The 41,833-nt window shown below is 72.0% G+C and carries 38 protein-coding genes and 2 pseudogenes; 20 read left to right on the forward strand and 20 right to left on the reverse strand.

Annotated elements, in window-relative coordinates; translation table 11 throughout:
* Positions 1-180: 180 nt before the first annotated feature.
* Positions 181-903, forward strand: a complete 723-nt coding sequence (locus AB0H52_RS25950) for a winged helix-turn-helix domain-containing protein (RefSeq protein ID WP_357950680.1) — start codon at positions 181-183, stop codon at positions 901-903.
* Here the strand turns inward: AB0H52_RS25950 and AB0H52_RS25955 are convergent.
* Positions 904-1,152: pseudogene (locus AB0H52_RS25955) on the reverse strand (IS3 family transposase); the annotation flags it as partial.
* 356 nt (positions 1,153-1,508) lie between these two features.
* Between AB0H52_RS25955 and AB0H52_RS25960 the strand changes: the two are divergent.
* The gene (locus AB0H52_RS25960) at positions 1,509-2,771 is read left to right on the forward strand and encodes an MFS transporter (protein ID WP_357950635.1); all 1,263 of its coding nucleotides are present in this window, start codon (positions 1,509-1,511) and stop codon (positions 2,769-2,771) included.
* Between the two features lie 43 nt (positions 2,772-2,814).
* Here AB0H52_RS25960 and AB0H52_RS25965 read toward each other — a convergent pair whose 3' ends face one another.
* The 6 genes from AB0H52_RS25965 to AB0H52_RS25990 all read right to left on the reverse strand — a co-directional run bounded on the left by AB0H52_RS25965 (position 2,815) and on the right by AB0H52_RS25990 (position 7,115).
* Positions 2,815-3,201 (reverse strand): VOC family protein, encoded by a 387-nt coding sequence (locus tag AB0H52_RS25965; protein WP_151493158.1) that lies wholly within the window; start codon positions 3,199-3,201, stop codon positions 2,815-2,817.
* Positions 3,198-3,896, reverse strand: a complete 699-nt coding sequence (locus AB0H52_RS25970; RefSeq protein ID WP_151493157.1) for a hypothetical protein — start codon at positions 3,894-3,896, stop codon at positions 3,198-3,200. The genes AB0H52_RS25965 and AB0H52_RS25970 overlap by 4 nt, the downstream gene beginning before the upstream one ends.
* A 201-nt stretch (positions 3,897-4,097) precedes the next feature.
* Positions 4,098-4,517: a YchJ family metal-binding protein gene (locus AB0H52_RS25975; RefSeq protein ID WP_225854859.1), complete on the reverse strand. Its 420-nt coding sequence runs from the start codon at positions 4,515-4,517 to the stop codon at positions 4,098-4,100.
* Between the two features lie 200 nt (positions 4,518-4,717).
* Complete coding sequence (locus AB0H52_RS25980; RefSeq protein ID WP_151493286.1) at positions 4,718-5,836, reverse strand: magnesium and cobalt transport protein CorA; 1,119 nt, start codon at positions 5,834-5,836, stop codon at positions 4,718-4,720.
* 99 nt (positions 5,837-5,935) lie between these two features.
* Positions 5,936-6,547, reverse strand: a complete 612-nt coding sequence (locus tag AB0H52_RS25985) for a class F sortase (protein WP_151493285.1) — start codon at positions 6,545-6,547, stop codon at positions 5,936-5,938.
* 82 nt (positions 6,548-6,629) lie between these two features.
* On the reverse strand, positions 6,630-7,115 hold the full coding sequence (locus AB0H52_RS25990; RefSeq protein ID WP_151493284.1) for a hypothetical protein: 486 nt from the start codon (positions 7,113-7,115) through the stop codon (positions 6,630-6,632).
* Positions 7,116-7,762: 647 nt separating this feature from the next.
* On the opposite strand from AB0H52_RS25990, the gene AB0H52_RS25995 reads away from it, so the two are divergent.
* From AB0H52_RS25995 to rnhA, 3 genes are all read left to right on the forward strand, one after another.
* Complete coding sequence (locus AB0H52_RS25995; RefSeq protein WP_357950640.1) at positions 7,763-8,350, forward strand: MFS transporter; 588 nt, start codon at positions 7,763-7,765, stop codon at positions 8,348-8,350.
* 57 nt (positions 8,351-8,407) lie between these two features.
* Positions 8,408-9,643 carry a lycopene cyclase family protein gene (locus AB0H52_RS26000; protein WP_151490408.1) on the forward strand — a complete coding sequence of 412 codons (1,236 nt, stop codon included), beginning with the start codon at positions 8,408-8,410 and terminating at the stop codon, positions 9,641-9,643.
* Between the two features lie 122 nt (positions 9,644-9,765).
* The gene (gene rnhA, locus AB0H52_RS26005; RefSeq protein WP_151490409.1) at positions 9,766-10,239 is read left to right on the forward strand and encodes a ribonuclease HI; all 474 of its coding nucleotides are present in this window, start codon (positions 9,766-9,768) and stop codon (positions 10,237-10,239) included.
* An 8-nt stretch (positions 10,240-10,247) separates the two neighbouring features.
* Here the strand turns inward: rnhA and AB0H52_RS26010 are convergent, their stop codons facing one another.
* From AB0H52_RS26010 to AB0H52_RS26020, 3 genes are all read right to left on the reverse strand, one after another.
* Entirely contained in the window at positions 10,248-10,484 is a 237-nt protein-coding gene (locus AB0H52_RS26010; RefSeq protein ID WP_151490410.1) for a preprotein translocase YidC, read from the reverse strand.
* 104 nt (positions 10,485-10,588) lie between these two features.
* Positions 10,589-11,476, reverse strand: a complete 888-nt coding sequence (locus AB0H52_RS26015; protein ID WP_151490411.1) for a pentapeptide repeat-containing protein — start codon at positions 11,474-11,476, stop codon at positions 10,589-10,591.
* 76 nt (positions 11,477-11,552) lie between these two features.
* On the reverse strand, positions 11,553-12,650 hold the full coding sequence (locus AB0H52_RS26020; RefSeq protein ID WP_357950644.1) for a DUF5919 domain-containing protein: 1,098 nt from the start codon (positions 12,648-12,650) through the stop codon (positions 11,553-11,555).
* A 178-nt stretch (positions 12,651-12,828) separates the two neighbouring features.
* Between AB0H52_RS26020 and AB0H52_RS26025 the strand changes: the two genes are divergently transcribed.
* Complete coding sequence (locus tag AB0H52_RS26025; protein ID WP_151490413.1) at positions 12,829-13,437, forward strand: hypothetical protein; 609 nt, start codon at positions 12,829-12,831, stop codon at positions 13,435-13,437.
* A gap of 54 nt (positions 13,438-13,491) precedes the next feature.
* Positions 13,492-14,094, forward strand: a complete 603-nt coding sequence (locus AB0H52_RS26030) for an MBL fold metallo-hydrolase (protein ID WP_151490414.1) — start codon at positions 13,492-13,494, stop codon at positions 14,092-14,094.
* A gap of 40 nt (positions 14,095-14,134) precedes the next feature.
* On the opposite strand, the gene AB0H52_RS26035 is transcribed toward AB0H52_RS26030, so the two are convergent.
* Positions 14,135-15,484, reverse strand: a complete 1,350-nt coding sequence (locus AB0H52_RS26035; protein ID WP_357950647.1) for a hypothetical protein — start codon at positions 15,482-15,484, stop codon at positions 14,135-14,137.
* A gap of 244 nt (positions 15,485-15,728) precedes the next feature.
* On the opposite strand from AB0H52_RS26035, the gene AB0H52_RS26040 reads away from it, so the two are divergent.
* Positions 15,729-16,760, forward strand: coding sequence for a PHB depolymerase family esterase (locus AB0H52_RS26040; protein ID WP_151490416.1), 1,032 nt, complete (start codon positions 15,729-15,731; stop codon positions 16,758-16,760).
* A 14-nt stretch (positions 16,761-16,774) separates the two neighbouring features.
* Here AB0H52_RS26040 and AB0H52_RS26045 read toward each other — a convergent pair whose 3' ends face one another.
* Genes AB0H52_RS26045 through AB0H52_RS26055 form a run of 3 tightly spaced genes read right to left on the reverse strand, consistent with a single transcriptional unit; the run spans position 16,775 to position 19,881 of the window.
* A complete protein-coding gene (locus AB0H52_RS26045; RefSeq protein WP_357950651.1) occupies positions 16,775-18,196 on the reverse strand; it encodes a DUF6297 family protein in 1,422 nt (473 codons plus the stop codon).
* Positions 18,193-18,816 (reverse strand): ABC transporter ATP-binding protein, encoded by a 624-nt coding sequence (locus tag AB0H52_RS26050; protein ID WP_151490418.1) that lies wholly within the window; start codon positions 18,814-18,816, stop codon positions 18,193-18,195. Before AB0H52_RS26050 ends, AB0H52_RS26045 begins: the two co-directional genes overlap by 4 nt.
* Before the next feature lie 45 nt (positions 18,817-18,861).
* On the reverse strand, positions 18,862-19,881 hold the full coding sequence (locus tag AB0H52_RS26055; RefSeq protein ID WP_151490419.1) for a WYL domain-containing protein: 1,020 nt from the start codon (positions 19,879-19,881) through the stop codon (positions 18,862-18,864).
* A 44-nt stretch (positions 19,882-19,925) separates the two neighbouring features.
* Here AB0H52_RS26055 and AB0H52_RS26060 point away from each other — a divergent pair, with 44 nt between their 5' ends.
* The 4 genes from AB0H52_RS26060 to AB0H52_RS26075 all read left to right on the forward strand — a co-directional run bounded on the left by AB0H52_RS26060 (position 19,926) and on the right by AB0H52_RS26075 (position 23,353).
* Positions 19,926-20,405, forward strand: coding sequence for a hypothetical protein (locus AB0H52_RS26060; protein WP_151490420.1), 480 nt, complete (start codon positions 19,926-19,928; stop codon positions 20,403-20,405).
* The gene (locus AB0H52_RS26065) at positions 20,405-20,863 is read left to right on the forward strand and encodes a hypothetical protein (RefSeq protein ID WP_357950656.1); all 459 of its coding nucleotides are present in this window, start codon (positions 20,405-20,407) and stop codon (positions 20,861-20,863) included. Before AB0H52_RS26060 ends, AB0H52_RS26065 begins: the two co-directional genes overlap by 1 nt.
* 68 nt (positions 20,864-20,931) lie before the next feature.
* The gene (locus AB0H52_RS26070; RefSeq protein ID WP_357950659.1) at positions 20,932-22,440 is read left to right on the forward strand and encodes an NAD(P)/FAD-dependent oxidoreductase; all 1,509 of its coding nucleotides are present in this window, start codon (positions 20,932-20,934) and stop codon (positions 22,438-22,440) included.
* 22 nt (positions 22,441-22,462) lie between these two features.
* Complete coding sequence (locus AB0H52_RS26075; RefSeq protein ID WP_357950662.1) at positions 22,463-23,353, forward strand: SDR family NAD(P)-dependent oxidoreductase; 891 nt, start codon at positions 22,463-22,465, stop codon at positions 23,351-23,353.
* Here the strand turns inward: AB0H52_RS26075 and AB0H52_RS26080 are convergent, their stop codons facing one another.
* On the reverse strand, positions 23,354-24,814 hold the full coding sequence (locus tag AB0H52_RS26080; RefSeq protein ID WP_151490424.1) for a cryptochrome/photolyase family protein: 1,461 nt from the start codon (positions 24,812-24,814) through the stop codon (positions 23,354-23,356).
* Positions 24,815-25,357: 543 nt separating this feature from the next.
* Between AB0H52_RS26080 and AB0H52_RS26085 the strand changes: the two are divergent.
* Positions 25,358-31,255: pseudogene (locus AB0H52_RS26085) on the forward strand (glycoside hydrolase domain-containing protein); the annotation flags it as partial.
* A 667-nt stretch (positions 31,256-31,922) separates the two neighbouring features.
* On the opposite strand, the gene AB0H52_RS26090 reads toward AB0H52_RS26085, so the two are convergent.
* The 3 genes from AB0H52_RS26090 to AB0H52_RS26100 form a co-directional block, all read right to left on the reverse strand.
* Positions 31,923-32,840: a Tn3 family transposase gene (locus tag AB0H52_RS26090; RefSeq protein ID WP_357950665.1), complete on the reverse strand. Its 918-nt coding sequence runs from the start codon at positions 32,838-32,840 to the stop codon at positions 31,923-31,925.
* A gap of 184 nt (positions 32,841-33,024) precedes the next feature.
* Complete coding sequence (locus AB0H52_RS26095) at positions 33,025-33,888, reverse strand: type 1 glutamine amidotransferase domain-containing protein (protein WP_357950684.1); 864 nt, start codon at positions 33,886-33,888, stop codon at positions 33,025-33,027.
* A 379-nt stretch (positions 33,889-34,267) separates the two neighbouring features.
* Positions 34,268-34,687 (reverse strand): hypothetical protein, encoded by a 420-nt coding sequence (locus AB0H52_RS26100; protein ID WP_151490426.1) that lies wholly within the window; start codon positions 34,685-34,687, stop codon positions 34,268-34,270.
* Between the two features lie 186 nt (positions 34,688-34,873).
* Here AB0H52_RS26100 and AB0H52_RS26105 point away from each other — a divergent pair, with 186 nt between their 5' ends.
* A complete protein-coding gene (locus AB0H52_RS26105; protein ID WP_151492966.1) occupies positions 34,874-35,959 on the forward strand; it encodes an S-(hydroxymethyl)mycothiol dehydrogenase in 1,086 nt (361 codons plus the stop codon).
* The gene (locus tag AB0H52_RS26110) at positions 35,959-36,588 is read left to right on the forward strand and encodes an MBL fold metallo-hydrolase (RefSeq protein ID WP_357950669.1); all 630 of its coding nucleotides are present in this window, start codon (positions 35,959-35,961) and stop codon (positions 36,586-36,588) included. The genes AB0H52_RS26105 and AB0H52_RS26110 overlap by 1 nt, the downstream gene beginning before the upstream one ends.
* 113 nt (positions 36,589-36,701) lie before the next feature.
* Here AB0H52_RS26110 and tsaA read toward each other — a convergent pair whose 3' ends face one another.
* A complete protein-coding gene (gene tsaA, locus AB0H52_RS26115) occupies positions 36,702-37,115 on the reverse strand; it encodes a tRNA (N6-threonylcarbamoyladenosine(37)-N6)-methyltransferase TrmO (RefSeq protein WP_357950672.1) in 414 nt (137 codons plus the stop codon).
* Between the two features lie 50 nt (positions 37,116-37,165).
* Here tsaA and AB0H52_RS26120 point away from each other — a divergent pair, with 50 nt between their 5' ends.
* The 4 genes from AB0H52_RS26120 (at position 37,166) to AB0H52_RS26135 (ending at position 39,664) form a co-directional block, all read left to right on the forward strand.
* Positions 37,166-37,312: a hypothetical protein gene (locus AB0H52_RS26120; protein WP_357950675.1), complete on the forward strand. Its 147-nt coding sequence runs from the start codon at positions 37,166-37,168 to the stop codon at positions 37,310-37,312.
* A complete protein-coding gene (locus AB0H52_RS26125) occupies positions 37,312-37,635 on the forward strand; it encodes a VOC family protein (protein WP_357950687.1) in 324 nt (107 codons plus the stop codon). The genes AB0H52_RS26120 and AB0H52_RS26125 overlap by 1 nt, the downstream gene beginning before the upstream one ends.
* A complete protein-coding gene (locus AB0H52_RS26130; protein WP_151492970.1) occupies positions 37,619-38,734 on the forward strand; it encodes a DUF3626 domain-containing protein in 1,116 nt (371 codons plus the stop codon). The genes AB0H52_RS26125 and AB0H52_RS26130 overlap by 17 nt, the downstream gene beginning before the upstream one ends.
* A 195-nt stretch (positions 38,735-38,929) precedes the next feature.
* Complete coding sequence (locus AB0H52_RS26135; protein WP_151492971.1) at positions 38,930-39,664, forward strand: hypothetical protein; 735 nt, start codon at positions 38,930-38,932, stop codon at positions 39,662-39,664.
* A 66-nt stretch (positions 39,665-39,730) separates the two neighbouring features.
* Here AB0H52_RS26135 and AB0H52_RS26140 read toward each other — a convergent pair whose 3' ends face one another.
* Positions 39,731-41,098 carry a hypothetical protein gene (locus AB0H52_RS26140; RefSeq protein ID WP_151492972.1) on the reverse strand — a complete coding sequence of 456 codons (1,368 nt, stop codon included), beginning with the start codon at positions 41,096-41,098 and terminating at the stop codon, positions 39,731-39,733.
* Between the two features lie 180 nt (positions 41,099-41,278).
* Between AB0H52_RS26140 and AB0H52_RS26145 the strand changes: the two genes are divergently transcribed.
* On the forward strand, positions 41,279-41,590 hold the full coding sequence (locus AB0H52_RS26145) for a MazG-like family protein (RefSeq protein WP_151492973.1): 312 nt from the start codon (positions 41,279-41,281) through the stop codon (positions 41,588-41,590).
* Positions 41,591-41,833 lie beyond the last annotated feature (243 nt).

Raw genomic sequence — 41,833 nt, forward strand, 5'->3', positions numbered from 1 at the left:
CGCCCGCCAGCCGGCACCTCAGGAATCTGCTTCTTCCCGCGCCCCATCGCAAACCTCCGTGATCAAGGTGTTGCGACGATCAGTTGAATTCGCCCTCGCTGCCGCGGTCGCTGTGGAAGATCACTGCGTCGACCTGGCCGCCGCGGGTCGCGGCGGCCCTTCCCGCAGGCACAAGAGGATCTGCGTCGCAGGGCGGTAGCGGCGGTCAAGGCCGGGCACACGCAGGCGGCGGTGGCCACAGTGCTCGGTGTGTCACCGCAGGCGGTTTCGCGGTGGGTCAACGCCTTTGACCGCAAGGGGAACAAGGCACTCAAGGCCGGCAAGCGGGGGCGGCGTCCGGGTGAGCAGAAGGCCCTCGACCCGAGGCAGGAAGCTCGGGTACGGCGAGCGGTGGTGAGTAGGTACCCCGACCAGGTCGCGTTGCCCGGCCTGGTGTGGACTCGCCCGCAGGTCCGCCAACTGGTACGCACCTGGTTCGGTATCGGCCGGTCCCTGGTCACGATCGGCAAGTATCTGCGCTCGTGGGGGCTGTCACCGCAGAAGCCGATCCGCAAAGCGTACGAGCGGAACCCCGAGGCGGTCGCACGGTGGCTGGAGGCGGAGTACCCCGCCATCGAGAGACAAGCGAAGAAGGAGAAAGCGGTCATCTTGTGCAACGTCCGCGACTGGCTGGCCGAACGTGTTGAGCAGATTGAGATGCACTTCCTGCCCGGCTACGCACCCGAACCGAACCCCGTAGAACTACTCAACGGCGACATCAAACGCCATGTGGCACAAGCGAACCCCGCCAACCCCACCGGACTCGCCGCAGCAGCCGCCTCGCACCTGCGCCGCCGCCAGAACCAGCCCGAGGCAGTGAAGTCCCTATTCGGCAAGCCAGAGGTCCGCTACGCCGCTGGCTGATCAGCACATGTTTGCCCTTCGGGTCAATAAGTCACGTTTGACCAGGTCACGAGGCCGGTCGGTCTCGGCCTCAGGCCGTGTCGTGCGTGCTGACCTGTCGCGCAGCAGCCCGCGCAGCGCGGCGGCGCGCATCAGCCGTTCGACCGTGCACCGGGCCACCTCGACGCCCTGGCGGTGCAGCTCGTGCCAGATCTTTCGGGTGCCGTAGACGCCGTAGTTCTCGGCGTGGATCCTCCTGATCATCGTGGTGAGTTCGCTGTCGCGCCGTGACCGGGCCGAGGCCGTACGGTCTTGACGGTGTAGTAGGTCGACGGTGCGATCTGTGCCGGAGTGTCTTCCAACGCCCGCAAGACCGACTGGACACCGTGCTGTTCCTTCTCAGAGTCGACGAACGCGACCCTCACCGCGACGGCCGGTCCAGCTCGGCCGCGACCCGCGTCGACGCCGGGTGGACGTTCCGATCCGCCCGTCCCACCGCGGGCGGCTACACGGCGCTCCCCATCTCAACAGTGCGCTTCACTCCGAAGCTGGACCGCAATCACACAGCGCCCGGCGGTCGCGCTTTCCACGTCCGGTGTCCGTCTCCACTCCCAGGGGAAGGCCCCATGATCCGCATCGTCTCGCACGGACCCGACCCGGCGGTCCGCCGGCTCACCCTGACCCTCTACGGGTACGCGTTCCTCAGCGACCTCGTCCTGCTCTACCCGCTGTACGTGGTGTTCTTCGCCGACACCGGCCTGTCGGTGGGGCAGATCTCGTCGCTCTTCGTCATCTGGTCGGCCGCCGGCATCCTCGTCGAGGTGCCCTCCGGCGCGTGGGCCGACGTGGTGTCCCGCCGGCTGCTGCTGGGTCTCGCCCCGCTGGTGACCGCGGGCGGGTACGCGCTCTGGGTGCTGGCGCCGTCCTATCCGGCGTTCGCGTTCGGGTTCCTGCTCTGGGGCGCCGGCGGGGCCTTGGTCTCCGGCGCGCTGGAGGCGCTGGTCTGGACCGAGCTGGATCGGCTCGGCGCGGCCGGCCGGTACGCCCGGGTGCTCGGCCGTGCGCGCACGGCGGGCGTCCTGGGTGTGGTGCTCTCCGGAGTGCTCGCCGGCCCGGTGCTCGCCGCCGGCGGGTACCCGGCGATCGGCGCGGCCAGCGTGCTCGCCTGTCTGCTCGCCACGGCCGTCGCCGCCCGGTTTCCCGAACACCGCCGCTGTACCGCAGCGTCGGTCGGACCACCGTCCGGTCCGGACGATGACGACGGCGACGCGGGCTGGTGGGAGACCCTGCGAGCCGGGGTCACGCAGGTCCGCACCCACCCGCCGGTGCGGGGCGCCGTGCTCCTGGTCGCCGTGGTGGCCGCCGACTGGGGCGCGCTCGACGAGTTCACCCCGCTGCTGGCCCTGGACACCGGCGTCGGGGCGCAGGTCGTACCCCTGCTGCTCCTGCTGCTCTGGGCCGGGGTGACCGTCGGCGGGTTGCTCACCCCGGTGGGGGAGCGGCTGGGCGGCCGGGGCTATGCCGGCCTGCTGACCGTCGTCGCCGTCGCGCTGGCCGGGGGCGCGCTGCTGCGGCATCCGGCCGGGTTCGTGCTGCTCGCGGTGGCGTTCGGGGCCGCGCAACTGGCCACCGTGCTGGCTGACGCGCGGTTGCAGGCGCGGATCACCGGCAGCAACCGCGCGACCGTCACCTCCCTGGCCGGGATGGCCACCGACGTACTGATCATCGTGACGTACGGCGCGTACGGGCTCGTCGCCACGGCGGCCGGCAACGCGGTGGCGTTCGCGGTGACCGCCGGGCCGTACCTCATCGTGGCGCTGGCGCTGCTGCGCCGCCGCCGGCGCCCCGCGGCGGTGACCACCGGGGTGGCCGCGCGGGGCCGGTGCTGACCCTGCCCGGCGGCGACCGGAAGGGCCGCCGCCGGGCGCTCGCTCAGCCGGTCATGTGCAGGAACGACCACTGGTGACCGTCGAGGTCCCGGAAGCCGCGCATGTACATCGGCCCGTTGGCCATCCCCGGCCCGAGCGGCTCCCCACCGGCGACCGCAGCCCGGTCGACCAGCTCGTCGACCTGCTCCCGGCTCTGCGCCGACAGCCCCACGATGACCTCCCGGCTGGTCGCCGTGTCGGTGGCGGCCACCCCGGTGTACGCCTCGAAGGCCGACTTGACGTGCAGCATCAGCCGGGTGGTGTCGGAGATGGTGAGCATCATGCTGTCCCCGTCCGGCCCGGTCTGGTCGGTGGTGAAGCCGAGCGTCCGGTAGAACTCGGCGGCGGTGGTCAGGTCGCGCACCGGCAGGTTGATGAAGGTCATGGTCATCGGTTGTCTCCGTTCGACTCGAGCAGCACCTTCAACGCGGTGAGCCGCTCCCGCCAGTACGCCTTGAGCTGCGTGGCCTGCTCGGCTCCGGTCAGCTTCTCGTGCAGGACGTTGACCCGGGTCTTCGACTCGCCGACCGCGTCGAAGCCGACGACGATCCGGGTGGGCCCGCCGGCCCAGTCGGCCCGGAAGCTGCGCGGCGCGGTGGCGGTACGGACCCGTACCTCGACGTCGGGCAGCCAGCGGGCGCGCGCCGTCTCGTCGGCGAACGCCTCGAACAGCCGTGCTGCCGGCGCCGCCACCGTCCGGCTGGCGCTGACCTCGAAGCCGCCGCCGCGCCGCTGACCGGGCGAGCGCAGGCCGCGTGCCTGCTCGTACCCGACGGTGATGCTCTGCGCCCACCAGCCCGGCACCTCGTGCTCGGCCACCAGGTGACGGGCGATCTCGGTGTGCGTCCGCTCGGCGGCGGACGCGGCGTCGAGCACGGCGAACCACTGCGCCCAGCCCTGCCCGGTCCGGTCGCGGAGCAGGTCGTCGGCGATCCGCTCGGTCTGTGCGGCGGCGGGTGCCGGAGGCGCCTCGGGGTCGGGCCCGGCGGACCGGTTGATCAGGTGCCGGCGGGCCGTGGTGTAGCTCTCGCCGGTCTTCGCCATCCGGGCCCGGACCCGGGTCTTGAACGATCTCTGGTTGGTCATCACATGCTCCCGGTCAACGGCACGGTCACCGGGACTCACGCTCCCGTCGACCCCGCCGGAGTGGGGCATGTGGCACCACGTCCCGAGGGCTCCAGGCCCCCTTTGCCTCCGCGTGGCCGGCGGCGTGAGCGCCGGGAGGGAGGTGCGGCGCAGGACTACGCCGGGGTCATCATACGTTCAGCCCGGCCGTCGGCGCAGCCGTCAGGGCTGATCGCCGTCGAGGTAGACCCATCGGCCGTCCTCGCGGGCGAACCGGCTGTGTTCGGTCAGCGTGCCCGCGCGGCCCGCGTCGCGGTAGTGGGCGTGGAACGTCACGGTGCCGGTGGCGTCGAGCACTCCGCCCCGGTCGGTGTCGACGATCTCCAGCCGGATCCACCGCTGCCCCGGCGCCAGCTCCAGCCGGGCCGGTCGGGTCGAGGAGTGCCAGCTCCGCAGCAGGTAGCCGGTGTCGCCGAGGGCGAAGGCGCTGAACCGGGAGCGCATCAACGCCTCGGCCGTCGGCGCCTGCGCCGCGCCGCCGTGCACCGGCGCGCAGCAGTCTGCGTACGTCCGGCCCGAGCCGCACGGGCACACCCGTTCCGCCGTCGCGTTCGCCCGTCTGCGCCTGCCATCCTTGCCCACGCCGTCATCCTGCCGCACCGCCGCGCGGCCCCGGACGTTGGCCGACGGGTTGACGGTCGTCCCTACGCTCGCGGGCATGACGCGATCGGCCGCCGTGCCGCTGGCCCCGGGTCATCCGCGCGGGGCGGGCTGACCTGCGCGGGGCGGGGTGATCCGCGCGGGGCGGGCGACCTGCGCGGGGCGGGGTGACCTGCGCGGGGTTAGAGCCAGCCGGAGCGGCGGAACAGGCGGTACAGGGCCAGGGCGGCCAGGGCCATCAGGGCCACCGCGCCGGCGTAGCCGTAGCGCCAGGCCAGCTCGGGCATGTGGTCGAAGTTCATGCCGTAGATGCCGGCGATGCCGGTCTGGGTGGCCGCGATGGCCGCCCACGCCGCGATCTTGCGCATGTCGTTGTTCTGCTCGACCGCGAGCTGCGCCAGGCGGGACTGGACGATCGAGGTGAGCAGGTCGTCGTACGCGGCCACGCGGTCCACCGCCCGACTCAGTCGGCCGTCCACGTCGACGAACCAGCGGTGCAGCGTACGCGGCGGGCCGTCGGAGCCGTCCGAGCCGTCGGTGTCGAGCAGTGTGCGCATCGGCGCCTGCAACGGCAGGACCGCCCTCTTGAACTCCACGACCTCCCGTTTGAGCTGGTAGATGTGCTGGATGTCGGCGGCACGGTCGCGGGCGAACACCGCCTCCTCGACCCGTTCCAGGTCCCGTTCCACGTGCCCGGCCACCTCCAGGTAGGTGTCGACCATCCGGGCGCAGACCGCGTAGGCGACCGCCCACGGGCCGGCGGCCAGCAGCGCGGGCCGGCGTTCGATGTCGGCGCGGACGCTGCGCAGCGCACCGGTGGCGCCGTGCCGCACGGTGATGGCGAACCGGTTGCCGAGCAGCACCATCACGTCGCCGGTGTCGATCACCTCGGAGGTGTCGGTCAGCTCGTCGTGCTCGACGTACCCGGCGGTGCGCAGCACCAGCACCGTCACCGGCCCGTGGCGCTGCACGGTGGGCCGGTGCCCGTCGGCGAGCGCCTGCTCGACGATCAGCTCGTCGAGGCCGAACGTCCGTCCCACCGCGGCGAGCACCGCCGGCCCCGGCTCGTGCAGGCCCAACCAGACGAACGCGTCGCGGCCGCGCCGGGCGTGGGCGTACGCGTCGGCGTAGTGCGGGCGGCCGGGCTCGCGTCGACCGTTGACGTAGACGGCGCAGTCGACCACCGCGTCCGGGTTGGACCGGCGTGGGGTGGGGGAGCCGCCCTCGACCCGTCCGAGCAGTCGACGGGCGAGCGCGCGTACGCCGCGGCCGGCCCGGTCCCGTACCGCTCGCTGATCCACCACGTGTCTCCCCGTCGCCGGCGTACCGCCCCGATCAGGGATGGTGCCACCGCATTCTGCCGAGCGGGGTCCGGCGCCCGACAGGCGGGCGGCCCCGGCTCAGGCGGTGCGGGTGGCGAAGACGACGACGTTGTCGACGTAGTTGCCGGTGGCGTCGTCGAACCGTCCGCCGCAGGTGATGAGGCGCAGCCCGGCGGCGTCCGCCGGGCCGTAGACGAGCGCGGTGGGGAAGCGGTCCTTGGGGTACGCGCGCACGTCGTCCACAGTGAACGTGGTGATCCGCGCGTCGGTGCGGGTGACCTGGATCTCCTGGCCGGCGCGCAGGCGACCGAGGTCGAAGAAGACGGCCGGCCCGCTGGGGGAGTCGACGTGTCCGACCAGGACGGCGTTGCCCGTCTCGCCGGGGCTGACCCCGTGTCGGTACCAGCCGGCGAGGGTGGGCCGGTCCAGGGGTGGCACTTCCAGCACCCCGGCGGCGTCCGCGCCGACGGGGACGATCTCGGCGCGTACCCCGATGGCGGGGATCTGCACCCGGACCGGCGCGGCGCGCGTCAGCGGCGCCAGGTCCGGTGCGGGATGGGTGCGTGCCGGTGTTCCGGCCGGTGGCCGTGGTGGCCGCGCCGGGTCGGCGGTGAGGCCGACCGTGATCAGCCCCAGCCCGCTGATGCCGAGCAGGGCGACCACGGCCGGGAGGGTCCGCCGCCACCACACGTGCGCACCTCCGTACGGGATCGTCGGGGTGCCCGCGCCACCGGCACGGGCACCCGTCCTCAGGGATGGAGCGGGTCGCCGGTCAGGCGACGGCGGACACCGGACGGCGCCGGCGGAACAGGATCACCGCGCCGGCCGCGGCGGTGCCGAGCAGCGTGCCTCCGGCGGCTAGGGCGCCGTTGTCGCGGCTGTCGCCGCCGGAGCCGGCGGGCGCGCCGCCGATCGGGGTGACGGTGAACGTGGAGCTGCCGGCTGAGCTGCCGTCGCCGCAGGTGGCGGCCACCGTGTAGGTGCCCAGGGTGAACCCGGCAGTGAAGAGTTCGGCGCTCAGCCCGCCGCCCGCGGCCGCCGTGGTGGATCGGACGTTCTGGTCGCGGTTGGGGCCGGTGACGCGGAACAGGGCGTCACCCGACTTCGGGTTGCAGGTCGTCGCGGTGAGCACGACGGTTCCACCGACCGGGGTGGTGGCCGGTGACACGGTGGTGTCGGCCAGTGCGGCGCCTGGCAGCAGGAGCGTGCCGAGGCCCACGCCGAGCGCCGCTGAACAGAGTGCTGTTGAGACCTTCATACGCGTCTTCCCTCACTTTTCGTCCGCTGACTGCGTGGGACGTCGTTCGGGTGGCCAACTCCGTGACTAGCACCGGTGTGCCCAACACTAGGTGGGTTGGGGCCTCGATCAGGTGAAAATGAGAAATCCTCGTTGCCGTCACGTGTCCACCCGAAGGTGGGGAGAGCTGCGGAAAGGCCCGGACGGCCCGACCGGCACGGGTGCTCCGGTCGATGTCTGCTCCGGTCGGGCTGTCGTCGCTGAGGCGATGGCGAGGTATCGCGTCGCCTGTCCCAAGACTGTCAGCCGGCGTGCTGCGCCGGCATCGGCTCGCCGGTCTCCACGAGGGTCTTGAGGTTGGCCAGCAACTCGGGCCAGCCGCACCATAGGCAACCACATGGTTGCCGATCAACCTGGCCGTCGGCACGCTTCTGCCGGCGGGATAAATCCCGGTGGACCCCGGGAGACGCTGGTAGGTTCGCTCGCCGTGACAGGGGACGCGGGGGTTGGTCTGGGACGTGCGTTCGCCCGGCTGTGGGCGGCCAGCACCCTGTCGGCCCTGGGCAGCGGGCTGGCGACCGTGGCCGCGCCACTCTTCGTCGCGTCGCGTCGCGTCGCGTCGCGTCGCGTGGCTGCGCTGGCTGGCGCACCAGCGGTTGCTGCGCACCATGGCCGTGCTGATCGGCCTGCTCAACGTGACCCTCACCGCCGCCCTCGCGGTGCTGGTGTTGCTCGCCGACGAGCGGCTGGGACTCGGGTCCGTCGGCTACGGGCTGCTGTTCACCTGCATGGCCGCAGGTGGGGTGCTCGGCGCGCTCCTCGGCGACCGGCTCGTCTCCTGGATCAGCGCCACCTGGACGGTCCGGGTCGGCCTGCTCGTCGAGGCGGGACTGCACCTGGCGTTGGCCGCGTCGCGTAGCACCCTCGTGGTCGGGTTCGCGCTCTTCGCCTTCGGTGTGCACGGCGCGCTGTGGAACATCGTGGCGAACTCGCTGCGCCAGCGACTCACCCCACCGACCCTGCAGGGTCGGGTGGCCAGCACGACCCTCTTCGTGGCGGCGGGTGGCAACTGCGTGGGCGCCCTGCTCGGTGGGCTGCTGGCCTCCTGGATCGGCATCACCGCGCCGTACTGGGTGGGGTTGGTGGTGGCGATCGGCGTCTCCGCCGCCACCTGGCGGGTCTTCGACCGCGCGACGGTGCAGCGTGCCTACGCCGACCCGCCCCCGGTCGAGCACTCACCCGCTCCGGTGGCCTGAGCGCTCGCCGGGCGGGCGACGGGTGGACGCACCGGGCGGTGTGGCAGCGTGGTGCGGGTGACCGACTCCGCGCCGCTCGACGTCGACCTCGCGCTGCTCGGCGGTGGTGGCGCCGCGTCGCTGCTGCTCGCCGCGCTGGACCGGCACGACGTCCGCGACTTGCGGATCGCCGTCGTCGACCCGGTGCGCCGACGCGGCCAGGACCGCACCTGGGCCTTCTGGGGCAGCCCGGACCCCGACCTGGACCCGCTGCTCAGCGCGAGCTGGCCACAGGTCGAGGTGGCCACGCCGGCGCGGCGCCGCGTCCTGGACCTGACCCCGCTGCGGTACGCCATGCTGCGCTCCGGCCCGGTCTACGACCGGGCTGCCGTCGCCGAGCGCCGCCTGCACGCCACCCGCGTCGTCGCGCCCGCCGAGGCGGTGACCGACGACGGCACCCGCGTGCTGGTACGTACCGCCGGCGGCCCGGTCGTACGAGCCGGCTGGGTGCTCGACTCCCGCCCCCGCCCACCGGCGCGGGCCGGGCGGACAACCTGGTTGCAACACTTTCGTGGCTGGTGGCTGGAGGCCGACCGGCCGGTGTTCGACCCCGGGCGGGCCGTGCTGATGGACTTCCGCACCCCGCAGCCGCCCCGCGGTGTGTCCTTCGGCTACGTGCTGCCGGTCAGTGACCGCTACGCCCTGGTCGAGTACACGGAGTTCTCCCCGGGCCTGCTCACCGACGCCGGGTACGACGCGGCGCTGGCCGCGTACCGCGATCTGCTCGGGTTGGACCCGGCCGGGCTGCGGGTGCGCGAGGTGGAGAACGGGGTGATCCCGATGACCGACGCGCCGTTCCCGGCCCGGCCGTCGCCGCGGGTGGTCCGGCTCGGCACGGCCGGGGGCGCGACCCGCCCCTCCACCGGCTTCACCTTCTCCGCCATGTACCGCCAGGCCGACCAGGTGGCGCGCGTGCTCGCCGCCGGCCGGCCGCCGGTGCCGGAGCCCGCGTACCCGCGCCGGCACCGCTGGATGGACGCGGTGGCGCTGCGCGCCCTGGACCGGGGTGGGGTCAGCGGTCCCGAGTTCTTCGAACGGCTCTTCGACCGCAATCCGGCCGAGCGGGTGCTGCGGTTCCTCGACGGCGTCACCACCCCGGCCGAGGAGGTCGCGGTCATGAACTCCACCCGGCTGCTGCCGATGATCGCCGCCACGGCCGGCGACGCGGCGCACCGCCTGCGCGACCGGGTCGGACCGCCCCGGCCCGTGCCAGCCATCCCGGCGGCCGTGGTGGGTGGCGCCTCCCCGACCTGATCGGCCCCGGTGTCGGGCCGGATGCGCCGCCCGGCTGACCCCCGAGGGGTCGGCGCCGGTCGGTCCCGTGTCGCGGCCCCCGATCGGCAGGTGCGGCCCGGCCGCCCGGTAGGTTGCCGGGCATGGTGGACGCGGCGGCCGGCAGGGGCGTGCAGATCTGGACCGACGGGGCGTGCAGTGGCAACCCGGGGCCGGGCGGCTGGGGCGCGTTGCTGCGCTACGGCGACCACGAGCGGGAGCTGTGCGGCGGCGAGGCGACGCCGACCACCAACAACCGGATGGAGCTGATGGCGGCCATCCAGGCGTTGGAGAGCCTGAACCGCCCGGTCACCGTGGAGTTGCACACCGACAGCACGTACGTGCGCAACGGCATCACCAGCTGGCTGGCGTCGTGGAAGCGCAACGGCTGGCTGACCGCCGCAAAGCAGCCGGTGAAGAACGCCGACCTGTGGCAGCGCCTGGAGGCGGCCTGCGAGCGGCACCAGGTCACCTGGCTGTGGGTCAAGGGGCACAACGGGCACCCGGAGAACGAGCGCGCCGACCGACTGGCCAACAAGGGCATGACCGAGGCACGGGCCGCGCTGGCCAGCCGCTGACCAGAGCGTCAGCGGGTCGCGTCCGGGTGGCCGGGCATGCTCGACCCGCCGCCGCTGCTGCCCGACGACCCACCCGCGACACCCGAGCTGTTGTCCTCGGTCACGATGTCCGGTGGCACGTCGGTGTCGTCCGGGGGTGGGACCTCGGTGTCGACCTCGACCTGCACCAACGGGACCTGGCCGGCCTCGTCCTCGCTGTGCTGCGGGTCGCCCGGCAGCTCACCGTCGCGCTTTCGGTAGCCCACGCCGTGCCCCCCGTCGATGCCGGTCCGCGTCGGCGCTGGCTACCCGGCGTCGTCACGGCCGAAACCTCGCGCTCGGCGGCGTCGTCACGGCCGAAACCTCGCGCTCAGCGGCGTCGGCCGCGCCGGGTGGACGTCGCCGACCGGGAGGGTTGGCGGACCGGGGTGAGCGCCAGCGCGGTCCAGTGCGCCGGCCGGGTGAGCGCCGCCGGCAACCCGGTGCGGGTGTCACCCCGCGCCGCGTCCAGCTGCGCCTGGTGCAGGAAGAGGGTGCTCCGCAGGTCCGCTCCGCGCAGATCGGCGCCGCGCAGGTCCGCGCCCGTCACGTCGGCGAGGCTCAGGTCGGCGCCGCGCAGGTCCGCGCCGACCAGCAGCGCCCCACGCAGGTTGGCCCGCCGCAGGTCGACCCGCCGCAGGTCAGCCCCGAGCAGCTGGGCACCCCGACGATCGGCGCCTCCCGGGGAACGCGCCGCGTCGCTGGCCCGCGCCAGCAGCGGGTTGACGAGGTCGCGGTGCGCGGCGGTGTCCACCGCGCGTAGTCGCGTCGGGTCAGCGCCGCAGAGCGCCCAGGTTTCGGCGTGCGCGCGCTCCAGCTCGACGCGCAGGTCGGCGGGCGGGCGCAGCGTCAGCGCCTCGGTGAGATACCAGAGCAGCTCGTGCAGTGGTCGCAGCACCGCGAACGCCTCCGCCATCGCGGGCAGCGTCCCCGGTGCGTCCCGCCAGTCCCGACCATTGAAGGTGACCTGGGCGACCTGCTGCCCCGCGCCGAAGCAGTCGAACACCGTGCAACCGGGGAACCCGCGCTGCCGCAGCTCGGTGTGGATGCCGCAGCGGTGGTCGGTGCGCAGGTTGGGGCAGGGCTGCCCGGCCGGTTTGTCGATGGCGAAGTCCGCCGACCGGGCGAACGCCGGCACCACGCAGCACAGCCCGAAGCAGCGCCCGCAGTCGGCGCGCAACTGCGCGGACCCGGGCGGCGGTGCGGGGCTGGGCGGCATGCGGACGGACCTCCTGACGATCGGTGCGGTGCGCCCACCATTGTCCCGCTCGCCAGGGCCCCGAGCGGGACGGGGGTCACCGTCCGTGCGTGTCGTCGGCCGTCCCGGCCCGGGCAGCCGGGGTACGGGGAGCGCCCGGCGCCGGCACCAGCCGCCGGATCGCCCGCTCCCCGTCGCCGTGCCCGTACTTCTGGTCGAAGTGCCGGCTCACGATGGTGGCCGGCGTGCGGTCCCCGTCGGCCGGCTCGGCCAGCGCGAACACGGCCGGGGTCGCGCCGGGCGCGCGGGGCGGCAGCACGGCCCGCACGGTCAGCGGCCCGGTCACCCGGAACCCTTGGCAGTCGACGTAGTGCTGCCCGTCCACCGTCACGTACGGCACGCGCACCTCGACCACGTCCAGGTCGTCGTGACGCAGCGTGACCGTGGCCGACCAGTACCGCTCCAGGTTGAGGGTGGCCTGCTCGTGTTCCCACAGTTCCTCGAACCGGGCGTGCACGAACCCGCCCCACGGGCTGTCCATGTCCACCTCGAGCTGCGGCACGTTGAACGAGAGCTTGCCGATCGGGAAGAACGAGATCAGCGCCCGCCCGTCCCACTGGTAGAGCTGGATCGACGGGGACGCGTCGTAGAGCCGGACCTGCAACCGCTGCCGCAGCCGGGCGTCGAGGGCGTCGGAGAACGCGGCCAGGTGGCGCAGGTTGGCGCGGATCTGTCGCGGCACGTCCACCCGCTGCCGCTCCAACTCCTCGGAGCGCTGCTGAGCGGCGGTGCAGTCCGGGTCGAGCAGCAGCAACTGCACCTGGGCGCCGTTGGTGAGCGCCGTGCGTACCGCGGACAGGGTCTCCTCGCGGTGCCGCTGTTCCAGAAGGATCGTCCAGGTGTCGAGGATGCGCACCCGGCGGGCGGAGCGGTCCAGCCGCGTCACGAACGCCTGCTGGTCGAAGCTCAGGTGCTCCTGCACCCGGGCCTTGCGGGCCTCTTCGAACAGCGGGTCGAAGATGACGTACGAGATGGCCGCGAGCACCACGCTGGCACCGAGGTTGAGCAGGAGGTCGCTGAGGAAGCCGGTGCTGCGCCAGGCGGCCAGCAGCATCACGACGGCGACGGCGAGCAGCGGCCCACCGACGGCGAGGGCGCGTCGCTGCCGACCGCCCCGACCAGACCACCCCGGCATCCGGTCCCCTTCCGCCCGTCGGCCGACCCCGCCGCCCACTGATCACCGGCATGCGGAGGATACGTGCCCGCTTTGCCGCTCGCTGTCCCCTTCGAGAGCGATCGTTTCACCGGCCGGACCCTCCGGGCCGCCCATAGGGTGACGGTAACGAGGCCGGGCGACTGCGGAGAGTGGTGGCATGGACGATGCCGAACGCGAAAAGGCGCTGCTGAGCGTCCTCACCACCGAGCACTACGCCCTGCAGACGTCCCGCGCCGGCACGATCACCGAGGCCACCGGCCGTGCCACCATCTTCCTGTCGGTGTTGTCGGCGGCCCTGATCGGCCTCGGCTTCGTCTCCGGCAACGACCGGGTGATCCGGCCGTACCTGGGCGCCGTGCTGCCGATCCTGGTGGTCATCGGCGTGCTGACCTTCCTGCGGCTGGTGGAGACCACGGTGGAGAACGCGCTGGACCTGAAACGGATCCAGCGTATCCGCGCCTACTACCAGGACCGCCTCGCCGGTGAACACGACTTCTTCGCCGACGCGGTGGCGTCCGAGGACAGCGCGGAGACCGCCTGGATCCTGGTCGGCACCCGGCCGGGGCGCTGGGAGTTCCTGCTCACCACGGCCGCGTTGGTGGGCGCGGTCAACGCGGCGCTGGTCGGGTTGGGCGTCGCCCTGGTGGTCAGCGCGGTCGGGGCCGCGCACTGGCTGACGGTCCTCGCCGGGGTGGTGGTCGCGCTGGTGGCGTTCGCGGCGCAGTTCGCGTACATCGTCCGCATGTCGGCGGGTCGCCGGGTCTGACGACGCTCGATTTCTCGCCAGCCGGTCGTGGTCCGCTCGGCGTACCGTCGCCGGATGCGGATCATCCGATTCACGCACGCCTGTGTCCGCGTCGAGCACGACGGTCGGGTGCTGGTGATCGACCCGGGCACCTGGAGCGAACCGCGTGCCCTGGCCGGGGCGGACGCCGTCCTGGTCACCCACGAGCACACCGACCACGTGGACGTGCTGCGCCTCGCCGGCCTCGGCGTCCCCGTGTACGCCCCCGAGGGCGCCCGCCTGTCCGATCTCGCCCCGCTGCCGGTGACCCGGGTCCGCGCGGGGCAGCGCTTCACGGCGGCCGGCATCGACGTCAGCGCCCACGGCGGCCGGCACGCCCCCATCCACGAGGGGCAGCCCGACTGCCCCAACCTGGGCTACCTGGTCGGCGACGGGCTCTACCACCCCGGCGACTCGCTGCACGTGCCGGACGAACCGGTGCGCACGCTGCTCGTGCCCGCGCAGGGATCCTGGCTGCGCCTCGACGAGGCTATCCGGTTCGCCGCCGCGGTGGGCGCCGAGCGGGCGTACCCGATCCACGACGCGCAGCTCAACGAGCGTGGCCTGGCCAGCGTCGCCGGCTGGTTCGGCGAGACCATCCCCGGCTATCGCCATCTCGTCCCCGGCGACACCGCCTGACCGGACGCGTGGGCGACCGCGCCCGGGGCCACCGCGCCGGTCAGCTCGGCGGCGGCTGGGCGGTGGAGCGCGGCGAGTCGCGGACGAACACGTCGAGCCGCTGGTTGGTGTCGTCTGCCACCATGTTGGTGGCCGACGAGGTGAAGGGGACGTGCCGGCCGCGGTGGTCGATGGAGGGATCGTTGCTGGAGGCGTTGGCCTCAGTCCCCTCGGGCGAGACGCTCAACCGGGTGGTGGTGTTGGTGGACCACTCGTGCAGGAAGACGTCGTCGGCGTAGTTGGTGTCCTCCGGCACCAGATCAAACGAATTGGACACGAACGCGACCCGCTGGCCGTCCCCGCTGAGCGCAGGTTGGTTGCTGACGCCGATGCGCTGACCGCCGCCGGTGGCGACGCTCGCCCGTCGGGTCACCCCGGTCCGCGGGTCCCGGATGAAGACGTCCTCGGCGTGGTTGGTGTCGTCCGGTACGAGGTTGGCGGCCCAGGAACTGAAGGCGGCGAAGCGGCCGTCGGCGCTGATCGCCGGTCCACTGCTGTCGCCGTAGGCCTGCGTTCCCCCGGAGGTCAGGCTGACCCGGGAGGTGGTGCGGAGCACCAGGTCTCGGACGAAGATGTCCGCAGCGCCGTTGGTGTCTCCGGGCACCAGGTTGGACGCTTCCGAATAGAAGATCACGTGGTGCCCGCCACCACTGATCATCGATGAGGTGAAACCGCTTTGTCCGTTGCCCTGGATGCCCGTGCTGGAGATGCTGACCCGGGTGGTGGTGCCGAACAGTCGGTCCCGGACGAAGAGGTCCGGCACGCCGTTGGTGTCCCCGGGTACCAGATTGGTCGCGTACGAGGTGAAGGTGACGAAGCGGCCGTTGTAGCTGATGCTGGGCACGGTGCTGCCCGCGTTGCCCTGTCCGCCGGTGGTCGGCAGGCTCACCCGCGTGGTCGTCCACAGGAGTCGGTCCCGGACGAAGATGTCGGTGGCGCCGTTGGTGTCGCCGGGCACCAGGTTCGAGGCGGCCGAGATGAAGGCGACGTAGCGACCGGTGCCGCTGATCGCCGAGCCGAAGCTGCCGGCATTGCCCTGGGCGCCGGTGCCGGAGACGCTGATCCGGGAGGTGGTGCGCAGGTTACGGTCCCGGACGAACACGTCCACGACGCCGTTGGTGTCTCCCGGCACCAGGTTCGTGGAGAGCGACTCGAAGGAGACGTGCCGGCCGCTGCGTGAGCTGCTGCTGGCGGCACTGCGGTCGTTTCCCTGGACCTGGCCGTTGGCCACGCTGACCCGGGTGGTCAGGGGGTCGGGCTGTGGCACCGGAGCAGCCGACGCGGCCGGGGTCATGGCCGCTGGCAGGGTGAGAGCCACCGTGGCGGCCAGCGCGATCAGCAAACGTCTCATCTCTCCGCCAATCCTCCGAAGCAGAAACAATCCGTCATCGCCGGTCGCTGGCCGAGGCATCCACGTCAAGGCTGTGAGCTGGGCAAACGCCCGTCTGGCCGAATGGTGGCACCACCGTCGGACGTAGCGGGAGACCACATCGGCGTCGCCGGACGTGTCGATCGCACTCATGTCTGGTGTGGTCTATGTCACGGTAGCGTTCGCGCACGCCGACGCCCCGTTGGCGCTCCGAAGGAGAGCGTCCATGTCCACACCGCGCAGAGCCACCACCGTCCTCGCCGCCGTCCTTCTGCTGGTCCTGACCGTCGCGGCCCCCGCCCAGGCCGCCACCCCGTCCACGAACCCGCCGGTCGCGGGCTCGCTGGGCACGTACAACGTCTCCGGGGTGTACGTCGCCGGGGTCTCCTCCGGTGGCTACATGGCCACCCAACTGCACGTCGCCTACTCGTCGCGGATCCGCGGCGCGGCCGTCTTCGCCGCCGGGCCGTACTACTGCTCGCAGAACACCGTCGCGCAGGCGTTGTACGGCTGCGGCGACAACCTGTACCCGACCAACGTCTCCGCCCTACAGACGTACACCCGGACCTGGGCGTCCTACGGCTGGGTCGACCCGGTGGGCAACCTGTCCGGCGACCCGGTGTACGTGTTCCACGGCGCCAACGACACCACGGTGAAGAAGTCCGTCACCGACGACCTGGTCCGCTACTACCAGCACTTCGGGGCCAGCGTGCAGTACGACAGCGGCTCGGCGGCCGGCCACTCCTGGGTCACCCCGTACGGGACGCAGGGGTGTACGGCGACCGCGTCGCCGTACCTCAACGACTGCGGCACCGACCCGCAGAACGCTCTGCTGCGCAAGCTGCTCGGCGGGGTGAACGCGCCGAACACCGGGGCGCTGGGCGGCACGCTCATCCGGTTCAGCCAGAACACGTTCGCCGTCAACGGCTGGGCCAACGGGTTGAGCATGGACGCGAACGGCTTCGCGTACGTCCCGTCGGCCTGCGCCGCCGGCCAGTCGTGCCGGCTGCTGGTGGCCCTGCACGGCTGCGCGCAGGGCTACGGCGCGGTGGGCACGGCGTTCGTCGACCGGGCCAACCTCAACCAGTACGCCGACACCAACAACCTGATCGTCCTCTACCCGCAGGCGGGCACCGCCCTCAGCAACCCGAACGGCTGCTGGGACTGGTGGGGCTACCTCGGGGCGACCAACTTCCCGATCAAGGGCGGCGCGCAGGTGGAGACCATCATGAACATGGTCCGGCGGCTGGACGGCTGAGGCTGAGGGGCCGGTCAGCCCAGGAACAGCTGGACCAGGACGAGCACGGCGAGCAGCGCCGGCCCGCGTGAGCCCTGGCGCAGCAGGTCGACCGGGATCATCCCGAACGGCGTGTTGACCGTCGCGCCGCCGTAGTCGATGGGTGGGCGGGTGCCGGCCCGGAAGGCGGCGGCCACCACGCCGAGCGCCAGCGTCGGCGCCAGCCACTGCGGCCCCGGGTCGACGGTCGGCAGGGTCAGCAGCCACCACAGGCCCGCGCCGAGGGCCGGCACCACCACGTGGATACCGCGCAGCAGGGCGTCGCTGCCGCCGAGCGCCCGGCGCAGGCCGGGGGACCGGCTGATCGAGCGCAGCCCGCCGGTCAGCCGGTCGGCGGCGACGTAGGCGAGCACCACCTGCGCGGTGCCGGCCAGCCCGGGCAGGGCGAGCGCGGCAGCGTACTGGACTCCGATCAGCGCCGCCCAGATCAGCAGGGCGCTGGGGTGGCGGCGCAGCCGGCGCACGTCGGCCTGCAGCAGCGCCCACCAGCCGGGGCCGGGCAGGAACCGGCTGCTGCGCACCCGGCCGATCCGACGCCAGCGGCGGCTCTCCACCAGGCCGGTGAGCAGGCTCGGGTCGAGCAGGATCGTGGCCGTGGCGGCGGCGTTGGCGAACTGCGCGCCGGTGGTCAGTGTGGCCCGGTCGACGCGGGGCAGCGCGCGTACCGCGAGGATCGTGCCGGCCACCGCGAGCGGCACGCCGACGGCGGCCAGCGCGACGGTCGGCGTGGACGCCGGTCGGGGCAGCCCGTCGCCGAGGCGGCCGGTGAGCACCACGAGGCCGGTGATGACGGCGGCGGCCACCATCGGGGCCGCGCCGGCCAGGGTCGGCCACCGCCGTCCGGTCCGGCTGCCCTGTGCGACGACGCTCAACGCCAGTGCCGCGGCACCCCATCCCGCGCCGGCGGCCGCCGCCCAGCCCAGGGCGGCCGGGTCGTTGACGCCGCCGAGCGCCGCCACGGCCACGCCGAGCGCGGCGGTGCCGGCCGCGGCGCCGGCCAGTAGGACCGCGAGGCGCGGCGCCAGCCAGGCCCGCCGGTCGACCGGCGCGCTGGTCACCCAGCTCTGGGTGGCCGGGGTGACCAGCAGCGGGCCGAGCGCGCGCAGGCCGCGCCAGGCGAGCCCGGCGCCGGCGAGCAGCGTGGCGACCGCCAGCCACCACCGCACCCCCGGCTCGGCCTGCCCGACGGTCGGGGAGTCCAGCATGTCGCGGCTGGCGCTGATCGCGAACCAGCCGTACATGCCGACGAAGAGGACCATGACGTACGCGTCGCCCAGCACGTCGCCGAGGGAGTGCTCGTGGTGCCGGCGGCGGGCCTGGCGCAGGTGCGTACGGACCTGCCGGGCCGTCGGCAGCCCGGCGGGTGTCGCCGCGATCGTGGCCGGCGGGGCGGTCACCGGCCGATCTCGATCCGCTCGTCGACGACCGCGTCGATCAGTTCCGGATCGTGCGAGGCCAGCAGCACGGCGGTGCCGGCGTCGCGTTCCCGGCGCAGCCGATCGGCAAGCCACTGCCGGCCGGCGACGTCGAGGCGCTGCTCCGGCTCGTCGAGGATCAGCACCCGACGCGGCCGGACGAAACACGACGCCAGCGCGAGCCGGCGGCGCTGGCCGCTGGACAGGGTGACCGGCAGTTGGTCGCGGGCCGGGCCCAGGCCCAGTTCGGTGAGGACCTCCTCGACCGGCTCGGCGCTGCCCCCGTGGGCGTACGCGACGAGCTCCAGGTGCTCGACGACGGACAGGTCGGGGAAGAAGTCGATGTCGTCCAGGGCGGCGGCCACCAGCCCCCGCACCTGCGGGTCGGTCTCGTCGGCCCGGTAGCCGAGCACCCGCACCTCGCCCGCGTCGGGCCGGTCCGCGCCGACGACGCAGCGCAGCAGGGTGGTCTTGCCGCTGCCGTTGGGGCCGAGCACCACCGCGATCCGGCCCTCCGGGAGCGTGAAGCTCACGTCGTCGAGCACGACCAGGTTGCCGAAGTTGCGGCCGAGTCCCCGCACCGAGAGCGCATCCACGATCACACACTCTCCCAGACCGGTGCCACCGACCAGCACGAGCGACCCACGTCACGCCCGGTGACAGGACGTATCGGCGGGGGCGTCCGGTTGGGGGGTCGGGGCGTAGAGGGCGGCCAGCCCGGCCGCCGTGGCGGCCAGCCGTTCCCGCAGCGCCACCGGGCTCAGGACCTCCACGTCGGCGCCGAGGCGCAGCAGGTCACCGTGGGCGTGGGTGAGCGACTCGATCGGGAGCACCGCGGTCACCCAGCCTCGCGCGTCCGCAGGGCCGGCGCTGGCGTCGACCGCCGCCACCACGGGATCGCTGCCGATCTCCCGCAGCCGCTCCCGGCCGCCGGGGGAGAGCCGCACGGTGGCCTCGTCGCGGTGCAGGTGCGCCCGGAACCGCGCCACGTGCGCCCGCCACCAGACCGGCAGGTCGAAGTCGGCGGGCCGCTCGAACTCCTCGGCCAGCGGGGTCAGCTCCAGGATCTGGTTGACCCGGTAGGTGGCGGGTCTGCCCCGGCCGGGCCGGTCGGCCACCACGTACCACCGGCCGCCCTTGAGCACGAGCCCGTACGGCTCCAGCACCCGGGTCGCCTCGCCGTTCCAGCTGCGGTAGCGCACTTCGACACGGTGCTGCCGCCACACCGCCTCCGCCGTGCGGGCCAGCTCAGGGGAGGTGTCGCCGTCGGCGTACCAGCCGGGCGTGTCCAGGTGGAAGCGTTGCTGGAGCTGGACGGCCCGGTCGCGCAGCGGTGCCGGCAGCGCGGCGTGCAGCTTGAGCCGCAGGGCCGCCACCACGTCGCCGTAGCCCAGCTCGTCGGCGGGGCCGGGCAGTCCGGCCAGGAAGAGACGGTCGGCCTCCTCGGCGGTCAACCCGGTCAGCCTCGTCCGCCAGCCGTCGACGAGCTGGTAGCCGCCGGCGTGCCCGGCCTCCCCGTACAGCGGGATGCCAGCGGCGTGCAGCGACTCCACGTCCCGGTAAATGGTGCGCGGCGAGACGGACAGTCGCTCGGCGAGCTGCGCGGCGGTCAGCCGTCCGTGCGCCTGGAGCAGCAGCAGGACGGAGAGAAGTCGACTCGCTCGCACTTCACTGACACTAGCTGTCAGGGGAGTGGTCCTACCGTCCCGGCATGGCATTCAGCGACAAGGATCTCCGAACGCCGGGACCGGTCACGGTGGACGGTTGGCAGCTCAAGCGTTACCACATCGACCAGCCGGAGCGGCCGATCGAACCGGCGGTGGAGAAGGCCGCGTACGACGTGCTGCCAGCGCTGCTGGCCCGCGCGGTGAGCGACGGCACCCCGGCCGCCGGATGGGTGGTGCTGCACCGGGGCGCGGACGCCGGCGCCTACCTGCTGGCGTACACCTGGGTGTGGGACAACGCGTTGCAGGTGCACATCGCGGTGGCCGGGCAGCCGGTGCTGGACTGCCCGGACGACGACCCGACCCACTTCGTCGAGCTGGGCCGGCGCGAGGTTGGCTGCGTGTGGGAGTTGGCGGTGCTGGAGCACGAGCGGGCCGCCTGGGTGCGGCACATGCTGCTGCCGGCGGGCCCTGATCTGACCGGCTATCTACGTGACACGCGAGTGGAAGGGCCGGTGGGCCACTGATGGGCGACTTCGACTTCTACGTGGGCACCTGGCACGTGGTCAACCGACGGCTGCGCGAGCGGTTGACCGACTGCGACGAGTGGGACGAGTTTCCGGGAGTGTCGGTCGCGCACAGCTTCTTCGGCGGGGGCGGCAACTTCGACGAGATCACCTTCCCGACCAAGGGCTTCGCCGGCGCGACGCTGCGGATCTTCGATCCGGCCACCGAGCAGTGGTCGATCTACTGGATGAACAGCGGACGCGGCGAGTTGGAACAACCGCCGATGGTGGGCCGCTTCGTCGACGGGGTGGGCCACTTCTACGCCGACGACCAGCACGAGGGGCGGCCGGTCCGGTGCCGGTTCATCTGGTCGGAGATCACCGCGACCACGGCCCGTTGGGAACAGGCGTTCTCGGTCGACGGCGAACGTACCTGGGAAACCAACTGGATCATGACGTCCACCCGGGCGGCCGACTGACTCGGCCTTCGGCGGGGCGGTGGGCGCGGTGTTAGTGTCCGTCCACTGCCCCGGATGGAGGAACGCCGATGGCCTCCGACCACGTCGACGTGCTGATCATCGGCGCCGGCCTGTCCGGCGTCGGCGCCGCCTGCCACCTGCGCCGCGACTGCCCCGACAAGACGTACGCGGTGCTGGAGGCGCGCGACGCCGTCGGCGGCACCTGGGACCTGTTCCGCTACCCCGGTATCCGGTCCGACTCGGACATGTTCACCCTCGGCTACTCGTTCAAGCCGTGGACCGCCCCGAAGGCCATCGCCGACGGCGCGACGATCCGGGAGTACGTGCGTGACACCGCCCGCGAGTACGACGTGCAGCGGCACATCCGCGTCAACCATCGGGTGCTGCGCGCCGAGTGGGACAGCGCCACCGCCCGCTGGACGGTGCACGCCGAGCGTACCGACACCGCCGAGCCGGTCGTCCTGACCTGCGCGTTCCTGTTCGCCTGCACCGGCTACTACCGCTACGACGAGGGTTACACCCCGCCCCTGCCGGGCGTCGAGGCGTACGCCGGGCGGTTGGTGCACCCGCAGCACTGGCCCGACGACCTCGACCACACCGGCAGACGGGTGGTGGTGATCGGCAGCGGCGCCACGGCGGTGACCCTGGTGCCGGCCATGGCGCACCGCGCCGCCCACGTGACGATGCTCCAACGCTCACCCACGTACGTCCTGGCGCTGCCCTCCCGCGACCGGCTGGCCGACGCGCTGCGGCGCCGGCTGCCGGCGAAGGCCGCGTATCCGGTGGTGCGCTGGAAGAACGTCCTGCTGTCCACCCTCAACTTCCAGCTCAGCCGGCGCGCCCCGGGCCTGGTGAAGCGGCTGCTGCGCCGCGCCGCGAAGGGCCGGCTCCCGGTGGGGTACGACGTCGACCGGCACTTCTCGCCCCGCTACGACCCGTGGGACCAGCGGCTCTGCGTGGCGCCCGACGGTGACCTGTTCACCGCCGTGCAGGAGGGCCGGGCGTCGGTGGTCACCGACACCATCGACACGTTCACCGCGCACGGCGTCCGGCTGGCCTCCGGCGTTGAGCTGCCGGCCGACATCGTGGTCACCGCGACCGGGCTCAACCTGCTCGCCCTCGGTGGCCTGACGCTCAGCGTCGACGGCGCCGAGGTCGACCTGGCCGGCACCGTCGCCTACAAGGGCATGATGCCGTCCGGGGTGCCGAACTTCGCGTTGACTCTCGGCTACACCAACGCGTCGTGGACGCTCAAGGCCGACCTGGTCGCCGGTTACGTCTGCCGTCTGCTCCGCCATCTGGACCGCACCGGACAGCAGGTCGTGACCCCGCTCCCGCCGCCCGACGACGAGCGGGTGCCGCTGATCGACCTGCGCTCCGGATATGTGCTGCGCAGCGTCGACGCGCTGCCCAAGCAGGGTGCGACCGCGCCGTGGCGGCTGCACCAGAACTACGCCCGCGACGTGCTGCTGATGCGCCACGGCCGGCTCGCCGACGAGGGCGTGCGGTTCTCCCGCGCCGAGGGTGTGTCCGTGCCCGCCGGCGCCACGCGTTCCGATCCGGCTGATCGCCGGTAACCGCCAGGAGAGGAGCCCGACCGTGCAGAGGTTCACCTTCACCGGAGGCACCGCCGTCGTCACCGGCGCGGCCAGTGGCATCGGCGCGGCGTTGGCGCACGCGCTGGCCCGCCGGGGCAGCGACCTGGTCCTGCTGGACCGCGACGCCGAACGGCTGGACGCGGTCACCGCCGCGATCCGCGCCGCGCATCCCGACCGTCAGGTGCACACCCACGTCGTGGACCTCGCCGACGCGGCGGCCACCGCCCGGGCGGCCGAGGAGATCAGCCAGCGGCATCCGCGCGTGCGGCTGCTGGTGAACAACGCCGGCGTCGGCCTCGGCGGCCGGTTCGACCAGGTGACGTTCGACGAGTTCAGCTGGGTGATCGACGTCAACTTCCGGGCCGTGGCGCAGCTGACCCACGCGCTGCTGCCCACCCTCAAGGCGGAGCCCGGCGCGCACCTGGTCAACATCTCCAGCCTGTTCGGGCTGATCGCGCCGGCCGGGCAGACCGCGTACTCGGCGAGCAAGTTCGCGGTGCGCGGCCTCACCGAGGCGCTGCGCCACGAACTCGTCGACGACGGCATCGGTGTGACCTCGGTGCACCCCGGCGGCATCCGCACCCGCATCACCGAGAACGCGCGGATCGGCAGCGGCGTCGCCCACGAGGAGTACGCCGCCGGGCGCGCCCAGTTCGAGAAGCTGCTCACCATCGCGCCGGACCGGGCCGCCGAGGTGATCCTGCGGGGTGTCGAGCGGCGTCGGGGTCGGGTGCTGATCGGCTGGTCGGCGAAGCTGCCCGACCTGCTGGCCCGGGTGATGCCGGCCTCCTACAACCGGTTGCTGGTCACCGGCCTGAACCGGGGCGTCGCCCGCCCCGCGCCGCCGGTGCCCGCGCAGCGGCCCGCCGACCCCGCCCAGGAGGCGGTCTGATCACGGCGGTGTGCTGCCCCGCTTCTCCTCCTGCGCCAGCACCGCCTCGCGGTGCTCCGGATCGTCGCGGCTGTCCAGCTCGGCGGCGAGCCGCGGATCGGCCACCAACCGCCCCCGGCTGCGGTGCAGGAAACTCTCGAACCCCCCGGTGTACGGGCAGGCCAGATCGCCGAGCGCCCGCTCGGGCGCGTAGCGGCACCCGGAGCAGTAGTCGCTGATCTCGTCGATGTCGGTGCCACCCACCGCGTACGGGCGCGTGTCCAGCCGGGCCAGGTCGGCGTACTGGCTCATGCCGACGACGGTCGCGTTCATCACCCAGTCGGTGCCGTCGACGAAGCACTGCCGGAACCAGTCCGCCAGGTCGGTCGGGCGCCAGCCGCGCTGCAACGCGTAGTTGCCCAGCACCAGCAGGCGGGGGGTGTGGTGGGTCCACGCCTGGTCCCGTACGGCGGCGAGCACGTCGGCCAGGCAGCGGGCCTCCACCGCGTCCGCGTCCAACTCGGCGAACCACTGCGGCAGCGGCTCGGTCGCGGCCAGCCAGTTCGCCCCGCGGTATTGGGGCTCGAAGTACCAGTAGAGCTGCCAGAGGAACTCCCGCCAACCGAGCAGACCCCGGATGAACGGCTCCACCGCCGTACGGGGGGCCGCCCCGGTTCGCCACGCCCGTTCGGCGGCGCGGACCGCCGAATCCGGGTCGAGCAGCCCGAGGTTGAACGACGACGAGAGCGCGGAGTGCGCCAACAGCGGGTCGTCGACGCTCATCACGTCGGCGTAGCGGCCGTACTCGGGCAGCCGATGGGTCAGGAAGTGCTCCAGGCGGGCCTGCGCCTCGGCGTGCGTGGCCGGGTGCCGGCGGGGGCCGTCGCGGCCGACGAACCGTGCGCCGTCGGCGGCCCACCGGTCCAGGTCGCGGCGTACCTGCGCGTCGATGTCGTCCTCGACGATCGGCGGCGGTGGCGGCGGTGCCGTCGGCGTGCCGTGGCCCTCGGCGCGGGAGCGTCGCGTCGCAGCGGCCCCGCCGGCCGGGGCGGTCAGCACGTCGTGCCGGCGTCGGGCGTGCCGGTAGAAGTCGGCCATCCGCAGCTGACCGCGCCGGGTGCGGTCGGCCCAGCCGGCGAAGTCGGCCTGGCTGGTGACGAAGCCGCGCGGGGGCAGCACGGTCAGCTCCGGCACCGACCGGGCGAAGCCCAGCGCCGCCCGGGAGTGCGGATGGCACACCTCGAGGGGCTCACCGACCTGTGCCAGCCCCTCCCGGAACGTGTCGGCCCGCACCAGCAGCGCCCGGTCACCCAGCTCGGCCGCGCGGTGGCGCAACGCGGACAGGATCAGGTGCGCCTTCTGCCGGTGCATGGGTCGACGGCGGAACAGGTCCCGGATCTCCACCAGCAGCACCGGCTGATCGGGGTCGTCGAGGAAGTGCGGCCCGAGTTGATCGGCCAGCAACCATCGGCGGCGAAGCATGCCCGCAATTCTGCCCACCTCCGGGCCGACACGCCCGGTGGCTGGCCGGACGTTCGCAGGTGACCTACCCCGCCGCCCGCACGCCATCACTCAAGGGTCAACTCCACCACCGCAGTGACCTGCGCAAACGACGCGGCGTGTTCACCTTCGGCTGTGTGCCTGTTCGGTAGTACGACACCTCTACCGACCAAGATCGCGCCGTTAACCATCGCGTGACCGTGGCGGCCAGCGAGGCCTACTACTCGCGCGGCACCGTGGTTTGGACGGAGATCGCCGCCGCGTTTCCACGCGGGACATCGCACTCGGCGGGCTCGCCGACCATAGGGGAGTTGTTCAGTGACATTGAGTTCATCGCGCCAGAGCAGGGGCTCGGTCGCGCTGGGGTGGAAGCGTTCGGCCGACCGCAGGCGCAACCGGTGGCGGACCGCCGCGTTGACCATTGTCGCCGCGGTGGTCGCCGCGGCGTCCACCGGAGTTGTCGTAGCGCCCGCTGCCGCCAAGCCGACCGAGGACAAGACCAAACCGGTTGACTACACGTCGTTCGTGAACCCGTTCGTCTCGACGGCGGGTGACGACGGCAACGACCTGCCTGGCGCTCAGGCACCGAACGGCATCGTGAAGGTCAATCCCCTAACCATGCCGGGTCGTAACCACACGGGCTACGACTACAACCAGACCCACATCGCCGGATTCACGCAGACGAACCTTGACGGCGTCGGCGGTTCTGGCGGCGGCGGCGACATCCTCGTCGTGCCGACGGAGGTCGAGTACGCTGCCCGGCCGTCGACCGGTTCGTACTCCCACCCGTTCACGCACGACCACGAGACCGCCACCCCCGGGTACTACCAGGTGCGTCTGGGTGAGATCTCGGGCCATGACAACGCCGTGCGGAACGGATCGGGCGCGATCAACGCCGAGGTGACCGCGACAACCCGCACCGCGCTGCACCGCTACGCCTTCCCCGACGGCGCCAAGCCGGAACTCGTCGTCGATCTGAACAACAATTTCACGAGCCGTACCGGCTCATCGGTCGACGTCCAGCGGCTCGGCGACGGCCGGGTCGCGCTGTCGGGCGATGTCAACGGGAACTTCAACGGAGCGTCCTACGCGCTCCACTACTACGCCGAGACCGAGCAGCCGGTCGTGTCGTTCAGGACGTGGGGGTCGGGCGAGTTCGGTGACGCGGTGTCCCGACGCGGCACCGACACCGGCGCCATTCTCACTTTCGCGCCCGAGGACGCGGCTGAGATCGGCCTCCGGATCACGGTCTCGCCGATCAGCGCGGACCAGGCACGCATCGACCAGGACGCCGAGGTCGGGGACCTCTCGTTCGACGACGTGCGGGCGGGGACGAAGGCCGTCTGGAACAAGCGGCTCGGCCGGGTCGATGTCTCGGCCTCGGTGAAGGCCGATTCCGACGGTACGCTGCGCCGCCTGTTCTACACCCATCTGTACCGCATGTTCGCGCTTCCGATGAACGCGACGAGTACGTCCGGCACCTACCGCGGTGTCGACGGCGTGGTGCACAAGGTCGACGACTTCACCTACTACGACGCGTGGTCGTCGTGGGACGACTTCCGCAAGTACTCGGTGTTCGCGTACGTCGACCCCGAGATGTACCGCGACATGATCCAGTCGCTCGTCTATCTCTTCGCCGACGTGCAGAGCACCGGCAAGGGCATCGGCGGGCTCACCCACTCCGTGCCCACCGTACGCTGGGAGCGCTCGGCGGTCATCGTCGCCGACGCGCTCTCCAAGGGCTTCACCGGCTTCGACCGCCTCGACCAGGCGTACCCGGCGTTGAAGAGCTACGTCGGCTTCTACAACGGCAACCAGCTTCGCCAGGGGTACATCGAGAATCGCCCCGGTGACTCGGCGCAGCGCGGATACGACCAGTGGGCGCTGGCGATCATCGCCGACGCGCTGGGCCGGGCCGACGACGCGAAGCAGTTGCGCGCGCAGGCCGCGCTGCCGATCGCGAACCTGTACAAGCCGGGCGCGTGGACGGCGACCGACGGCACCAAGGTCGGACTCCTCACCCCGCGCGACGCGGCCGGCAACTGGGGCGACGTCGACTACGCGCGCTTCGAGGCGGCGAACCTCTACCAGGGCACGCTCTGGCAGTACAACTGGTATCCGGCCTACGACATGGACGGCGTCGTCGCGGCGATGGGTGGCCCAGCGGCGGCGCGCCGCGCGGTCGTGCACTTCATGGGCGAAGACGATCCCGGCAACGGCCTCGGCATGTTGCACTCCAACGCGAACGAGATCGACCTGCAGGCACCCTACCTGTTCAACTACGTGGGGCTTCCGAGCCTGACCCAGAAATGGGTGCGCACGATCTACACGAAGGAGAGCTGGAACCGCTACATCGCCACCGGCAGCACCGACGAGCACCCGAGTGGCAGCGGTGAACTCCGCCCGCCGCTCAAGACCAAGGTCTACCAGCTCGACCCGCGCGGCTTCCTGCCGACCATGGACAACGATGCCGGCACGATGTCGACGATGTTCGTCGCCGCGGCCATCGGCCTCTTCCCCGTGACCGCCGGCTCGGCGCAGTACCAGATCGGCTCGCCGTTCTTCGACCGCACGACGATCTCGTACGCCGACGGGCGCACGTTCACCGTCTCGGCTGACGGCGTCTCCGGCGACTCGTACTACATCCAGTCGGCCTCGCTCGACGGTGCCGCGTTCGGCAACACCTGGCTCGACTACCGCACACTCGTCAACGGCGGCTCGCTGGACGTGCGGATGGGCGCGAAGCCGTCGAACTGGGGCACCCACGGCAAGCCGGCGTACTCGATGAGCACCGCGGGCGATGACAACGAGGGCGGCACTCCGGGCGGCTCCACCGTGCACGCGTCGCCCATGACGATCGCCGCTCGTGCCGATGGTCGTGTCGACGGCGCGATCGAACTCTCGCTGCATGGTTCCGCGAAGTTCCGCGGCGCTCGCGGCAAGAGCTACGTCGCGAGCGGCGCTGCCGCGATCCACGGCCTGCCGGCCGGTGTGTCGGGTGATGTCGTGGGCGTCAACGCGACGACAGTCCGCGTGGTGCTGTCAGGTTCGACCGCGACGGACGCCCGCTTCTACGTCACCTTCGCCGACTCGGCGTTCGCCGGTCGCGTCGTCGCCGCGCAGGTGACCGGCGCGGGCCTGTCGTCGCGCGACGCGCTGTCGATCTCGGTCGCCGCGGCGGAGCGGGCGAAGCTGCAGAGACTCGTGGCCGAGGGCGTACTGGTACGCCAGGGAAACAACTCCTTCGCCTCGTACCACGCTTTCCGCGGTGCGCTTGAGCGCGCCCAGACGGTGCTCGCCACCAACTCGGCGACCACCTCGACGCTGCGCAATGCGACGGAGTCGCTGAACGCCGCGATCGCCGCGATCGCCCTCGACCAGGGCGGCTACCGCGCGCTGGAGGCCGAGCAATCCGACGAGTGGTCGGGCGGCGACCTGAAGAACGAGGCGAACTCCTCCAGCGGCAACCTCGGCGGGGTGCGGGACGGGTCGTGGATCCGGTACAGGAACCTCGACTTCGCCGGTGTCGCGCCGAAGACGCTGACGATCCGTCACTCGAGCACGTACCCACCCAGCGGCACGCCCAGCTCCATCGAGGTGCACGCCGGGGCGCAGGACGGTCCGATCGTCGGTAAGGCGATGCTGCCGGGTACCGGTAGCTGGGGCAGCTACGTCACCACCCAGGCGGAGATCACCGATCCCGACGCGCTCATCCGGGCCCGCGACGTGACGCTCGTCTTCCACGCGCCGGCCGGGCAGGAGTGGGTGTCGAACTTCGACTGGTTCCGGTTCCTCTCCACCGCGCCGGGCGAGGAGCCCGAGAATCCGGGTGCGACGCTCAAGCCGCTGACCGCGACGAACACCTCGCAGACCGGCAACGGCCGGCTGCCGCTCAACCTGTCGCACGGGCTGTTCGAGAACGTGACCGACGGTGCGTGGGCGCGGTGGAACGGCGTCGACCTCAGCGGGAACGGCGTGGAGAGCATCACCGTGTCGTACGACAAGCCGCGCTCGCGCGCGGCGTCGGACTCGCACATCGAGCTGCACCTCGGCGCGGCCGATGACAAGCGGATGGTCGACATCCAGTTGCCCTACACCGCTGACGGCTGGGGCACCGAGGGCAAGGCCACGGTGGGGGTCCCCGCGTCGGTGTTCGCGGGCGTGCAGGACGTCGTCGCGGTGTTCCGCTCCACCAACCACAGCGACGCGCAGCCGTACGTCGCGAACGTGACGTCGTTGACGTTCACGACCGCGGCACCCACGCCGAGCAGCGTGGTGGTCGAGGCCGAGAACTGGGCCGGCAACAGCGGAAACGGTCTCAAGAGCGAGCAGAATTCCTGGGACGACGGAACGCAGGTTACGAACCTGGCGGCCACCTACAACGGTGCCTGGCTCGACTACGGCACGATCGACTTCGGGCCGAAGGCGCTTGAGCAGGTTTCGGTGCACTACGTGAACAACTCCTCGCGGTGCGGCCAGAATTCGGCGATCGATGTCTACCTCGACCACTTCGACCCGGCCTCGCCCGGTGACCCGTACGTCACCGTCCCGCTTCCGGTGACGGGCTCGGCGTGGCAGAACGCCGCGACCACGACGGTTTCGCTGCCTGCCGGCTTGACCGGATCGCATCGGGTTTTCCTGCGGCTGCGGACCACCCCCGACGGCAACCACCCGTACGTGGCGAACATCGACAATCTGACGATCGCGACGGCTCCCGCGGGTGAAGACCCGCCGGACGGGGAGGACGGTCCCGCGGACAAGTCGGCCCTCAACAGCGCGATCTCCGAGGCGGCGGCGTACCTCGGCGACAAGGCGCGGTACGGAAGCATCGTCTTCGGGGTGTTCGAGCGTGAGCTCGAAAAGGCTCACGCGGTCGCCGCGTCCGAGACCGTGACCCAGTCCGAGGTCGACGCCCAGGCGCGGGCACTGCGACTGGCGTTCGGCCAGTTGATCCCGCGGGCACGGCTGTCGCTCGAGAACACCGTCGAGCGGGCTGAGGCGGTCGAGCCGGGTCGGTACACCGACGCATCGTGGCAGGCGTTGACCAGCGCGCTTACCACGGCCAAGGCCAAGCTCGCGGATGCCGGGGCGAGCGATGCGGCGTTGAGCAGCGCGGACGCGGCGCTTACGGAGGCGATCTCCGGGCTGAAGGTCAAGCCGAACGAGGTCCCGGCGGCCCCAGCGGCCGTTTCGATCGAGAGCGACGCGAGCAGTGTCACGGTGCGCTGGTCGGCCCCGAAGGACGACGGCGGCTCGCCGGTGAAGGGCTTCGTGGTCGCGCTCAGGGACGGGCACGAGGTCGTCGTCAACGATGCCGGGCAGACGTCCGCCGTCTTCACCTGGCTCAAGCGCGGCACGGCGGCATCTGCCCGGGTACGCGCCGTGAACGCGGTCGGGGCATCCGCATGGTCGTCGTTCACCGAGCCCGTCACCGTGGGCGCGAGCGCACCGCGCGCGCCGAAGGTGGCCGCGGCCAGGGTCGTAGGCAAGGACGTCCGCGTCTCGTGGACCCCGGAAAGTGATGGTGGCGCCCGGATCCTGGCCTACCGCGTGACCCTCGACCAGAAGCGCACCCAGATCGTCGCGGGCAGCGCCCGCGAGGTCGCGTTCCTCGGCGCTGGCGGCGGCTCCCACACGGCGCGGGTGGTTGCGATCAACGCCGTGGGTACCTCGGCCATGTCCGCTTCCGTGGCAACCGCGGCGGAGAGGTCGGGCGGCGCGTCGGCGGCGTCAGCACCCGGACCGTTCCCGTCGGGGGTTTTGTCGGCGGGCTACGACTCGGACTCCTGGCCGGCCACCCCGGACGGCAGCCCGTACTTCGTCCACCTGCTGCGTGGCTTCACGCGGCTCGGCACCGAGGTGCGTGGCGCGAACGAGAAGGTCGCGGACCTCGACAAGGTGTCGGCGTACAACGACACCAAGGCGCTGGAGATCAACCGCTCGGCATCCAGCGATCAGGTCAAGCGTGCCGAGAACGATGCGGATCACGGGTCGGACACGACAATGGCGGACGGGCTCGGCTCGCGTCTGGGCGACCTGTACCTGCAGGCTCGCGGCGACGGCAAGCTGCCGAAGACCGACGCGTTGTTCGGCCGGATCACGTCGGGGCTCGACGGTACCGGAGCAGCGAAGAACACCTACGCCTACAAACGCCCGTACGTGCGCATGGGACTCGTCGGCGAGGGCGGTCTGGTCCGCGACTCGAGCAACGGCTCCTACGGTGGGCTCGCGGGCGACGGGTCGTTCCCAAGCGGCCACACCTACGGCGGCTACACGGCAGGCACCTTCCTCGCCACCCTGCTGCCGGAACTCGCGCCGCAGATCCTCGCCCGGACCTCGGAGTACGGTGACAACCGGATCGTGCTCGGGTTCCACTACCCGCTCGATGTGATGGGCTCCCGCATGACCGGGCAGGCTACGGTCGCGCACCGCTGGGCGGATCCCGCGTTCGAGGGCCTGCTGACGCAGGCGCACGACGAAATCGAGTCCGTGTTGCTCAACGAGTGCCGCGAGGAGGGCTTCGACTCCCTGCTCGCCTGCACCGGGGAGCCGTACCGGGGGCTCGACGCCGACCAGGCCGAGTCGCTGTACACGGAGCGGCTGTCGTACGGGTTCCCGCGCGTGGGGCAGCCGAGCGTTGCGGCGAACATCCCTGACGAGGCCGGCGCGCTGCTGACGACCGCGTTCCCCCACTTGACGAACGCGCAGCGGGTGCAGGTCCTGGAGCAGACGGCGCTCGACTCCGGCTATCCGCTCGACCTGACCGCTGCGGGCGACCCTAGCTGGCAGCGCATCAACCTCGCGAGGGCGATGACCGCGCAGGTCAAGGTGAACAATGACGGCACGGTCACCGTCACGAACCACCCCGACGACACGAAGGCGAGCGCGGCTAGCGCTTCGTCGCTGACGGTCGACGGGGTCGCTGTTGACGGGTTCGACGCGGGCACCCAGACGTACATGGTCGACTGGCCCAAGAACCGGCGCCTGCCCACCGTCGACGCGCAGCCGACCGAGCACGCCGCGAAGGTGTCGGCCTCGACCGCCAAGGACGGCACGCGTGTCCTGACGGTGACCTCGCCGAACGGCCAGATCAGCCGCAGGTACACGGTGGCCTTCTTCCGTACTGCGGACGACCACAGGCCAGGCGCGGCCCAGCCGGGCCACCCGAGCCATCCGGGTAAGCCGGGTAAGCCGGGACCTTGGGGCCTGACTTCGTACCCCGGCGTCGGCGGCGCGCCGCTCGGGTGGCAGGTCGCACTGCTCTCGACCGCGTTCGGAATTGCCGCCGGCACGAGAGGGTGGCTGCGACGGCGCACCGCATCCAGGCCCTGATTCTGAAGGAGCGACTGTTGCTGAACGGTGGCTGCCACCCCTGGGTGGCAGCCACCGTTGCCTGCGTTTCTGGCAGTTGGACACACTGACGTGATCTCAACAAGAATCCGGTTGGTATCGGTATTCGAGGTGGGTGAGGTGGTGCCGGCGTTCGGGTCGGGTCGGGTCGGTAGAGGGTGATCTTCCCGAGGTCGCGGATGCGCGGCGAGAGCTGCTTGCCGACCAGGTCGAGCAGCGCGACGTTGGCCAGGGTGGCGCCGTGGGTGTCGGTGGCGTGCTCGAACACGGGCAGGTCGGTGGCGTTGCCCAGCAGCCCGTCGAGCACGTAGTGCGACTCCGGCGCGGTCGCCACGATGACCTTCATGTCGAAGGTCGAGTGCTGGTCGGAGACGTGGGTGTAGGTGCAGACGCCCTGCCCCCGGGCGACGTACCGCGACAGGTGTGTGCGGTGAGAGACTTGGCCCTTGCCCGGGTTCACGGCGATCCCGTCGTCGCCGCCGGAAACCAGGGTCACCTGGTCGCCGGTCAGCAGCGTCACTGTCGTCGAGTCGGACCGGTCCGAGCCTGGCGCGCTTACCGTTCGCTGAGCGCTGGAAGCCGCAGAGGCGTTGCTCGGAGCAGCCCAACCAGCCTGCGCCGAACCGAGTACAAGCACTGCGGCCACCGTGGCCGCCATGACTTGTCGTGGCAACTCATTCTCCTTCGTCGGAGTTCTAAGGACCAGTCAGCAACTCAGAACTCCCCTGACGAAGGGTGTCATATTATTCCTTAATGGACAATATGAACCGACATGACGAATGTCGATGGCGTCGACCGGCCGAGCCAGATCTACGAGGGCGCCGATCAGGTGCAGCGGGTCGTCATGGCGCGGCAGCTTCTGAAGGACCGATCGCGGCCTGGTCCCGCAGCTCCGAGCTGAGTGGGGCTGGCCGATCTCCGTAAACGGGGCTGCGGTCGAGAAGTTTGCCGAAGGTTTTTGCGAACAGGTAGGCGTCGCCGGGCCACCGTGCGGATACGTAGTTGCCGTCCCGCACGACGAAGGCGGAGGTGTCATCGGTGGCCGTACCGCGCCGGTTGAAGACCCGTGGTCCTTGTTCGAGCTGCCCCGGCGAGTCGAGGGCGGCCCGTACCTCGTCTTCGACATACGCCGGATAGGTGCGGTAGTAGCGTCCGAGTTTCCACGCGGTCAGGAGATATGCGGCGCGCTCCTGATATTTCAGCAGGCAGGTCGTCCGTCGGTCGGCCAGGACGCTGCGTCCGGTTGCCGGGTCGGTGGTTCTGGACAGGACCAGCACGCCGTGGCAGATCGCCCCGACCGGACGACCGAGCGCCCAGAACTGGGCGACTTTTGCCGCCAGGATCTCGGAGCCCAGATATTGCCGCATGCCGGGGGCGTGGCCGCCGGGCAGGATAAGCCCGTCGTAGTCGGCCGGGTTCAGGTCGGCCCAGGCCACCGTGTTCCGAAACTCCGGGCTCTGGATGAGCTGATGGTAGAAGTGTTTCGGTTCGTCGGCCGCGCCGAGTTGGCCCAGAATCACGCCGGTGAGCAGTCGCGGGTCGGCGGCCGGGACTGTTCCTGCGGCTTCGGTGGTGAACTGGAATTGATGCCCGGCCGCGTTCAGGGCCTGCCACGGCACGGCGACCTCCGTTACGTCGAAGTCGTGGTCGGGCAGTGGCATGAGAATGCGCATGAAGGCGGGCCCCTCACCAGGATTAGGGAACATCGAGTGCAGGGTATCGGCAAACGTCACCGTCCATTCCCGAAGGGTGACTGCCCGGAACGGCGACGGGGTACCCGTGGAGCAGTTCACGGGTACCCCGTCGGTGCTCAGACCTGCGGTGCGGGTTCGACGGCCACCTCGTGGCTGTCCTGGCGCGGTGCCGGGGGCGAGCTTCTCGTCGCCCTCGTCGGCGAAGTAGTCGCTGCGGCTGGCCACCCAGCCGGCGATGAGCGCGCCGCGGTGGAACCAGCGGGTGTAGAGGCCCAGCGCCACGGCCGGCAGCGTCTGCAGGATGATGACGCCGCCGATGAGCTGGAGGTTTCTGCGCGACACCCCGCACCGAACGGGAATGGGTCACCGCGGTCCCCCGGATTTGGCCGGGTCAGCGCCGGCGACGGCCGTGGGTCAGCCCCTCCAGCACCAGGGTCATGCCGGCGCCGACCAGCCAGACGTCCTTGGCGAGCCCCGCGCCCTGCTGGGTCGGGCGGATGCTGCCGGGCTCCCGCATCCCCGGCGTCTTCAGGTACAGCTGCACCAGCCCCGCGCCGAACGCGGTCAGGCCGAGCCCGACCAGGGGCGCCGGGACGAACGGCGCGAGCAACGCGGCGCCCAGGGCGATCTCGGAGTACGACAGCAGCTTGGCGAAGCGGGCAGGCTCCAGTTGGCCGAGCTGCGGCACGGCGGCGACCGCCATCCCGTGCAGGCCCTCCGCGGCGGTGCCCTCCAGAGTGCGCTTGCCCAGACCCGAGTTGAGAAAGTACGCGCCGATGCTGACCCGCAGCGGCAGGTGCGCGAGCTTCATGATCACTCCCGGTGGCCGTGGTCCGAATGCGGCCCGCGTACCCCGCGGAGCCCGCGATAACCCGCCGGGCCGGCTGGGACGGCCGTGGTGATCGCGGTAGGTTCGCCCGAGGGCCCACCGCCGAGCCCGGCACTCCCGCCCCGCCCCGGCACCCGGCCCCGCCGCACACCACCAGCAGGAGGCGAAGTGAGCCAGGAAGTCCGGGGAGTCATCTCCCGCAGCAAGGGCGCGCCGGTCGAGGTCACCACCATCGTTGTGCCCGACCCCGGCCCCGGTGAGGCCATCGTCCGGATCCAGTCCTGCGGCGTGTGCCACACCGACCTGCACTACCGCGAGGGCGGCATCAACGACGACTACCCGTTCCTGCTCGGCCACGAGGCCGCGGGCATCGTCGAGCAGGTGGGCGAGGGCGTCACCGACGTCGCACCGGGTGACTTCGTGGTGCTCAACTGGCGTGCCGTCTGCGGGGTGTGCCGTGCCTGCCGACGCGGTCGCCCCTGGTACTGCTTCAACACCCACAACGCCACCCAACGGATGACCCTCACCGACGGCACGGAACTCGCCCCCGCGCTGGGCATCGGCGCGTTCGCCGAGAAGACCCTGGTGCACGCCGGGCAGTGCACGAAGGTGGACCCGGCCGCGCGGCCCGCCGCGGTGGGTCTGCTCGGCTGCGGGATCATGGCCGGGCTGGGCGCCGCCATGAACACCGGCAACGTCACCCGCGGCGACTCGGTCGCGGTGATCGGCTGCGGCGGCGTCGGTGACGCGGCGGTCGCCGGCGCGGCCCTCGCGGGCGCCACGACGATCGTCGCGGTGGACACCGACAGTCGCAAGCTGGACTGGGCCCGCACCTTCGGCGCCACGCACACCGTCAACGCCTCCGAGACCGACCCGGTCGAGGCGATCCGCGCCGCCACCGGCGGTTTCGGCGCCGACGTGGTGATCGACGCCGTGGGTCGACCGGAGACGTGGAAGCAGGCGTTCTACGCCCGGGACCTGGCCGGCACGGTGGTGCTGGTCGGCGTACCGACCCCGCAGATGCAGATCGAGGTGCCGCTGCTGGACGTGTTCGGGCGCGGTGGTGCCCTCAAGTCCAGCTGGTACGGCGACTGCCTGCCCAGCCGGGACTTCCCGATGCTCACCGAGCTGTACCTGCAGGGTCGCCTCGACCTGGACGCGTTCGTCACCGAGGAGATCACGCTCGACCAGGTCGAGAACGCGTTCGACCGGATGCACGGCGGCGACGTGCTGCGCTCGGTGGTGGTGTTCTGATGACCGCCCGGGTCGACCACGCGGTCACCGCCGGCATGTTCTCCCTCGACGGTGAGACCTTCGAGGTGGACAACAACGTGTGGGTGATCGGCGACGACAGCGAATGCGTCGTGCTGGACGCGCCGCACGACGTGGCGGCGATCCTCGCCCTGGTGGGCGAGCGCCGGGTCCGGGCGATCCTGGCCACCCACGCGCACGACGACCACGTCCGGGTGGCGCCCGAGCTGGCCGAGGCCACCGGCGCGCCGGTGCTGCTGCACGCGGCCGACCGGGTGATGTGGGACATGGTCCATCCGTACCTGCCGCCGCACGGCGAGCTGCACGACGGGCAGGAGATCGAGGTGGCCGGCACGACGCTGCGCGTGCTGCACACCCCCGGGCACAGCCCCGGCGCGTGCAGTTTCCACGCCCCGGACCTGGGCGTGGTGTTCACCGGCGACACCCTGTTCAACGGTGGACCCGGCGCGACCGGGCGCTCGCACAGCGACTTCGACACCATCGTCCGGTCGATCCGCACCCGCCTGCTGACCCTGCCGGCGGAGACGGTCGTGCACACCGGTCACGGTGCCGACACCACGATCGGTGCGGAGGCACCGCACCTGCAGGAGTGGCTGGCCCGCGGCCACTGAGCTGCGCTGGCTGGCTGTCCGTGCTGGCCTGCTGTGCGAGCTGGCTGGTGTCCGTGCTGGCCGGCTGGGCCGGCTTCCGTGCCGGCGGCGGGGGTGGTGCGCGGTCGGCGGGCTCAGCGCTCGTCGGCCGCGCCCAGCACCGGCTTGACGTCCAGGATCGGGGTGCCGTCCAGCGCCTCCAGGTCGGCCACCCGGACGCGCGTCCCGTCCAGCGCCCGCACCCGCACCCGGTGCAGCCCGATCGGGTTGGGCCGGTGCGGGGAGCGGGTGCTGAACACGCCGGTCTCCGGGCGGCTCTCGTCGCCGCGTGGACGCACCGCCAGCACATCGCGTCGCGCCCGGTCCAGCCAGGTCAGCACCAGCAGGTCGGCGCCGACTTGGACGTCGCGCAGGGCGCGCTCGGCCTGCGGATCGAAGACCAGCCACGCCTCCGGCGCGCCCTCGTCGCCCTGCCGCGGCGCGCTCGCCGCCTCGGTCAGCGGCGAGGAGACCCACCCGACCGGTCGCAGGAGGTATTCGTCGACCATCCTCGCTCCCTTCCGGAGGGTGCCAGCCTACGGCGATTATGATCGCGCGCATGCCCGCCGAGCACCCCGTACCCGTTGTTCGCCAGTTGCGCCTCGTGGTGGAGGCGGCCGACTACGACGCCGCCGTCGCGTTCTTCCGGGACCGCTCGGCCTGCCGCAGGAGGCGGCGTACACCGGCGAGGGAGACGCCCGGGTGATGATTCTGGACGCCGGTCGGGCCACCCTGGAGATCGCCAACCCGGCGCAGAAGCGCATGATCGACGAGGTCGAGGTGGGTCGACAGGTCGCGCCGCGCCTGCGGGTGGCGTTCGAGGTGGACGACGCCGAGGCGACCACCGCCCGGCTGGTCGCCGCCGGGGCCAGCGAGATCGCACCGCCGACGCGTACGCCCTGGAACTCGCTCAACTCCCGCCTCGACGCTCCGGCCGACCTGCAGATCACCGTCTTTGAGGAACTGGGCGTGCCGGACGAGCGCGCCGACACCGATGCCGTGGACGTCGACCATGACGGCGACGTCTGAGCGGGGCGGGCTCGACGCCGCGGCGCTCACCTCGGCGCAGACGGCTGCCCTCGCGCACGTACGGTCATTGGCCGTGATCGAGCGTCCCGCCGCGCTCGCCGGCGTCGCCCGGGAACTCGCCACCGTCGACGTCGGCCACCGGCCGGAGCAGCTGGTCGCCGCCGCCGTCCAGCGTGGACGACTGACCGTCAACTTCCACCCCGACCGGTTGTGCGCCGACGGGCGTAGCGTCGCGTCGGCTCTGGCCGAGGACGGGGTGTACCGCAGCCAGTTCGTCACCGGCATCTCCAACGGCAAGCTCATGGCGTACCCCGGTGGTGACCGGGACCGCTGGGAGCAGCTGATGTTCGGCGGCGCGTACCAGCGGCCCGGGGTGACGCCGGCGGAACGGCCCACGTACGGCGGTCTGAACCTGCTCGACCACCTGGACGGCGCCTGCCCGCGCTTCGGCTCCTGCCACCTGCGGCTGCGTCCGCAGGTGCTGACCCGCGCGACGTTCTGCCTCGGTGACAGCCACCTCGGCCCGAGCGTGGTGGGCACCGCCGACGCCTTCGAGGCGGTGCTCGCCGGGCTGCTGGCCGGCGTCGCCGCCACCGGTGACTGTCTGGGACGTACCGGGACGGACGTCGCCTTCCTGGCGCGAACGGTGCTGAACGCGCCGACCACGCCGCCCGCCGTCGGTCGGGCGCTGGACGACTACGTGGAGGCCCAGATCCACGGCACCCTCGACCTCGCCCAGGACGTCGAGGAACTGGTGGTCGACCCGTCCTTCGCCGGCACCCCGACGGGCGCGACGCTGGAGCTGATCGCCAGGCGCTACGGCTTCCCCCTGCGGTGGCACCCCGGCTTCACGCTGGCGGTCGACCAGGTCGACGCGGAGTTCCGAGGCCCCGAGATCCCGGTGCTGGCGGCGCGCCTGCACCGGGAGTTCGCCCGACCGGGCGACCCGGTGGACGCGGCGCTGATCGGCCGGGGCGCGGTGTCGGTGGTCACCGAGCCGCAGCGCTGGGTGGATCGCGGCCCGGTCGCGGACACCCTTCAGCACCTCAAGCAACTCTGGCACGTCCTCGTCCGGTTCGGCGGCCCACGCACCCGCTGACCCGCGCTGCGGCGATCGTCCGGTTCCGTGGCGCGGCCGGGACCGCGACGTGCCACCGCAGGCACATTTCCGGAATGCCCGACACGTGAACCTGGTTGTGTCCCCCGTACCGCCGGAGCCCAAACCCTTTTCCGCGGTCATCTCCCGAGGAGTGTTCACCCCGGAGCGCTCCGCACGATCGAAAGGGCAACCATCGTGAAGGTCGACTTCACTCGATGGCTCCCCGCCATCGCTAAGGACTCGTACCGCAAGACCGCGCTGAGCATGGTGGGTGTGGCTGCCCTCGGCGGCCTGGCGCTCGCGCCCACCGCGGCCGCCGCTCCGGTCACCTCCGGACCGCACGAGGGCGCCGTCGCCGCCATCGACCTCGCCACCGGCAACGCCACCGCCACCACCGGCGAGGCCACCACCACGGCGCGTCAGGACGACCAGCCCGTCGAGTCCGGCCTGACCACCGGCTCCGCCACCGGCAAGCCGCCGGCCGGCAAGCCGAGCCGTGACCAGCTGATCCCGCACGGCATCGAGGGCGCGCAGTCGCGCATCCCGCTCGACGACGCGCAGCTGGACAACGCTCGGGCGATCGTCGACGCCGCCAAGAAGACCGGCGTCGGTGATCGGGGCGCGGTGATCGGCGTCGCCACCTCGTTGCAGGAGTCGAAGCTGTACAACCTCGGCCACCTCGGCGCGTACAACGACCACGACTCGCAGGGCCTGTTCCAGCAGCGCCCGTCGTCCGGTTGGGGCACGCCCGAGCAGATCACCGACCCGGAGTACTCCGCCACGGCGTTCTTCTCCGCGCTGAAGAACGTGGGCGGCTGGCAGGACCTGCCGCTGACCGCCGCCGCGCAGACCGTGCAGGTCTCCGCCTTCCCCTACGCGTACGCGCAGTGGGAGGAGCAGGCGGCAGACATCGTCCAGCAGCTCTGGTGACACCCGCACACGAGGCCGGCCGGCTCCCTTCGACGGGAGCCGGCCGGTTCCTGTTTCTCGCCTACCTCAGCAGGCCGGGTAGAGGCGGCGGGTGCCGACCCCGGCCGCGTACGCGGCCCGGTCGCTGAACCGGCAGCCGTAGTCGGGCCGGGCCACCACCGCCGGATCGGTCACGGTGTCACCGGCCGGGCGCTGTCCCGTGCGTACCCAGGACACCAGGTCGTCCCACGCGGCGCCCGCCTCGGTCGGGGTGAATTCGCAGTGCTGCGTGGCCCGGATGGCCCGCTGCACCACCAGCCGGCCGCGACCGTGCCGGGCCACGTCGGTGGCGTACGCCTGCTCCATGCTGAACGGCACGAACAGGTCACCGAGCCCGTGCAGGCTGAGCACCGGCGCGCTGGGACGGCCGGCGATCCGCGGCACCTCGGTCAGCGTCGGCAGGAGACGCTGCACGACGTTCTCCGGGGCGACCCGCCGCACCGTGGCGTTGACGTCGACCGGGCTGTTCGGGGCGTAGCGGGTGAACAGATTCGTGGACAGCTGACCGGGCCGCTGGGCGGGGGAGTCACCACCACTGGTCACGCTGATCGAGAAGAGGAAGTCCTTCCACACCGCGAACGCGGCGTCCGCCCCGGGACGAGGCCCGCCCGAACGGTTTACCGTGATCGCCCGCAACTGCTTGCCCCGGTCGGTGGTGGTGTCCGGCCCGGTGGGCGTCAGCCCGGCCAGGCCGAGCGCCACCTGAATGCGGGGAACCGCGGTGCTCAGGTAGTCCGCCGGCGTCGGATACGCCGGCACCTCGGCGAGGGCCTGCGCGACCAGGTTGTAGTCGAGGTAGAAGTCGAGCAGCGTCTGGTCACCGAGCACCCCGCACATGGGCAGCGCCCCGTCGTAGTAACCGGGATACTGTTCCAGGGAACGACCGATGACGTACCCGCCCATCGACACACCGGCGATGAAGGTGCGGTGTGGCCGGCGGACCGCTCGTCCGAAGTGGTCGGCGAGGTCCTTCGTGCCCAGCACCCCGGAGCGGATGTCGAAGCCGTTGCGGTCGTACGACGACGACGCCCACGCGTACCCCTGCTCCAGGAGACGCTGGCGCAGCCCGAACCCGGGTTGCTCCGGCGTCAGCACCGTGCCCTGGCCCCGATAGCCGTGGGCCCACAACACCAGGTCACCGTTCCACCGGGTGGGGACCTCGATGATGTACCCGGCGTGGCGGTACACACCCTGGCGTACGGTCGTCGGCCTGCCGCCCACGACCAGCGGGGCCAGCGGCGGATTCTCGATGGTGTACCCGGGCAGCGGCTGACCGCCCCCGGGATCGCGGTCGGTGGCGGCGGCGGGCCCGGCACCGACCAGCCCGACGGCCAGGGTCAGTGTCGCGGTGGCCGCGACCAGGCGGCGGAGGGTACGAAAGGGTGTGGACAGCATCGATGCTCCCCATCCGGACGGATGTCGCCGCGGGGGCGACCAGGCGGGACGGTTGCCTACCGGCCGGTAGCGCCCTGAACCTAGAACCGCCGTCGACCGGAGTCAATGGCTGCGCTGACCGACCGGTCAGGCAGGCCCCGAGTGTCAGGCCGGGCCGGGCGGTCGGGTTGACTGGTCGCCGTGGACGACTCGATCTGGGAGGCGGCCCGGGCCTCGCGACGTTGGCTGGACGCCGCGAACGGCACCGGGCAGACGGAACTGACCTGCCGCATTCTCAAACTGACCGAGGAGGCGGGGGAGGCGTCGGCCGCCTGGATCGGCCTGCTCGGCCAGAATCCACGTAAGGGCGTCACCCACACGCGCGAGGACGTGGCGGCGGAACTGGCCGACGTGGCGTTCACCGCGCTGGTGGCCATCGAGAGCCTGGGGCTCGACGCGCAAACGGTCCTGGGCGCCTGCGCCGCGAAGGTCCGCTCCCGCCTCGCGGAGTGACCTCCGTCCGCCACAATCCACAGCGGCGACGGGAAGTGTGGCCCGTCCCGTCGGAGAGGCCCCGGGGTCGGGTTTGGCGTCCGTTGGGCGGCTCGCGTGCGGCGAGACGTCGGCCCTGGCTGGTGATCGACTCGATTTCCTGGAAACCGGGGTGTCACCCCGTCCCGGATACCCCGTTTTCGCCGAAGCCGAGTGGATCACCCGGTGAGTGCCCGACGGGGGTCGTGGTCGGTCGCGTCGGGG

Source organism: Micromonospora sp. NPDC050695, from assembly GCF_040654415.1.
Lineage (GTDB): Bacteria > Actinomycetota > Actinomycetes > Mycobacteriales > Micromonosporaceae > Micromonospora.

Bases quoted from the DNA above. Each gene is read 5' to 3' on its own strand.
- AB0H52_RS25960 (WP_357950635.1), top strand. From the start codon at position 1,509: ATGATCCGCATCGTCTCGCACGGACCCGACCCGGCGGTCCGCCGGCTC.
- AB0H52_RS25965 (WP_151493158.1), bottom strand. From the start codon at position 3,201: ATGACCATGACCTTCATCAACCTGCCGGTGCGCGACCTGACCACCGCC.
- AB0H52_RS25970 (WP_151493157.1), bottom strand. From the start codon at position 3,896: ATGACCAACCAGAGATCGTTCAAGACCCGGGTCCGGGCCCGGATGGCG.
- AB0H52_RS25990 (WP_151493284.1), bottom strand. From the start codon at position 7,115: ATGAAGGTCTCAACAGCACTCTGTTCAGCGGCGCTCGGCGTGGGCCTC.
- AB0H52_RS25995 (WP_357950640.1), top strand. From the start codon at position 7,763: ATGGCCGTGCTGATCGGCCTGCTCAACGTGACCCTCACCGCCGCCCTC.
- rnhA (WP_151490409.1), top strand. From the start codon at position 9,766: ATGGTGGACGCGGCGGCCGGCAGGGGCGTGCAGATCTGGACCGACGGG.
- AB0H52_RS26015 (WP_151490411.1), bottom strand. From the start codon at position 11,476: ATGCCGCCCAGCCCCGCACCGCCGCCCGGGTCCGCGCAGTTGCGCGCC.
- AB0H52_RS26020 (WP_357950644.1), bottom strand. From the start codon at position 12,650: ATGCCGGGGTGGTCTGGTCGGGGCGGTCGGCAGCGACGCGCCCTCGCC.
- AB0H52_RS26025 (WP_151490413.1), top strand. From the start codon at position 12,829: ATGGACGATGCCGAACGCGAAAAGGCGCTGCTGAGCGTCCTCACCACC.
- AB0H52_RS26030 (WP_151490414.1), top strand. From the start codon at position 13,492: ATGCGGATCATCCGATTCACGCACGCCTGTGTCCGCGTCGAGCACGAC.
- AB0H52_RS26035 (WP_357950647.1), bottom strand. From the start codon at position 15,484: ATGAGACGTTTGCTGATCGCGCTGGCCGCCACGGTGGCTCTCACCCTG.
- AB0H52_RS26040 (WP_151490416.1), top strand. From the start codon at position 15,729: ATGTCCACACCGCGCAGAGCCACCACCGTCCTCGCCGCCGTCCTTCTG.
- AB0H52_RS26060 (WP_151490420.1), top strand. From the start codon at position 19,926: ATGGCATTCAGCGACAAGGATCTCCGAACGCCGGGACCGGTCACGGTG.
- AB0H52_RS26065 (WP_357950656.1), top strand. From the start codon at position 20,405: ATGGGCGACTTCGACTTCTACGTGGGCACCTGGCACGTGGTCAACCGA.
- AB0H52_RS26070 (WP_357950659.1), top strand. From the start codon at position 20,932: ATGGCCTCCGACCACGTCGACGTGCTGATCATCGGCGCCGGCCTGTCC.
- AB0H52_RS26080 (WP_151490424.1), bottom strand. From the start codon at position 24,814: ATGCTTCGCCGCCGATGGTTGCTGGCCGATCAACTCGGGCCGCACTTC.
- AB0H52_RS26090 (WP_357950665.1), bottom strand. From the start codon at position 32,840: ATGGCGGCCACGGTGGCCGCAGTGCTTGTACTCGGTTCGGCGCAGGCT.
- AB0H52_RS26095 (WP_357950684.1), bottom strand. From the start codon at position 33,888: ATGTTCCCTAATCCTGGTGAGGGGCCCGCCTTCATGCGCATTCTCATG.
- AB0H52_RS26100 (WP_151490426.1), bottom strand. From the start codon at position 34,687: ATGAAGCTCGCGCACCTGCCGCTGCGGGTCAGCATCGGCGCGTACTTT.
- AB0H52_RS26110 (WP_357950669.1), top strand. From the start codon at position 35,959: ATGACCGCCCGGGTCGACCACGCGGTCACCGCCGGCATGTTCTCCCTC.
- tsaA (WP_357950672.1), bottom strand. From the start codon at position 37,115: ATGGTCGACGAATACCTCCTGCGACCGGTCGGGTGGGTCTCCTCGCCG.
- AB0H52_RS26120 (WP_357950675.1), top strand. From the start codon at position 37,166: ATGCCCGCCGAGCACCCCGTACCCGTTGTTCGCCAGTTGCGCCTCGTG.
- AB0H52_RS26125 (WP_357950687.1), top strand. From the start codon at position 37,312: ATGATTCTGGACGCCGGTCGGGCCACCCTGGAGATCGCCAACCCGGCG.
- AB0H52_RS26130 (WP_151492970.1), top strand. From the start codon at position 37,619: ATGACGGCGACGTCTGAGCGGGGCGGGCTCGACGCCGCGGCGCTCACC.
- AB0H52_RS26140 (WP_151492972.1), bottom strand. From the start codon at position 41,098: ATGCTGTCCACACCCTTTCGTACCCTCCGCCGCCTGGTCGCGGCCACC.